Below are 55,640 nucleotides of genomic sequence, written 5' to 3'. Positions count from 1 at the left end.
CCCAAAAGAAGAACACGTTCGTGCCCAAGAAAGGTCAGAAAAACCCAGACACACTGGCCAAAACTTCGACAACGAACTGAGTCAAAACAACCACCAAACATCACCATCACCCAGTAAGGGTGATTTATGCAATGGCATTAGGGTAAACCCTCTTCCTACGGGAGTGGCCTTTTCAAAGAGTGATGAATGACTGGCATTTGGATCGAATCCGAGCAACGGAACTTCTGACCGGAACTCTCTCGTCCAAAATGGTTGAGCTTCCCTTCTTCGGGATGTGAACCCTTACTTCGCGCCGAAATCACATCCCAGAGAGCCGACGAGACCTTTGCGATAGGACGGATTGCGAACTTTCTGGAGCTCATTGGCCACGATCTCCTCGCGTTCGGCGAGGAAGGGCTCGCCGATTCCCACGAGAAACCGGCTGTCGCTTCTAATTTTTTGCAAGTAGGCGGCGGAGCGTTCGAAGTGCTTGATGTCGAACGCTACCTGGTTATCGAGTCGCTGGGCGTACCACTCCGAGGCAAGAAGGTTCTCACGGGTGAATTGCTCACGAAAACCGGGATTGTCGATAGTCATTCCTTTGAACTCTCCTTCGGCCATGATAAAAAGCAGTGCCTTGAGGGGAGGGCAGGCCAGGTCGATCGAGCCGTCTTCGAAGTAGTTACGGGCGACCCGCTGCTGGGCCTCTACGATATTTCGAATGCTGTCTACGTAGGCCTCCCGATCCTGCAGTTCAGGCTCGAGCATTTCCTTCGGAATGACTGAAGTTGGATTGTTGAACAGCCGGCCGAGGATGATCCGAACGAAACGGGCCGTGATGCGGTAGCCGAGTCTGCTTCCGAGAATCGTTTCACCGTCATGATCGAAATCTTCAACCTTCTCGAGGAATCCGTTTTGAATCATGTTTTCCGGTTGCCTTTCCTCTGCGGATAGACGGGACCAAATCTCCGGTACTAGGAGGCTGATGTCGTGATCGACCCTCATCTTGGCACCCACATAACCGGCTGAGGTCATGAAAGCAGGGTAGCCCGCGAGAATAAAGCTCACGAGAGCGTTGTTGAGGTCGTGAACCGGTAACAGAGCGTTGAAAGGACCTTTCGTAAGTGCACCTTCAGAACCGGCACCGGTCGTGGAGGGGGACTTACCGGTTAAGCTGGCTGTGAACTCCATGAAGAGTTCGGGAAGCTCGAAATAGTGAATTGGATTGAACGCGCAGAGAGCCCGGATGCCAGCTTCGGGATCGGGAGGGTTGTTGCGGTGACCAGGGAGGACAGAGTTGACTGGGAAATAGGCGGGCTCATGACTTGATAGATCCCGTGAAAGGCGTGCAGCCACCTGTGATACATAGTTTCCTTTCTCGTTCTCAATATCGGGCCGCACCTGGAGGTAGCGCGGGTTTTTCGTCACCTTTCCATCAACAATTCGAGGGTTGGCTGTCGAAGCGCAATAGTCGGGACTGGGGGAAGCGTCGAACTCGGTCAGACGCGTGAGCATTGGCTCCGTGTATTGTTCGAAGCGGATCGTGTCCTCGATCTGTTCTTTGACTTCTTCGCGGGTCAAGGGGTGGTAATTGGAGAGAAACACGCCGTCTCTGGCGATATCGCTCTCCGCGGTTTTGTCGTATCCGCGAATGATGGCATCGTCCGGCCGCTGGAAGAAACGGTACTCACAATTTGTCGTAAACTTGATCGACTCGTTTGAGATGTCACTGGATAGTCCCTCGATCTGATCGCAGGGAACGATCGTGCTGGCACTGATATCGTCCTCCCGGGAGATTTTAAAAGCGGGAAGAAAGTCCTTGCGGAGTCCGAAAGTTCTCCACGATCCGTCTTCGGCATATCCAACCCGCAAAAACTGGGTCACCAATTTCTTGTTCCGGTAGCGGAGCTCAAAACCGTGCTGACCATCGACCACGTCTACCGAGAAGCGATCCATCCAATCGTCTCCCCAGTCCTCCTTGTGGAATCGTTTGATGATCAAGACGAGGTCTTTGACGTGTTGAGGGATGCGGCTCAACCATTCATTGTGCTCGTCCGTGTAGTCGATAGTGGAAGGGGTGAGCAGCTTGATGACAGAGCCGAGGGAACGCTCTACACTGAGAATTCCCCGGCCTTTGTCTTTATTTCTTTTGTCGTCTTTGAAGCGTTTGCTGTAGTCGTGCTCCAGAACTTCGTGGACCTTTTGGAAGTCTTTATGGAAATCCGATACGTAGACCGGCCCACTTATGATCGCGTCTTCCAAAGACTTCGAAATTTCTGACTTGCCGCCTCCTGACACGGTGCACGGCTTGTGGCAGAAAGTGGCTTCGGGGTTGGTTCCCCGGAGCCGCCACCGGCGACCTTCAGCGGGTTTGATCATCCGCACCTGATATCCGGTAGGATAGACGTAAATGTTGTCGGGTTTGAGTCGGAGAGACTGCTCGGCTCCATCCCAGTTCCACATCACCTTTTGCTCCTCAAGACTGATTCGGGTTTCCTCTGGAACGTAGATGATCTCCGGATAGCGCCGATCAACTCCATAGCCGTTGGGATGGAAATCCGCTACAGATTCCAGACTCTTCTGCATCATTGCAAAGTCTTGACCGTGTCCGGGAATATGACTTCCGGGAACGAACTCTTCTCCCAGATCGTAGCTGGGAAAGACGAGTGCACCACCGGCGTGCTCCTCCTCAGCCTGCCCGCATAAATTTGCCGAGAAGCTGATTTGAGTTTTCACCTCTTTCTTGCAGTAGCCGAAGTAGCTGTCCGAGATCGCCGTTACAATGACACCGTCGGTAGATCGCAGGGTAATTTTAAAGGCAGATCCATCGTTGTAGAGTTCGTCCTCTTTTTCCCAGCACATCCTGTCTCGTTTCTGGCGATCGGTGGCTTCGGAGATATGGGGTAGACCCAACTCCTTTTTCTTCAGCTGCCCGAGATGAGGCGCCAGAATGACGCAGCCCGTTTGCCCCGACCATCCTCTGACGTCAAGACCCGCATCGTTCTCCGGAAGGAAGGGGTCTCCCGCGTTACCAAAGATCGATTCCACAAAATCGAGGTTACTCGAAAGAACTCCGGGGACGAAAAACCGCACTTCCATCGATTTTTTATGCGAATAGCCGGGCACCTCCGGGCGCACGGTAGGCCGTAACAGAAGAGAAACCCAGCAATGCGCCTTCTCTTCTTGGTAGGCAGTGAGTGGAACGAGAAGGAACTCTTCCTGTGCTTGAACGGCAGCCCGGAACAGGCGGAGGGCGGTCAGCGGCGGGACCGCCTTTTTGTCAGCTGCTACCGGAAGTCCCCAATCCGTTACATGGAAGACACCAGCAGTTGTGCGACGATCACTCTTTGGGTTGTGGAGAACCCCCTGAGCAACACGGTAACTATCGTTGATAGAGCTTTTGAAGTGATCAGCGTTACCCGGCAGGGAAAGAGTTTTGGCGAGTCCGTGCCGATCGAGGACAAACGTATCCCGAGGGAGCTGGGGCGATTCTTCTCCCACTTCCTTCGCGAAAGCATCGAGGAAGTCTTGTATGCGCCGGTCGCAGGGTGGGATGGGCGATTCGGCCAAATGTGTACGGGCTTTTACACTCTGGAGAAATGGCTCAGCGAGATCCATGATCGGAGAGCCACCAACTTTTTGGAATCCCTGTTTCCCAATCGCCTCCAGCTTCAGGTTGACGTAGTCGGCAAGGTCTTCTTTTGAGAAGCGGGCCTTCCCGATTCCAAATCTGCGATCCAGTTCCTCGGCACTTAGTTCCTCAAACATAGGCCCTATGCCAATAACCTTGGCGAGGAAAGCAATCAGTAAAAGGTCCCGCTTTTGTAACAATTAGGACCGCTTTTGAGGGAAATCAGGGAGGAAGTGCGCGGCGGTATTGAGCTTTCGGTAGGAGCGGCGACTTCAGTCGCCGAAACGGAATCCAGAAAGAGTCTCAGATTTAGTGCGACCCAAGCAGAGTTTTTAAGAAATCACTGTCGCGATTCCTCCGCGCTGTGGGTTTCGGCGACTGAAGTCGCCGCTCCAATTACGCTTGTCGCTTACGCGACCGGTTCGACGGAGACCTTACGCCGGGCCCGGTCGAATTTCACTTTGCCGTCCTTGAGAGCAAAGAGGGTAAAGTCACGTCCCATCCCGACATCTTCACCGGGGTGGAATTTGGTGCCCCGCTGACGGACGATGATGTTTCCGGCTACGACAGACTGGCCGCCAAATTTTTTCACGCCGAGGCGCTTGGCGTTGCTGTCGCGACCGTTGCGTGAAGTTCCCTGTCCTTTTTTGTGAGCCATGGTTTTTAGTCCTTAGCTGCCAGCTTGAATGGATTCAACGCGGACAACAGAAAGGTGCTGGCGATGACCTTTCCGGCGCTTGTAGCCTTGGCGGCGACGTTTCTTAAAAATAGTTACTTTTGGCGCCCGTTTGTTCTCGAGGACCTTGAGGGTAACAGAGGCACCTTCAACGTAGGGGGCACCCACTTGAGCATCCCCGCCTGAACCGACCATGAGAACCTCGCTGATCTCCACGTTCGCCCCTTCTTCCGCGCCATCAATGCGGTTTAGGAAGAGAACGTCGTTTTCAGAAACGGTAAATTGGCGACCTTGGGATTGAATCGTGGCTTTCATGGCAAACAGGCGAGAAAAGGGTTTTGGATAGAAACTGGCAAGTCCTTTTTTGGTTCTTTTCGCTGTTCCCGGGCTGAGTTTCGGTGTAGGCGTGAGCTTACCAATGGAGAGAAGTCAAAACAGCTTATCCAACAACCTTTTCAGCGTTTTAGACGGTGTCGCTGAGAGAATTTCTGTAGGAATGGTCGCCGACCGAGTGGCGGATAAGGGCTTTGGTATCTTATTGATTTTACTGTCCTTACCGAGTGCTTTGCCCGTTCCGGCACCCGGCTACAGCACGCCGTTTGGAATTCTTCTGGTGGTTCTCGGGATTCAGATGGTGATCGGGCGGGTTCAACCCTGGCTGCCGGAGAAGGCGCGGAAAAAAGAGTTTTCAAAGGAGAGGGCGGAGAAAGTGTTTCGGTCGGCGGGAAAGATTCTTCATAAGATGGAGGTTCTGGTCCGCCCTCGAATGCGATGGATCAATAGCCGCGGTGGTCGTGTTTTTTTTGGAGCTGTAGTGATTGGGATGGCATCGCTCATGATCCTTCCCATTCCCCTCACAAACACGCTTCCGGCTTTCGTAATCTTTGTCGTTGGAATCTCTCTTTCCGAGGACGATGGTTTGATGGCAATCGGTGCTTTTGTGCTCGGAATCTTGGCCGCTGCTTTCTACGCCTACATTATTTATCTTCTAGCCACCGTCGGAATGGACGGAGTCGTTCAGTTCAAGGAATGGATAAAGGATCAGCTGTGAGAGTTCCCCGGTTTTCGATTCTCCTGTGGAGGAATGGAGAAAGTTGATCGGTGTTCGGAATCCGCTCGATCAGGATGACAACGAGAATTCTCAATGGCAGGGCGCAGTCCCGCGAAAGCGGGACAAGCCGCGCGTGGATTAAAATCAATCGAGATTCTATTTTAAATCAGCCCGGCTTGTCCCGCTTTCACGGACGGCGCCCGGAAGAACTGATGTCGATTGAGATCACACTTGATTGAGTCAGAGCTAATGAACCTCCTCCTGGTAGACGAATACCGCGATCACTACGAGTTTGGTGGTAGCGATCCGCGAACGGAGAAGATTCTTCGTATCAACAGTTCCGAGATCTGTATCGGGGTTGTCAACGGGCCCCGCGGGATTGGCTGTGTAGACCGGGTGGATGGATCCGGTGTGCTCATCCGAGATATTTCTTGGGAGAAAGAGCCACCGTTGGCCTCAGGAATTAGTCTGTGGGTGGGTCTTCCGCGACCAGCGGATCTGCGTCGGATTCTGGTTAGCGCTTCCTCTCTGGTGGTCCGCGAGATCGTCGTCGTTCAACTCGACCAGACTCCTCCGGGATATGCGCAGAGTGACGTTCTTTCAAAAGAATCGGTTCAAGAGCATATGATTGCAGGACTTGAGCAGGGGTTTCACACGATTCTGCCTCGGTTTTCGTTCTTCGAATCGCTCGAGAGGGCAGAAGAGACCCTGAATCCTCTGGTTTCAAAGTTCGTGCTGGATCCATACCTAGGAACAGCGCTTCTCGGAGAAAGTGAAGATGACCGTGGTTCGGAAAGGGTCCTATTTATCGGTAGCGAGCGTGGTCTTTCGAAACGCGAACAAGAAATGGTTGTTCGTTCGGGTTGGATTCCCCGTCATCTGGGTCCAGCGATCCTGCGAACGGAGACTGCGGTTACAGCGGCGATCGCGCTCGTCCATCGGACGACCGGTTTTTCGGGTTCCGCAGAGAGGAGTGTGATTCGTGTTTCCCGTTAGTCATCGGTTGCGGCGCCGGAAACCACGCCATGAAACTACTGCGGGAATCGGAGGAAGAAGTCTCCGCCTACATTGAAAAGGAAGACTCACCGAGACCCGTTACCTATCAACTGGATCTGATGAAGAAAGTGGGTTTCGAGAAAACAGAAATCCTCCACAAGAACTCCTGCTTCGCGGCGTTCGGAGGAGTGAAGGCGTCATAGTCATTGGAGGGACCACGGCCTCGTGGTCCGAAGGGGTGTAATTTTGAACTCGGGGTTGAAAAGCCTTTGTGAGGGGAGGGACGGGCTCTGTCCCGTCCGGTAGTTTTGGCCGAACAACCACTCCGACGCGCGGACCACGCGGCGTGTCCGCCGAAGCTCGAAGAGCGAAGGAGGAAGGTGGTCCCTCCCGGAGAGTTGATGCACTTACCCCGAGGATTAAATTGGATTCGGTCCGAAGAAGCCTCTGTATTTCTTGTAGGTCGTCTTCGCTTCACTCCATCCCATCAATCGACTCGGCTCTTGCGATGATCTCCGAGTCTTCGAGAGAGAAGTGGATCTCCATCGGGCGGCAGCACACCTCGCAGTCGTAATCCCACACAGCCGGTAGTTCATTGGGAGCTGGACTGGTGACGGAAAAGCTCTCGAAGCAACTCGGGCAGGTCACCTCACATTCGTATTCAATATTCACGAGCTATGTTTCTTGTTCGATGATGGTTGCGAGATGGTAGCAATACCCATGAATCGCATGGTCGGCGAGCTCCCGGAACCAAAGGGCCGAAGGGTTTAGCCACGGCAAACGTTTTGCAAACTGGAGCTGTGCCTGCTTTCTGAATCGGGCTCTCTCCTGGTAAGGGACTTCGAATTTTCGCTGGCCCTCGGCAATAAATGCCAAGCGGCCAACATCTTCGAATCCGAGGCGTTTCGGTGGTAAATGGCAGACGACGTCGGCAGTTACTTGGTAGCGCATCACGGTGCCCTCGTCGATAGACTGAGCAAATCGAGAGTCGCCGACTCTCGGACATCCTAAGACAATCGTGCCGTTGATTGGAAACTCGGAAGCGGCGAGAATTGCGAGTGCTCCCCCGAGACTGTGACCGGTGGACAGGGTAGGGGGCGGCAGCCGGAGAAGCTCATTGCGAAGAGTCTGCCAAGCCGCGGCAAAGCCACGGTGCATTTTCCCTCCCTTAGGGTGATTGACGAGACCTGCATCGACGTCGTGACGAAGATTGCGAATCTCATCCGGACGGGTGCCGCAGCAACAGAGAAGAATGTCGTCATCGCGTTGCAATAGGTCGGCCCGGACACCATCATGCTCGACTCGCGTCTCCAGCTTCCAGCCAATAGCCGCTGCTGAAGCCTCCGCACGGTCTTCGTTGTGATAGACATTGTGGCTGAGACTGGCGAGGTGCCACGCACAGGCAGCGTCTTCGCAGTCGAAACCCCTCCAAGGAAACTGTGGCTCCGTGGTTACAGGGACAAGCTCTGGATGGAAGAGGTGAGATCGGCGGGCATCGGGAACATCCCCAATGGGAAGAAAACCAGTCTTCGGACGCTTCCGAAAGAAGTGTGATTTATGGGTCAACTTACCGGCAAAGATAGGTGTGGAGGGACTACGTGTTCGTGGTCTGCGTGGATCGAAAGCTAAACCGTCTCTTAGTCAGATTACGAGCAAGGTCTTTGAACCGTCTGCCCGGTCCACGGTATCTTTATTTAGATTTCGAAGTGGTTCATAGCCACCAGACAATTTCAAATTTCAAATTTTCGATCTGAAATGTGTTTTCATGAAGCCTGACAAGGCTAAATGAAAATACCTTGCTGCCCGGTACGGACGGAGCCATTCGACAGGCTCATGACCTACCGGACCCTCCCCTCGAAAGATACCCTCGGTCTTACAAACCAATGACAAACCGGTTATGCTCGGAGACGGGTTGCCCTTGGGGCCCGAGGGCCGCTGGCCTGCAAACCTCTACGCACCTTTAACCGGATTCCGGCGGTGCCGCGATCACGTGCCAAAGGAGGTTAATCGAAGTGCCTTTTACTCTCCAGAATTGAGTGGATCCGATCCAAAGAGTGCTTCTCGGATCAGCTGATAGATGCCCGTATTGTCGATATCGCTACCAAGGTCTTCGCTTTTGTATCCACTGGCCTTCGCGACGACGCTACCGGGAAAATCATAGTACGTTGCCCATGCAATTCCGAATGAATGGCGATTGCCGAAAGAATCGGGAAGTGAAACGAAGGGAGCACCCCCAAGACCGTCGGGACCATGGATTGGAGCCCCATTGTCATCCCGTTCCGGGAGGGGAGTATCGAGGTCGACGTCCCTCATTGCAAAGACGGTCGGATGGCCGGCATCGCTGTCGGACGCGACTAGAAGGAGAGTGTCGCGATCCGGATGGTTTGAGAGGTAGGTCAGAGCGACTCCGATCGCTTCGTCGGCACGGGCAGCTGCTTCCAACATTCCTGCAGCATTGTTACAGTTGCTGAAGTTGTCGGTTCCCTCCTCTTCTGAGATGAGGAAAAACTCTTTTGAAGGATCTTCGCCGAGAACCCGGAGCGCGGCGGCGGTCATTTCGGCGATTGTCGGGGCGTCCGGCCGGTATAACGGCACACCCATCTTTTGGATCACTTCTTCTTTTCCAAAGTTGTAGGTATCTCCGGGCGCAAAGATGCCGATGACCTTTTTGGTTTCCGGTCCGAGAGCCAGTAACTCCTCCCGGGTAAAAATGACTTTGTAACCTCGTTCCTCTGCTTCCTTCAGGAGGTTTCTTCCGTCGGTCCGCAACCCGTTGAGTCCAAAGTGACCGACCTCGCTTTCTGGAATCAATTGAAGCTCCCCACCAGCAAAAATCACATCGGTTCCGCTCTCCATCACGGAGGCCGCAATTTCCAGAGTGTTCTTCCTCGATTCCGAACTGGCGACGAAGACTGCGGTTCCCGGCTCGGCAATGTGCCCGGAGTTTACAATTCCCGTGCGGACCCCACGGCTTTGAGCTTCTTGAAGAATCGTGAGCGGGCTGCCCGATGCAGAGAGGATCGGCTGATCCCTATCCATGCCGAAAGAGTTGTGGTGCACCTTCTTTCCGTAGGCGTGGACCGTCGCTCCGGCATGGGAGGTTGTGGAGAGCCAGTTCTTCTGGTGTGGACGGTAAGCGGCAAGACGTTCAAGACTGTCCCAGTGGGTGATGCCATCGGGCCCGACAGTAAGTAGCCGCATGGCGTTCCAATGCCCTAGACCTGTGCCGTCCGGATGGAGGAAGATGACGCTGCCCGAGAAGCTCGGAGTTATGGACAGCAAGAGGGCGATGAAGGAATTTCGGAAGAGAAGCACTTCCGAAGGAAATGTCATATCGAGTAATCGGGCAACTCTTCCATCGTGACACTTTCGTGTCAAAGAGTGGATACTCTTGGAGTCAGTGCCGCCTACAGAGCATTGCTTTGGATGCTTCGCTGACTCGGCTGAGTTCGTTAGCGGCTGGCGTCTTTCTTTTGTCAGGACTGAAAGGCAGACATCGAGGCCGATGTCCCTCCACAAAAGGGGCATTGGAGGGACGCCGGCCTGACTCGGCTAAGCGCGCCACAGATCGGCGTCTTTGATTTGTCCAGCAGGAATCCCGGACATCGCCGTTCAACAGGCTCAGGCCGGGAGGGACGGACTCTGCTCCGTCCGCGCCGTTTGAAAAGGGAACGCTCTTCGAATTAAGACCGGTATAGCGATTGACGAGCAGACGGTCCGGGCGGAGCCATTCGACAGGCTCATGACTTACCGGACCCTCCCACGGATTCACGTATCTTCCAAAAGCGGTCGTTCTGGATCGAGTGCTGGGAACTGAAGCGTGACTACCGTTCCTTCGCCCGGACGACTGTCGATTGCGATTGTCCCTTGGTGGTCCCGCATAATTCGGTGGACGATCATCATGCCTAAACCATTTCCAGTGGTCTTTGTCGTAAAGTAAGGCTGGAACACTTTGGGAATATCCTCGGGCTCAATGCCCTCGCCCGTGTCTGCGAAGAGAAGAACGGTGTGTTTGGGATCTTTTCGCCAACGGATGCGGATCGAGCCGCCGCCTGGCATCGCTTCGACAGCGTTTTTGAGCACGTTGAAGAACACTTGCTTGAGCTGGTCAGGATCCCCCAGAACTGGAGGGGGAAGGGTGTCGAGATCGACGACCACGTCGACTTTCCGCTCAGCAAAAAGATCGCTCTCTACCTCGAGGACCTCATTCAGGACATCCATTAAGTTCACCTGCCTGAGGTTCGGTTCCTGAGGACGGATCGCGGCAAGGAAATTGGTAATGATTCCGTCAAGCCGTTCGACTTCGCGAGAGCAGATGTCGACCGACTTCTTCGTCTTTCTCGTTTCTTTCGAGTCTTTCAGACTCTCGAGTTGTCTTCGGATTAGCTGCAAGTGGATGGTGAGGGAGTTGAGAGGATTTCCCAGCTCGTGGGCGACTCCAGCTGCCAGCATCATGATGGAGGCCACTCGTTCATTTTCGATCAGTTCTTCAGTAGAATGCTTGATCTCGGTGACATCCGAGAAAACGACCACGGTTCCGTCGCGAAGATCAAGCTCTGTAGCCTCCTCCATGGGAACCAGATAGACGCGCAGGGCTTTAGTTTCAGGGTAGTGGACTTCAATCTCGCAGGAGGCTGCACGCTTGTCCGGCTTGCTGTCCTCGGGATCAATTTGGAGCGCTTGGGAAAGTTCTGGGATCCGGCGCCAAACCACCGACTTCCCGATCTCTCTTCTCTGGAGACCAAGGAGCCGAAAGGCAGCCTCGTTGGAGTACTGAATGATCCCTTCTCCGTCGAGAACGAGAATTCCGTCATGAATGATGTCGAAGACGCTTTCGAGCAAATGCCTGTCCCGGACCAGACGGTTAACGAGAATCGTGAGGTTCTGTTCGTCGAGGTCCTCAAGACGACCGAGAATGCGCTCGAGGCCCTTATTGCGGTTTCGGGGCATGGGTGCGCGTGGGCCTAGCGAGCCGTTTTGAGAACGTCGTCCGGCTCGAGAATTCGTGAAATGAGGGAAACCAACCGCTCTCCGAGGACCTCTTTGTCGCTTAGTGGCCACTCCTCCCGGAATCCTTCAGGGCCCAAAACAGTGAGGATGTTGGTGTCTCCCGCAAAGCCTGCCCCCGCTTCGTCAATCCGGTTCGCGGCAATCAAATCGAGATTTTTCTCCTCCAATTTCCAGAGAGCGTAGTTCTCCAAGTCGTGGGTTTCCGCGGCAAATCCAACGAGAAACTGATTCCTCTTTCTCTGCGAAACGGTCTTTAGAATGTCCACGACGGGCTCCATTTCCAGATCGAGCCGGGCGTCTCCTTTCTTCTCCTTTCGGTCAAGGACTTGTTTGGGGCGGAAGTCCACAACGGCTGCAGTCATGATGAGAATATCGCAGGCGTCGAACAGCGCGTCTACCTGATGAAACATCTCCTCGCCGGTGACTACGGGATAAAGGATGCACTCGGGAGGTTCTACGAGTTGGGTAGGACCGCTAATGAGGTCGACCGTCCAACCAGCCTCTACCGCGGCTTTCGCAATCGCAAACCCCATCTTTCCTGTGGAGGCATTGCTGATGTAACGCACCGGGTCTATTGGCTCCCTCGTGGGACCAGCCGTGATTACGCACCGTAATGGGGATGAAAACTTCACTGTAGTGTCTTGTGCAGTCTTAAAGGACCGAGTTTCCGGATGAAAAACTCGGAAATTACCTTTACGGGAACGACGTGTCACGGTTTTTTCACGTTCGTGTCGGACACCGTAAAGAAACAGGAAAACCCGTGGTTCAATCTCGGCTTCAATATTGTCGTCCCGTCGCTTCTTCTGATCAAGGGCGACGACTGGTTCGGAGGAATACTAGAGGGTCTCCCGTTTGAAACCGCTAAATCGATCTTTGTAATAGCCCTAGCATTTCCCCTTGGCTATGGGATCTATGATTTCGTTCGAAGACGAGCATGGAACTTTTTCTCTATCTTAGGAATTGTTGGGGTTCTTTTAACGGGAGGTATCGGCTTACTTGAGCTTCCTCCGGTTTGGGTCGCAGTTAAAGAGGCTGGAATCCCTGGAGCCCTAGGTCTTGCCACCTTGATCTCGACTTTTACCCGTTATCCTTTGGTGCGCCTATTTATCTATCGTCCCGAAATTTTCCAGGTTCACCGAATACAGAGTCGGCTTGAAGAGAGAAATAATAAAGCTGGTTTTGAAACTTTGATGAGAAAAACGACCTACCTCCTCTCTGCATCATTTTTCCTCAGTTCTATTTTGAGTTATTTTTTGGCAAGGTGGATCGTCGTTAGCCCGGCTGGAACTACGGAGTTCAACGAAGAATTGGCAAAAATGAACGTGCTCACTTTTCCTGTAATTATGGGTCCCGCCTTGATCGTGACTGGCTTCGCAATCTGGCTTTGTTTTCGTGGTTTGAAAGAGCTGACGGGACTGACTCTGGAGGAAATGATCGAGGATCCAAAGGCGCGGGAAGCGGCGAAGGAGAGTTAGGATTTTCTATTCCGGGAGCGAGGGTCGTAAGACAGTCCCCCGGTGGAGAGTTCCTAGGCCCGGCCACCCCGTCACCTTTCTCCATTGACCCTTTTTGAATGGCGTACTCCTTTGTGAACTGACTCCTATGGCTGGTTTCGCGGCAGACGTTCTCCTCTTCGTCCACTTTGGATTTGTTGTTTTCGTGGTGGGTGGTCTGATAGTGGTTTGGGTAGGAGCTGCGCTGCGTTGGGAATGGGTTCGCAATCCTTGGTTTCGTGTAGGTCACCTTCTGGCAATTGGCTTCGTCGTTGTGCAGTCTTGGCTCGGGATTATCTGTCCCCTCACCGATTGGGAGATGCAGTTGCGCGAACGGGCGGGAGAAGAGACTTACGAGGGTTCGTTTATTTCCCATTGGCTGGATCGTATCCTTTACATCGAGGCACCATGGGAGGCGTTTCTTGCCGCCTACACGATCTTTGGCCTTTTGGTCTTAGGCAGTCTTTTCGTCGTTCGTCCCCGGTTCCGTAGCTCGCGGCTTACGGGTGAGTTTCGAAAAGAGCAGGTAGACGACCGGAACGGCGATTAGGGTTAGCGCGAGACTGCTGATCAGCCCTCCAGCTGCCGCGACACCAAGAGGTCGCCTGCTCTCTGCGCCTGCCCCGAAACCAATTACGATTGGCATAAGTCCGGCAATCGTTGAAACGCTGGTCATCATGATTGGTCGGAAGCGGATTTTTCCTGCCTCCAGCATGGCTTGTTTCGCGCTCACGCCACGAGCCAACTGTTGATTGGCGAATTCCACCAGAAGGATTGCATTCTTCGTCACAAGTCCCACAAGGAGGATTAGTCCTATCTGGCTAAACAGGTTCAGATTCATTCCGGGAATTCGCTCAAAGAAACTCAATGCCCAAAGGGCGCCAAAGGCTCCGCAAGCAGCGAGGGGAACCGTCAATAAAACCGTGAGAGGATTGGTGAGGCTCTCGAATTGTGCGGCGAGAACCATGTAAACCAGAAGTAGGGCGAATCCCAGGACGAAAAGAATTTCATTCCCGGTATCGATCAGATCCTCGGCTTCGCCACTCCAGGTGTAGGTCACGTTGGGAGGTAGTTCCTCCTCGAGAATTGCTTCCGTTCGGCGAATCGCTTCTCCCATGGTGACCCCGGTTGGGGTGGCCTCGATCGTAGTCGACCGGATCCGATTGTAACGTTCGATTGCGTTTGGACCACCTCCCTCTTCAAAGTCGACTAGATTGGAGACTGGTACGAGTTCTCCCGCTCCGGTGCGGACATAGACGCGGCTGATGTCTTCCGGTGTGAGACGGGACTCACGATCGAGCTGGGCGATTACATCATACTCCTTGCCGTCACGCTTTACGTTGGAAATGTCCTCGCCGCCAAAAAGAACTTGGAGGGTGCGCGACAAGTCAGCCAATGAGACATTGAGCTCGTTTAAACGATCGCGGTTTGGGACTACCCTCAACTCCGGCTTGTCGAGATTGAAAGTCGACCGGGTGTTGGTGAGAAAACCTTCGGCCGAGAGACGCCCAGCGATCCGTTCGCCGAGGCCAGACAGAAGGTCGAGATCCGGGCTTTGCAGAACGAGTTGATAGGGCAGGCCAAACCCGGAACCAATCGATTTTGGGAGAATTGCGATTGAAAACGCGCCCTCGACGCCCCCAAAGAACTGGTCCTTGAGTCCACCCGGAGCGTTGACGATGTCAGGAACGGAACGCTTTCTCTCACTTGCGTCGACAAAGCGGGCAAACATGAGGCCCTGCGCGGGGTTTCCGACGCCGTCAAGGGGAAGGGCAACAGCGGTAAAGAATCCTGCCACCTCTGGGACTTGCTTCACAATTTGTTCCATCTTTTCGACCATTCGGTCAGTGTAATCAGAGGTGGAACCCTCTGGAGCGATGGCTAGTGCGAATAGTCTTCCCTTATCTTCCTCGACCAAAAACTCCTGATCCAGCTTTAGATAAAAGAAGGCCCCGACCCCGACCGCACCCGCGATAATCAGAAGGATGACCGAGGGATGATTGAGAGAGAATCCGAGCGTTTTTTCATAGGCTCGAGCGAGACGATCAAAACCTTTTTCAAAGAATCGGAAGAACCAAAACTCCTCTTCCAGGCTCCGCTTCCTTGCCCGCTGGGTCCGCGCTGAAAGCATCGGGGTAAGGGTGAGAGCAACGAAAGAGGAGACAACGACCGCACTCGCGAGAGTAACCCCAAACTCGATGAAGAGACGTCCTGTATCGGAGGTTTGAAAAGTGATGGGTAGAAAAACGGCTACCAGAGTCACAGTCGTTACGATCACCGCGAAGGTGATCTCCTTCATGCCCAGGATAGCAGCTTCGATAGGCTTCATCCCCTCCTCGATATGCCGGTAAATGTTCTCCAGAACTACAATCGAGTCATCGACCACGATTCCGATCACCAGAACAAGGGCGAGCATGGTCAGAATGTTGATCGAATACCCAAAGAGGTAGAGAACGAAGAAAGTTCCGATAACCGACACAGGGATGGTAATCGCTGGGACGAGAGTCGATCGGATGTTTCGGAGAAAGATAAAGATGGTAAGGACAACGAGTCCGAATGTGATCCCGAGGGTCCGCCACACCTCGGTAATCGCTTTCTCAACGAATATGCTTTCATCATAGGCGACAAACCAGGAGACGTCGTCGGGTAAATTGGCCGAAAGCCTCTCCATTGTGGCAGTAATCCCCTTTGCCACCTCAATCGTGTTGGCCTGCGACTGGCGAATTACCCCCAGACCAACCGCTGGGTCGCCGTTGTAACGGGCAACTGTCTTTTCGTTCTCAACGCCGATCTCGACGGTCGCAACATCTTCCAACCTTACGAGAGGGGAACCAGCATCAGAAACAACTATCCGACCAAATTCCTCGGGTGTTTGCAGGTCACCTCGGGTGTAAATTGAGAATTCCCGTTCACGGTTTTCCAGTTGGCCGCTCGGTAAGTCGACGTTCTGATTTTCGAGAGCATCTTCGACGTCGATTATGGTGATTTCCCGGGCAGCCATCGCCGCCGAATCAAGTCTTATGCGAATCGCAAATCGCTTTGAACCTCCGAGGATCACCGAGCTCACTCCTGGCACGATTTGGAGTTGCTCTTGAAGCTGATTCTCGGCGAGATCGGTCAGCTCAAGGGTTGACCGTTGTTCGCTAAAAAGAGCGACCCACATGATCGGCCGAGCATCTGAGTCGGCCTTGGCAATAACGGGCTCATCGATATCGTCGGGAAGGTTCGACCGAATTCGCAAAACACGGTCACGGATTTCCTGAGCAGCAACATCGATATTGCGGCTCAAAGAAAACTGCACGGTAACAAGGCTTAACTGCTCTCGGCTCTGGGAGGTCAGTTTCTCGATACCTTCAACTCCGCTTACAGCATCTTCGATGCGCTCGGTAACTTCCGTTTCTATGATCCTCGCATTGGCGCCCGGATAAATAGTGGTGATCGTAACAATCGGCGGATCGATGTCCGGCAGCTCGCGCACCGGAAGCTGGAGAATCCCCGCAACCCCAAACAGGATGATTGCCAAGCTCATCATGGTGGCAAGGACCGGCCTTTTGATACAAATTTCGGACAGGGTCATCGTGGAGGCCGTTTAGCTATGGGTCGGTTGGCCCGCATCTTGATCGATGGAATGGGGAACGTTGAACGTCCAACAGTAAACGTCGAACTTCGGGACATCGATGTTCAATGTTGGAAGTTCAGCGTTCAAAGTTCGCTATCTTTCGTTGTCAGTGGCGACGGGCTTACCGGTGCTCCCGGAAAAAAGACTTTTTGCACTCCCTCTGCAACGACCTGCTCTCCGGCTTCCACGCCTGACAAGATCTCTACTTCTCCGGAGCGACGGACGCCGATTTGGACGGGACGTAATTCGGTGAGGTTCTGCTCGTTGACCACATAGACGAAGGGTAAGTCTCCTCTTTGAAAAACTGCGGATTCGGAGATTACTACACTGTCTTCGCGGGTCTCAACTGAGAGGGATAGGTTTCCGAACATACCTGGCTTTAAAAGACCATCCGCATTAGGTAGGATTGCCTTGACCTCCACTGTCCGTGACGTGCGGTTAATTACTGGAGAAACGAAAAAGACCTCTCCTTCAAAGGATTGGTCTGGATAGGCTGGAACTACGATACGAATGACTTGGCCCGCTGCGAGTCGCCTCAAAAACCGTTCCGGAACATCAAAATCGATTTTAACAGGATTGATTTCTACTAGCGTGGTCAAAATATCTCCGGGCTCAACGTAACTTCCGGGACTGATTTCTCGAGCCGCTAAAATTCCGCCGAAAGGGGCATGAATTCGAGTGAAGTTCAGATCTTCCTGTGCTCCCTCCAAAAGGGCTTTCGCAACGTCGTACTCACCGATTTTCTCGTCGTGCTCCTGAGGAGGGATGAGGTCCCGCTCGAGAAGCTGCTTGCTGCGATCCAAACTCGTCTGAGCCAGATCGAAAGTTGCCTGGGCTTCGCTGAGGCGTGAGCGGAGGCGGGAGTCGTCGATTGTGATGAGAAGATCCCCTTTCTCGACTTGGTCTCCCTCTTCGAACTCTATGGAGCGAATTCGGCCAGAGATTTCCGGGCTCAGGTCGACTCGCTCGTTGGCGGCGATAGAGCCAACGAGATCCACCGTCTCCACAATCGTTTCCAGTCGTGCCTCGTCCACCAGAACCGGCATAGGAGGTGGGCCTCCCGCAAAACCTGCTTGCTCGTCGCCGTCGGAGCAACCTACGAGGAGCGCACTGGCACCTGCGAGGAGAAAATAAAAGGGCTTCATGACCACGCCTTATGGGGCCTTGTTTCGCTTTGAATGTCAAAGCGGATTCGACGAGTTACTCGGTATTCGAGCATGGTAGGCTAGCGATCTAACTAAAGAAAAGACCCTTGCCTGAAATCAATCCAAGCAAGGGTCTTGAGATAGGGCTTTCTGGCGATGAACCAGATCCCGTAAATCTAACCTCTGCGCCGACGAGAAAACGCGCAGAGAAGTCCCGCGGCTGCTAGAATGAAGCCAAAGCTGGATGGTTCCGGGACAACGGTGAATCCGAATGTTTCAGATCCAGTCACCGTTCCGCCACCGCTGAGGGTGCCTTCTGCTTGAAACGTCAGCTCGTAGTCGCCAAGGGCAGAGAAACCCCAGTTGAAGTGCTCGTGGGAATCAGCTGCGATAGAGAGAACGTCTCCGCTATCGATTCCATCACTGGTAGCCATCAACGCGGTTGGCACGCCAATTCCGTCCACGCTGTAGAGGGAGAAGGCCCCAGGTCCAGAAAAGCCGATCAATGTCAGAGTTAGGTTGCCGTCCCAGTCACTGGGATCCAATTCCTCGGTTCCGATCCCAATATAGGGGACGGATGGGTCCTCGGTCTGTGGAAACACCCAGAAAGTCTCTCCTGAGTTTACTCCGAGAAAGTCCCAGTCCGAAGTCGGGTTACGTGTCTCGGACCGATCACCCTCTGCGATCAGTTCGTCCGCCTCAAATTCGGTGCCTTCACTCCCGAAATTTTGGGAAATGCCGTCGATAACAACGGTTTCATTGTCTTCGCCAAGGTGCCAGTGTGGTTCGAGTTCACCTTCGATCGGGTCGTACTCGAGTCCAATATCACCGTGGCCTGCCGTCCAGATTTGCTGGGCTTGCAAAACCGACGATGTCGCAACTGCCGAAGCGGCGATTGCGGCGATTGTTAGTTTTCGTTTCATGTTTCTTGGTGGTTTACTTGTTTCTGTTTGGTGTGGTGTGAGCCATTGGCTGGCCTAGTAGGAGATAGTGTCCTGAAGTTCGACTCGAACACGGGCAAAACGTTTCTTGGCGGAGGAAGTGTCCAGGGTGTCGCTCACAGTGACCCGTTCCCAGTCGTCGTCGATAGAGGTTACCGACTCGATGGTCTGCTCAATCCAACCATCCGTGCTGAGGTCATCGCTGAACTCTGCGAAGTAGCTGATCTGCGGGTTAGTGCTGGCCTTCCTACGAAGGTATTCGACTTCGAGCTTTGAAGAGCTTCCGGCGGTGATAAGTTGGACTGCAGGTAAACCAGAGGTTCCAACAGAGGGCTCAAGAAAACCAACCTCAGCCACGACTGGATCTAAGTTAAAAGCATATTCCAGCAATAGACGGATACCGTCTTGATCAGAGTCAGAATCGTCTCCGGAAACTGAGTCAGTAAAGAGATCGTCTCCGGAGTAGTGAGTAGCCAACCAGGTTGCCTTTGTGCCAATGGCGAAAGATACATTCTGGACGTCACCTTCTACGGTAACCCCCGATCCGTCCAGTATCGCAGACGGCTTTAGTGCGATGCGGTAGAGTCCTAAATCAGAGAATCCCCAGTTCATGTGTTTATGGGTGTTCTCTTCCAAATAAAAGAGATCCGTTCCGTCGATTCCGTCAGCAGTTGTCATCCAAGGAATAAAATCACCCTGAAACTGCCAAAGTGAGAATTGTGGATTGGTAGCCGAGCCAGCATAATTCATGTCTATGAGTCGGATCGTGATCCACGGCTGGTCCGGTTCAGACGTATCGAGCCGAGAATCTACCGGATCAAAAGAACGAAAGGTTCCGGGCGTCTGGTCATTGCGAAGACCCGGCCAGGTGTATCCCACATCGGATTGCGGTAAGATCCATATCGGTTCTCGGTCCCCAACTCCGGTGAAATCGAGAATACCGGAAGGCTTGATAAAACGGTCGCCAAATTGGGGTAGCCCATAATCGCCGGTCCCTCCCGCTGGAAGGTCCCGAGCAGTCAGACTCGCCTCATTCAAGGCCGAGGAGCTGTCGGGGTTGTCAAAGTCACCGAATTGTAACTCAGCCGACCATTCGTTGTTCGAAAACGAAAAGGCGATGTCCGTGTGACCTTCGGGCAACACCTGTGAGTCAACACTTGTTGCCAAAGCGGCCAAACCGACTTTGCAATGAAAGAACCGTTGATGAGAAATACGCATGATCCACTAATTTGGTGCAGCGAAATTCTCGCCTCTTTCAATACGTTCCTTCAGGCTTGTGGCTTCGTGCTTTTCGACGTGGCCATCGGCGTACAGGTAATTTGAACTTCCAGAGGTTGAGTTGGAGGATCTACCCAAGGCGAAGCGATTCGGGGATATATCCCGGGTGACCGCTGACCAAGACGTCCAACCTTGCGAGTGAGTGTGATCGTTGGCATCGCCGACACCCTGAGAGTCGGAAATGACGAAAGCCATCATGGTCCTCGCGGGATTTTCGATGAGGGAGATGTTGTTGGATGCTCCCCCAATCGGCCTCCCGAAAGGGTCATATTGGGGGACAAAAAGAAAGCTATTTAAGATGTAGCTCGTTCCTCCAGCAGCCAACCGCTCCTCTCCCTTTGGATCAACCGGACATATCCTAACCTCGTCGCTGTTCCCTAAGTAGTCAGCGATAGTATATATCCAAGTTCGGCCTGCTGCAGCAGTGTGTGACGTCTCCGGCAGCTTGTGGTCATTGGAAGCCGCGTAAAGTAGGAGGGCAGACCCGATTTGACGCATATTGGACGCGCACTCAGCTTGCTGTGCCGATAGTCTTATTCCCTGGACCGCTGGCACCGTAATCGCCGCCAAAAGACCCACAACGGTAATCGTTACCAAGAGCTCTACGAGAGAAAAGCCTGAGAGTTTTTGTTGCCTTTGCATGCCCTTATTGCAAGTCATTTGCATCAAGAAAGGTGAGGCAACTCAATAGTTGTTTTCGTCCCGCCTCTGTTATTGGTATTTATGTGTTATACGTAAGATGTCTGAAACTTGCCGTCCATTGCTCGATACCGTAGTCAAACGTCTGAAGGCGAGCGGCGGGCGAATGACCAAGAAACGTGAGCAGGTGCTTACAGTTCTTCTATCGACGGACCGGCCGGTTAGTGCCGAGGAGATCCGGGAGAGAGCGAGGTTAGTTGCTTCTGACTTGGTGACTGTGTACCGATGTCTTGAAGCATTTGAAAATCTACGGGTGCTCCAGAGAGTTCCGCTTGAAAATGGGACCCATCTTTTTGAGCTGACAGGCCCGGACGAACACTTCCACCATCTTATCTGCAGAGAATGCCATAGAGCAGAGCGCCTAGACGTCTGTGTGAGTCAAGAAGTCCTTCGCAAAGCACGGACCAAGGGCTACTCTAAAATCGCCCACGTGATGGAGGTCTATGGTCTCTGTAGTGATTGCGCGATGGCAGGATAGCGCTTCCTATACTATGTCTGATTGATTATGGTAAAGTGAAGATCTACGGCTCTCAGTTTGATCTTTTGCTGGATGGTTTTTTGAGGTTCTCGGAGAATTAGGTTGTCGCCCGTTGTATTGACTTGTTAGCTACTAAAATGTCGCGGAGCAACTTCTGGCGGATAGCAAAAGCGCCTATCTCGGGTGTTTCCGGGTTTTCGCAGTTGGATTTTTTCCCGATCCGGCATCAGGTAAAGGGCTACAATAGTAGTAAGTTTTCGGGGGATCTGAGGGCTGGCATAAATGTGGCTCTTCTCGCTTTCCCGCAAGGTATAGCTTACGCTTTGATCGCAGGTTTACCGATCTATTACGGTATTTTTGGTTCTGCAATAGCGGCGATCCTCGGGCCGATATTCTCACGGGGGCACTTCATAGTTCTTGGGCCCACGAATGCTACGTCAGTGCTTTTAATGAGCACATTTGTCGGGCTGGCGGCAGTAGAGGATAGGCTGACGGTAGTTCCGCTACTTGTAATACTGGCCGGGGTATTTCTAATCATTGGGGCTTATCTAAGACTTGCCTCGTTCATTCAGTTCATTTCCCGCACCGTGGTGACGGGGTATATTACCGCTGCGGCGCTTCTGATCACCTTGAATCAAGTGAAGAACGCACTCGGCTTTAAATTTGATGAAGACGAAAAGGCGAAATCGTTTGTCATGAGTTTGTATTACACGGGCCTACATTTAAAAGACACCCACCTTCCATCGCTGCTGCTGAGTATCATTACTTTTGGGGTATATTTCGGAATCAGCCGGAAACTACCCAAGCTGCCGAATGTAGCAATCACTTTACTGGTGATGTCTTTTGTCGCGACTTTGTTTGCCCCTGTAGGATTAACGGATCTGGCATTCTTGAATGCGGTGAGTGCTGCAGAGTGGAAGTTCACCCCGCCGTCTCTTGATCTCGGTCTTGCATCTACCCTCTTGAGCGGGGCCCTTGCGATCGCTTTGCTAAGCGTCCTGGAAGGAACGTCGATTGGAAAGAGTTTAGCTGCTCGTTCGGGATCTCGTCTCGATACGAATCAGGAAATGTTCAGCATGGGTGTTTCCAACATAGGTTGTGGCCTATTTTCCGGGATGCCGGCTTCTGGATCGCTCACCCGGAGTGTCCTGAACATCAATAGCGGTGCCCGGACGTCCCTCGCCTCGATATACAGTGGAATCATTGTAGCGGTGGCTGCGGTAACGATTGGGTTCCTCGTTCGATATATTCCTCAGGCGAGCCTAGCGGTTCTAATTATTTGCATCGGTATTTCGCTGATCAACACGAGAAACATCCGCCTTGTCCTTCAAGCGACCCGTTCAGACGCTGCCGTGTTCATTGCGACACTATTGACAGGTTTACTATTGGGATTGGATTCAGCCATCTACGTCGGAACGGGACTGTCGATTATGCTCTTTCTGCGACAGGCCGCCCATCCAGAACTTGTGGAGTACCAGTTTAACGAGGAAGGACAGCTTGCAGAGAAGAAAGAGGAGTCGGAACGCTCGATGCCGGAGGTCTCGATTGTTCATGTGGAAGGGGATCTATTTTTCGGTGCATCAGACCTTTTTCGTGACCAGATGAGACGAACCTGTGATGATCCTAACCTTCGCATCGTGATTCTACGGATGAAGAATGCACGGCTACTGGATGCTTCGAGCGTCATGGCATTAGACGAGTTGATCACCTACATGAATGAGAAAGGACGAACGGTCGTTGTAAGTGGCGTGAAAAAGGAAATATACCGGGTCTTTCGCGACTCAGGATTAATCGAACGAATTGGGAGAGAAAACATCTTCCGTGAATCGATTGCGAATCCTACTCTTTCTACTGCAAATGCGATTAAGCGTGCGCAGGAGATTCTTGGAAACGACAACGCTAACGTGACCATCTATGTGGATCCATCAAAGGCGACAAAGGACGAGTAGGGGAAGGAATTATCTCCTCATCAGGGCTGAGTTGTCTTAGGTCCGCTCTTTTGTCGTTCAGCAAAAAATCAAAATCCATCTCACCGTGCCGCATGCAGACGACCCTGAGAAAGGAAAGAAGAGAGAAACCACCACTGTGCAATCTTGGAGTTCTTTGCTCTCAGTGAACTCTGTGGTGAAAAAGAATTTTGGATTTACCCCTCTGCACCCTATCTACTCCCGAATCCATCGACACTCAAGCCACGCACCCTAAACAAGACGGATCAGGTCAACCCTACAACCATCCCGAAAAATCCTAAAAATCACACTTACTGGGAAACCTATTGGCGGGTTGCCTGTCCTTTACGTTGCGCCCATCGCTTGGCGATGGACGCAATGCGACGCTGAGCAAGCTCATGCTCCAGCTTCCGGCCCACTCCGCAAGCCGCAACCAGGAGCATGAGGCGACTCCGGGATTGCCCTTCCGCGAGCAAGCTCGCTAGGGTTCAATGCCTGCGCGCCTCAGCGCAGCACTATCCAGAATTATGAAAGGTGAGATTTGCAGCGAGACGCACGATGAGTTGCCCGACATAGGATCGGATGCGCCGTACTATTGGTGCAAAGAAGCTGAAGCCTCTGACTCATCCTCACTAACAGAGGATCTATGCATAATCGAAGGAGAAGAGTTCTTTGTCCGCGGTGTTGTTGAGATACCGATTCAAGGAACCGACGACTACTTCGGTTGGGGTGTTTGGGTGTCACTAAAAAAGGAAAACTTTGAGATCTATCGAGACAACTACGATTCCAGTAAGATCGGTCCGTTTTTCGGTTGGTTTGCGACTGAAATTGATTATTTCTCGGTATCTACGATCAACTTACAGACCACCGTGAAGTTCGTTGGAGGCGGAACACGACCAAGGATATTTATTAACGAATGCGATCACAAAATCCGAAAGGATCAGCGCTCTGGCATTACTTTCGAGGAGGCTTGGAAGATCGTTCACCACTACACAGATGACGGATAACCAGTCAGTCGTCACAAATCCGGACGCTTCTCGTCCTACATCATGACACTTCAGCGTTCTGCAAAAGAAATGACTGAAGCTCAAACATACTCGTGGATCTTTTATGCTGCATCGGCCGCTGCTCAGAAAGAAGCCGTAAAGATTCGCGAGATTGAGTCAGTTGCAGACGCTATAAATCACGCAGTCCCGACTCAGAAAGAAATATCCAGTTCTATTAGGTGGCTTGAGTCGAAGGCTTTGATCGAAAGAGAAGGTAAGAAGGTAGCCTTAACTGAGGAAGGGAAAAGCTTTGCTTCGGAGATTGCGGCGAAGCCTAGCAGCACGATGAAAACATGGGACAGGATAGCTAAGGCATTCCAGAAGATGGGTGCTGATAACTCCACCGGCATCGATTGCCGAACGATGGAGGCAAAACAAGGCAGTCGAGGCAACGTCGGCTAGCGCCGCCGTCGCCTCACTTTTACGTTATCAGCTTGAGAACAATATATAGCTATGCATTCGGATAACGAGGACGCGATCCCCCCAAAAGGCTAAGAAGTCAAGGATCTGAGGATGGGCATGACAGACTTCTCCGCGCTGTCGATTCGAGAAAGAAGAGCTGGCTTGCCAAGCCGTAGCTCAGGCGACTCGGTAAATCACGAAGCGGAAAGCCCGCCTCTGCCCTCCGGGCTACGGCGTGGCAGTCTTCGACTCGCGCTGTCGCTTGAGCGAAGGCTGGTGCCCGGAGAGGGACTTGAACCCTCACTTCCTTACGGAAAACGGATTTTAAGTCCGCAGCGTCTACCGATTCCGCCATCCGGGCGAGCTATGTGGAAACGGTAGCATTGGAAAATTTGGAGAGTCGATGAGAAAAGGTGGGGTTTCGGTTTCCTATGCTGGTCGAGGGGTAAACCCTCTCCTACATTGCTCAGCCGGAGCGTGTTTACCCACCTCTTCCGAAATACGTTTCTAGGTCGCGGCGGTTTTTCTTGGTGGGTCTTCCCGCCCCTTGATACGGCGATAATCTCGCGTTTTCGCGGCGTTCTTTGGCTCTCTGGATTTCCTCCTCCGGGGTTTCGTCTTTGATAAGGTCTGGAAGTCGGGAGGCACCTACACGCCGATCAATAAGGGCAAGGACCCGGTAGGTCTTGGTCATTTCTCTGAGGCGAGCGGTGACGCAGTCGTCTACCCGAACACTGGATGCGGGTTTTGCAGTAGCTCCGTTGATCTGGACCGCTGATTTACGGCAGGCAGCGGTCGCCTCGGCGCGGGTCTTGTAAAGGCGTACCGCCCAAAGCCATTTGTCTACTCTCACGTGGTCCATTCTCGGTCGGGAGAGTAGTCGAAGCTCGTTGAAAATCCAAGTTTCCTCTCGTCAGTGGGCTGTCCCGCTGTCTAAAACAGAACGATGGACACCGATTCGATTCAGTTAAAGCAGGAGGAGGAAGCGCAGAGGGCTCTTGACCACACCTTGGCGGAGTTCAACTCGCTTCATACGGGAAAAGCCTCTCCGGCTATGGTAGAAAGCACTGTGATTGAGATCGCTTCCTACGGTTCTTCAATGCCTCTCCGGGATATCGCAGCGATCACTACTCCGGATGCACGCACAATTCAAATTCAGCCGTGGGATAAGACGGTGATTAAAGATGTGGAAAAGTCTCTGCAGAAGGCTAATCTTGGAATTAATCCTGTGGTAGACGGTGCGCTGATTCGGTTGAATATCCCGGAGCTTAGCAAGGAGCGGCGTCAGGATCTGGTCAAAGTCGCTCACAAGCATGCTGAAGATGGTCGGATCAGCGTTCGGCAGGCCAGACGCAACGCAATGGAGTCTTTGAAGACCACGGAAAAGGATGACTCTCTTCCAGAAGACGATGTGAAAAGAGTGGAAAAAGAAATTCAGAAGACTACCGACGAGTATGTAGAGAAGATCAATGTGGCACTGGGCCACAAGGAGGAAGAACTCCTGAAAATCTAGGAGTTCGCTACGGCAGCGAGACATGTCCGAAGACTTTTTTTCCCGCAGTTTTCGGCGGATTGTAGTCAAACTAGGGACTGGTATCCTCACCGATGAAGAGGGTGGCATAAATCGGGACCGAATTTCTGCGATCTGCCGTGAGGTGGATGCGACCCGAAAAAGCGGTGTCGATGTCTGCATTGTCAGTTCAGGGGCGGTCGGGCTTGGAATGAAGAAGTTGGGTTTTGCGAAAAGGCCGACTGACCTTTCTACCCTGCAGTCATGTGCAGCTGTGGGGCAGAGTATTCTCACCCAGACTTGGCAGGAGTCTATGGACCCATTCGGGCACACGGTCGCGCAGATCCTGTTGACCCGGGAAGACCTCCGCGGGCGTCGGCGTCATGTAACTGCTATGGAAACAATGGAGCGGCTTCTGGCAATGAACGTAGTTCCTGTGGTAAACGAGAATGATTGTGTAAGTTCGCAGGAGATTCGGTTTGGAGATAACGATGTCCTCAGTGCACTAGTCGCTTCACTCATCAAAGCCGATTTGCTCTTTATTCTGTCGACCGCGCCCGGTCTTCTGAATCGGGAAACAGGAGATTTGGTCAAAGAGGTTAAAACCATCACAGCGGATATTGAGGCCATGGCAGGTGGCACGGAGAGTCCGACTGCGGTAGGAGGGATGGTGACTAAGATTCATGCAGCCAGAATCGCTACACGATCAGGGTGTGGGGTGATCATTGGAAGTGGCACGGATCCTCGTTTGTTGAGTCGGATTGAGAATGGGTCTGTAGCAGGAACGCTTTTTCTTCCAACAGGAGAGACGATGAGTTCGCGGAAGCGCTGGCTGGCATTCTTCGATCAGCCCAGTGGATGGATTGTTCTGGATGAAGGGGCGGCTGACGCGGTTCGGGAAAAGGGGAGGAGTCTCCTTGCAACCGGTGTGGTAGAGTGCGGTGGCAGCTTCCAGTCTGGCGATTTGGTGGATGTGCGCGACCTTGAAGGGAAAGCTTTTGCCCGCGGGGTAATTGCCTACGGTAGCGCGGAATTAAAGGAGGTAGCAGGAAAGAAGTCAGACGAGGTTCTCGCTATGGATCCAGAGAGGCGTCAGTTGGAGGTCATTCATCGTAGTGAAATGGTTTTACTGGAAGAGTTGTCCATCTAAGGAAGGGAGATGATCGTAGACGTCCGCTACGTTTTTTTTGACCTCGACGGAACCCTGATTGATCACTTCGAGGCGATCCACCAGGCGTACAGTTTCGCTCAGGAGAAAATGGGGCTACCGGCTGCCACTTTTGAGAAGGTCAAAGCTACCGTTGGTGGATCTGTTCCCGTTACAATGCGGCGGCTGATTGGCCCCGACGCGAGCAACGAATTTGTCGGGAAAGCCACTGAAATATTCTACGCGAGGTTTGAGGAGATCATGCTCGATCATGTAACGGTTTTGGACGGCGTTCCCGAATTTCTGGAGGGATTGTCAGATCGTGGATTTCATCTTGCTGTGTTTACGAACAAAAGAGGAGATCATGCGAGGAAAGTACTCACCCATCTCAAGCTCTCTAAATTCTTTGATCTAATCGCAGGTGCGGGAGATACACCCTACCGAAAGCCACAAGTTGAGTTTACCAATTGGGTTCTGGCAAAGGTCGAGGCGAAACCATCCGAAGCGTTGATGATTGGCGATTCCCCGTTTGACGTAAAGGCGGGAAAAGTTCGAAGCTTGCGCGTTGCCGCTGTAGCTACGGGAAGTCACTCGGAAAAAGAATTGGAGGAAACCGAGGCAGATTGGGTTTTCGGTGATATGGCGAAACTAGGGGAGACGTTGTTCGGTCTTTCCTGAAGGTTGGCGAATCCTGAAGGAGTAGTGTAGAGTTCCGAGAGTTGAGCGTAGGTGAACCCCGACCCATAATTCTGAATGATTGTCTGTTTCGGATTTTTTGGGTCCAGAATTCGGCGTTTCCTGGTTTTTCGATATGCCTGATCAGCTAAAGGGAACTCTCGAGAGAATTGTTTTCTCCAACGAAGAGAAGCAGTATCTCGTGGCGGAGTTCTCCCCGGATGGAGAAAAAGGTAAAGTCACGATCACCGGAGTCATGCCGGGAGTGCAGTGCGGAGAGTCCCTAAAGGTTACAGGAGAGTGGGTGAGCCATCCCCGGCATGGTAAGCAGTTTAGGATCTCTCACTTTGAGTCCCATCTTCCTGCGACAATCCACGGTATTCGCAAGTATCTTGGAAGCGGCCTGATCCCTGGAATTGGAAAGACCTACGCTTCCAAAATCGTTGATTACTTTGGAGAGGATACGCTTCGGGTAATATCGGTGAAATCGGCTCGGCTTCGAGAGGTTCCCGGGATTGGAAAAGAGCGGGCGCGGAAAATCAAAGAGGGTTGGGAGGAGCACCGTGCGTTTCGATCAGTGATGATCTTTCTGCAGACTTACGGCGTGTCTGCTGCAAAATGCTTACGTCTTGTTAAACGTTACGGCGAGAGCACGGAGAAGATCCTACGAGCCAATCCTTACCGTCTCGCAGATGAAATTGAGGGGATCGGGTTTCGCACGGCAGACCAGATTGCAGTAAACCTAGGTCTTCCCAGTGATGGTCCGGATCGGATTTCGGCGGCGCTCTCCTATTCACTTCAGGAGGCAGCAGATGAGGGGCATACTGTTTTGGCTCGGGGTGACTTGATCGCGCGGGCTTCAACAGTGCTCGGATTGCCGGGTGAGTCAGTAGAGCCCATACTCGTCCGTTTGATCGCGGAGGAGCAGCTCTCATCAATCGAGTCCGACACGTTGATTCAACGGAATGATCTGGCGATTGCTGAAAAGCGACTTGCGACAGCTCTTTTTGAGCTTCTTTGGGCGAAATCTTCGCTTCCTGCTATTCAAATAGAGAAGGCGGTCGATTGGGCTGCTGCCCGCTCTGGATTTGCGTTTGCTCCCGAGCAAGTGGAGGCATTGAAAGCGAGTCTGGCGAATCGGGTGGCGATTCTAACCGGAGGACCCGGTACAGGTAAAACGACGATCCTGCGCTCTCTCGTGGCGATTCTCTCGGCGAAGAATATTCGGGTGGGTCTTGCTTCTCCAACAGGCCGGGCTGCGCAGCGAATGAGTGAGGCGACTGGATTGTCCGCGAAGACGGTACATCGGATGCTCGAATACGATCCGGCAACGGGTGGCTTTGTGCATCATGAGAAGAAACGCCTTCCTTATGAGTATGTAATTGTGGACGAGGCGAGTATGCTCGATGTGCGATTGGCGGCATCGCTGATTAGTGCGGTCGCTCCGGGGGCGACTTTGCTCTTAGTGGGAGATGCTGATCAATTGCCATCCGTAGGTCCCGGAGACGTCTTGCGGAATTTGATCGAGTCGGAGAGATTTTCAGTTGTTCGCCTTAGTCAGGTGTTTCGGCAGGAAGGAGCGAGCAGAATTGTTGATCTTGCTTACCAGGTCCTCGGGGGGAATCCTCGTTTTCCTTACAAAAGTGAAGAGGCTCCTTCCAAGCCCCGGCCTCCTGGTGATGTCCAGTGGATTCTCGCGGAAGACCCCGATGATTGCGTGGATAAGACTTTGCGCTTGGTGGATTACTTGCCAAAAGCGATCCCGGGAACTGATCCTGTTAGTGACATTCAGGTCATTGTGCCTCTCCACAAAGGGGTTGTCGGAGTTGGAAATCTGAACGAGCGTTTAAAAGAGCGTTTGCTTTCCAGAAACGTTCGTGGGGGGAATACTCCCTTTGCTTTAGGGGATAAGGTCATCCAAACCCGCAATAACTACGATTTGGGAATCTACAACGGTGACCTCGGTTTGGTTACCCGGACAGACCTACCCGATGGAGAGATAGAGGTGAATTTTTCTGGTTTGCGGACTCGGATAGGGCGAGGGCAGGTGAACGACCTGTCATTAGCCTATGCGATCACAGTTCATAAGAGTCAGGGCAGTGAGTATCCAATCGTAATCCTGCCACTGATGAAGCAGCACTATCTCTTGTTGAGGAGAAATTTAGTCTACACGGCACTTACCAGAGGCAAAAAGGCGGTTTACTTTGTAGGGGATCCAGCAGCCTATTCTATGGCGGTTCGACAACTTTCGGATCAAACACGATTGACGGATTTGGTCAGAAAGGTCCGGGAGGCAGGGTAGGAATCTTATCGAAGCCCCCGGGATTCCTGTTTCGATTAGCCTTGCAGAGCCTTGCTCAGCCTCTTTTCCCATTGCGCCAAATTAAACCGCTCCACACACAAAGCATGATCGCAAAAATCGAAATCGAAATCGGTATCGCTATCGAAACAATCCTAGGACTGCTACAGTGCTCTTGAGCTCTCCTCGGGATACTTTTCGCGGTAAAGAGTAGCGTAGTCTACGATCTTGCCTGAAAGGTTAGACAAACCGTTTCTCCGATTCGGTGAAAGCAACTGGGGAATACCCGCATCGACGAGAAAGTCCGGCGGATTCTTCAGTATCTCCTGCGGGGAGTGACCATCATACAGGTTTGCGAGCATAGTCGCGATTCCTTTGGTAATGGAGGAGTCTGAGTCGACAGAGTAGTGACATTTCCCCGCTTCAAAGGAGGGGAAAAGCCAGAGGTTTGACGTGCATCCTTCGACGCGAAAGGTCTCCTGTCGATACTCTGAAGCCAAACTTTCTGCGCCTTTTCCGAGATCTACGATGAAGCTTAGTCTTTCGTGTTCGTCCCCGATTAGATCCAGAGTTTCCAGAAGTTCGGATTTTTTTTCCTCAATGGATTTCATGATACGTATTTTTGCACAATCGGAATGCGGCGTCCAACGCCGAAGGCCAAAGGAGTGATTTTGAGCCCTGGAGCGGCTTGCTTTCTTTTGTACTCGTTCCGGTCTACCTTCCCCAGAACTTCTGCAACCAGCTGTTCTTCGAACCCGGACGCAACAATCTCGGCTCTGGAGTGGCCTTGCTCCACGTAGAGTTCAAGAATGCGGTCAAGAACAGGATACGGAGGAAGACTGTCCTCATCCTTTTGGTCCGGGCGAAGCTCAGCAGAAGGGGCCTTCGTGATCGTGTTCTCCGGAATCCGCTCTCGATCCCTGTTCAGGTGCTCGGCGAGGCGGTAGACGACAGTCTTGGGCACATCCGAGAGAACGGCGAGCCCACCAGCCATGTCGCCGTAAAGGGTGCAGTAGCCAACCGCCATTTCACTTTTATTCCCCGTGGTAAGGAGTATTTCGTTAAACTTATTGCTCACAGCCATGAGCAATAGCCCTCGGGAACGGGCCTGGATATTCTCCTCTGCAACGTTCTCCTGAGACCCGGAAAAGAGAGGATGCAACGCGTTTTCCGCCTTTTCGACAAGCCCACCGATCGAAATGATTTCGAACCTGATACCAAGGTTTTTCGCAAGACTCTCAGCGTCTGTGACACTATGCGGACTGGAGATGACGGACGGCAGAGCAATACCTCTGACATTCTCAGCGCCCAGGGCGTCGACAGCGAGGGCTGCGGTGACTGCGGAGTCGATCCCTCCACTTAAACCGATGACAGCCTTACGAAAACCAGTTTTCTCCGTATAATCGCGAAGCCCTAGGACCAGGGCTTGACGGACCTCTTCCATCTCCGGCAAGGGCGCGAAGGCCTCTGTCGCAGTGTCCGTATCGACCACTACATTTTCTTCAACAAAGGAGGGTGCGATCGAGTTCACTTTCCCTTCTTTGGTCGCTAACAGACTATGACCATCAAAAATGAGTTCATCGTTCCCTCCGATGCTGTTGCAGTAGACTATGGGTGCCTCGCATCGGATCGCGGCGTCTTGGAGGATGTTCGAACGTAGCTCGCGTTTTCCAAAGTGCCAGGGACTGGCCGAGAGGTTAAGGATGACATTTGGTTTCTCCTTTGCAAAGAACTCGACGGGATCCGTTCGCCTCGAGTAGCGCTGACCGTCGTGTCCAAACCAAAGGTCTTCGCAGATTGATACGATTATTCGTCGATCCTGAAAAAGGATAGGCACCGAAGGTTCTGCCGGTTCAAAGTAGCGGTCTTCGTCGAAAACATCGTACGTCGGAAGAAGACTCTTTCGGAAAATCCTTTCTATCTCGCCATTGGCGCACCAGGCCGCGGAGTTGAAGGAGGGCCGCCCGCAACCATGATTGATCTGGGGGAAACCCACTACCAATGGGGTTGGGCCTGCTTCCTTCGCTAAGGAATCGACGATGTTGGCGCAGTCTTCAAGGAAACGTTTTCGAAGTAAGAGATCGCGAGGAGGATAACCTGAAACTGCTAGTTCGGGTGTCACTACCAGCTCAGCACCTTTTGCTACCAGCTTCTGGTAGGCGTCGAGAATCTTTGTTCGGTTTGCTGCGAGCGATCCAACGGTAGTATTTATTTGTGCAATTCCGATTTTCATCAAGGCGGCCGAAACTCATAGTCAGCTTTCGGAAAGTCTCAACTAAAGGCCTTAGCGACAAGCCTCGACTGAGAGTTGCTTTGAGCCGAGGGGGGAACTATCCATTTCGTTTGTGACTAGTTGGCCACTGGACTTCCGTCTAATACTTGCCTCAGCTTCACCTCGGAGAAGTGATCTATTGCTCGAGGCCGGAATTCCATTTGAGGTCGAGCCAGCGCGGGTTGCGGAGGTGGAGGATCGATTTGGCGATCCAGAATCAATTGTGCGGGAGAACGCCAATTTAAAAGCAACGGAGGTCTCGAACCGTTTTCCCGGGCGGGTCGTTGTGGGTGCTGATACTGTTGTGGCTCTAGGTGACGAAGTGTTGGGAAAACCGAAAGACATCACGGAGGCTTTCCAGATGTTAACGGCACTCGCTGGAAAGGAGCATCGTGTGCTTACCGGGGTAAAGTTAGTAAGTGGAACAGGGACCGGGGAGACTTTCGTTGGGACGACCAAGGTGCGATTTCGTCAGCTTTCGGATTCTGAGATTCGCGCGTATTTGAAAGTCGTCCCGGTTCTGGACAAGGCGGGCTCCTACGCACTTCAGGACCGGGGGGAACGGATTGTCGAGTCGATTGAAGGATCCAGATCGAACGTAATCGGCCTTCCGGTGGAAGAGCTTGTGGAACGGTTGACGCGGGGAGGGTGGAGCGAAGAGCAAGGTGGTGCGATGCCGGGATAATCTTTCTTGAAGGAAAAGTTTCAGGATCTATTGTATGCAAATGGGCTTGGCGCATGGTATGGTCACTTTAAGAAACCCTCGTTATCCGGAAATGGAACCAGTTGAAGTGGAGGCACTTGCCGACACCGGTGCAGTCCATTTGGTCTTGCCGGAACACGTTGCAATTCAGCTCAAGCTTGAAGAGTATGATAGGAAGGAGGTGACGGTTGCCGACGGGTCCAGGCGAATCGTTCCTTACAAGGGCCCCATTGAGATCAGATTTAAAAACCGCGTCGGTATTACCGGCGCTCTAGTGATGGGCGATGAGGTCTTACTTGGCGCAATCCCGATGGAGGATATGGACTTGGTTGTAGTTCCCAAGGACCGCAGTGTTGAAGTGAACCCCTCGAGTCCGAATGTTGCCTGTTCGACTGTGAAATAACCTTATCCCAAGAGGGGGAACCCTGATAGGAAAACGGAGATTTGTCCCTTAGCTCGTCTATCTCGCCGTCTCGGAAAACCGAGACTCCCTGATTACAGTGACTTTGATGGTGCTAGGATACTGCAGTTCACTTTCGATCCGGTTTCGTATTTTTAGGGAAAGCCGTTTCGCTTCGTCATCCACGACTTCGGTTGGATCTACGATTACCCGAATTTCTCTTCCCGCCTGCAAGGCGTAGCAATCCTTTACGCCCTCGAAGCCACTGGCCAGGTTCTCAAGAGAGCGCACTCTTTGGATGTATCCGTCGGTAGAGTCAGCACGGGCCCCGGGGCGGCTCGCCGATATACTGTCTGCCAACATGACCAAGCCGGCGTAGGGGCTCTCGGCAGGCACTTCTTCATGGCTGGCAGCAACCGCATTGACCACTTCTGGAGGTTCCCCATGGTGGCGGAGAATCTTTGCCGCCGCAGAAGCATGGCTCCCTTCAAATTCATGACTGATCGCTTTTCCAAGATCGTGAAAAAGGCCAGCCCTCTTTGCCAAAACCGGATCGAAACCAATTTCTGAAGCGAGTAGGGAACAGAGGAACGAGACCTCTATACTGTGATCGAGCGTGTTCTGACTGTAAGAATGGCGAAAATGAAGCTTCCCGAGAAGCGAAACGACTTCCGGGTGAATGGAGGATAGCCTCAGTTTCCGTAGAGCTTCCTCGCCAAGCGTGATCACGGCCATGTCCATCTCCTGCATAGCCTCTGCGTGTTTCTCTTCAATACTCGCAGGGTGGATGCGGCCGTCTTTGATCAGTGCTTCCAAGGTCACCTTGGCGATTTCTCTTCGAACCGGATCAAAACCGGAAAGTAGAACGGTATCGGGGGTTTCGTCGATGAGGAGTGATACACCGGTTACCGATTCAAAGCTCCGTATATTTCTTCCCTCCCGGCCGATGAGACGGCCTTTCATTTCGTCGTTCGGCAACGAGACAAGCGTGGAGGTTTCTTCCGTCATCGGGCGCGAGCTAATTCGCTGCATGACGGCGAGCATCGCAGCTCTCGCTCGGGATTCCAGTTGTGCTTCCGGTACGTCGAGCAATTCATGTCGAAGTTCTTCCAGGTAGTCGGAGGACTCCTCTTTCATTTGCTCCAGATAGGCCTCTTTTGCGCGCTCGGGTGTCATTTCTGAAACTTCGAGAAGACGCTGCTCGAGATTTGTCCGGTAGGTTTCCGCTTCCTGTTGGATGGAGCGGACACGCTCTATTCGTCGACGAACTTCTTCCGAGGCTCCGTTAAAGGGACTCTTCGGAGTACCATTCGCCCGGAACACAAAGTGCTTGAGTGCGAAGACTACTATGACGGCAGCCACTGCTGCGGCCATCAAAGCCAACCCCACTTGAATCCAAATACTTTCCATAGCCAGAGCAGGAAGAGGGTGGGGTGTCGCCTTCCAATTTCCGGAAATTCAAACGGTAGGTCAAAAATCTCCGCGATAGCAAATAAAAAAGGCCAGGCACCCTACGGCACACGCGGACGTCAGCTACCGTTGCTCCCTTCCGGGCCTGGCGGGGTTCACTGGTCCTGCGTTGCATAGGACCCGGCCAACTCAAAGCAAGACAGGCAAGACCGCCGGGTGCAACCAGATTTATAAAGGTGTACTCTTACGTTGAGTCCGATAAAATTAGGGAGGGAGCACTCCCAGTTTTCAAGTTTCCTAAGTTTCGAGTCTTGAGCTCCATAAAACCCTCGTCTCCTACGGCCTGCTTTTCACACCGTTCTTTTCCTGGTGGTTCAAACCTCGGCCAGTAACTACGGGTTTGTCGATTCGTCTCGTCAGCGTGCTCCCACCTCCCTTACATCATTCTAATGGATTGGATCAATAGCCCTCCGTTCTTCATCTTCGCAGCTTTGTACGCAGTGGTGTTTTATTTTCTTTTGGCCGCGTATTTGAATCAAGGTGAGCGCAGAAGTGAGCCTTCTACGAGCGACTCTACAGCTCCGCGAACGGGTCGTGCGGTGGAGTCGAGTTCGACGGGGCTAGATAGTGGCGCAGCCGAGGTGTTGGAAGAGTTTGAACCTCGGAATCCTGTCAGACCCTCTAAGGAGGGAGTCGCTGCTGAACCTCCCCGAAAGCAGTTTTTGGATGAAGCTGAAAAACTCTTTTCGAGTGAGAAGCAGCCCGTGCTTGTTATGGATGAAAACATGGTGGTGTTTTACCGAAACCGTGCCGCTCGAAGACTCTTTGGTTCTTTCGGAGAAGGTCAGTCAGAACCGCTGAACTCTATTCTTGGCGTAGAATATCGATCCTTAGAAAAACAAGTCTCCAAAACAGAATCAGGCCAGGTGATGACGGTCGAGTGCCGGTTACCGAATGGGGCTACGGGAACTGCCCAGATCAATTTTGCGGTTATGAACCGGGTTCCGCGAATAAACGCGCTTAGGATCACGGGTTTGGAGGAGCAACGTTCATCATGGCTTAGTCGTGGTTCAAGCCCAAGGGAGTCGACCTCTCTTACCCGAGGTGGCCATCTCGACTTTCGGGAAGTGGATCCGGCATCTGTAGAATTGTCCGCGGACCAGATGTTGGGACCGTTGCGGGAGGTCGATGAATTGCTACAGAAGGTGAATTCGGTCAGCGAAGACAACGGCATCGAAGAAAAGGATGCATCTTTGCAAAGTGCGCGAAATAAGTTGCGCAAAACGATTCGGCATATTGAAGAGATCGATTGGATGCTTCAGGTCACTGATGGGCATCTGCACCTGAAACAGGATCAGTTTCGTGGGTATGAAGTGATTGCTTCGTTGGCCGTGGCAGCGAACCGTCTATCCGGTGACAATGGGGTGCGGCTGCGTCTATTCCCGGAGGAGCCGCCTCCGATCGAACCACTTTTGTCCGGTGACCGACGTATCTTTGAGAAGATCCTCACTCAGTTACTCACCTCCGCTTTCCGAGCGGCAGATGGCGAAGGCGTTAAAGTGGACTATCGTTTTGAAGCCTTGGAAAGCCCGGCTCAGTCTGATGATTGGTACCTGTTTGCAGGAGAGGGAGAGACTCAGAGTCTCGCTACGCTTTTGACTGTGAAGATCGGTTTCAAACGTCCGGATCAGGAGACGACTGGATCTGATCTCCCCGCTGTTGTTGAGACTCTCGGATCGCAGATCGTTGATCCATCGTTAAGCCGGCGCTTGGACTTCGTCCGAAAGGGAAGAGACTCGGACCTGTTTGGCCTGACCTTAGCCAGAGAGCTGGTCGGAAAGCTAGATGGTGAGTTGGCTTTCCAGTCCGGTGCGGAAGGCGAAAGCGAGTTTTTGATCAAGCTGCGCTTCGACAATACCTCTCTGTGAGGAGTCTCCCGAAAAACTCTCTAGGCCAAAAACGTATCTGCATCAGCTGCGATCCGTTCCAAAGCATCTTTAAATTCTTGAGAAGCACGTTGAAGCCTTTCGGTGTGGCGGTCCAATACCTGTAGATCGTTCTCGCTCATCTCTCCTTCAGAGTGGGCTTCAAGAGTGAAGGCCAATTCCTTCAATAACGGGCTACCGAAGGTTCTAGCAGCTGATTTTATTGAGTGGGCAGCGCGATTGAAGTCGCGCCAATTTTCGGCTTCCCGGGCCTCGAGGAGAACTTCACACTGAGCGCGAAGGTCATTTTGACAGTCACTCAAAAGCTCGACAAAAATGTCGGCATCGTCCGCACAGATCTCCTCGGCGAAAGTTCGAAGTATCCTGGGGGAAAATAGCTCGGCAGAGATAGGCATCGAGGGGAAATTAAGTCTTGCGGAACTCTCCGACAAGCTGGATTTTCGGCCTATGGAATGGACAATGGTGGTGAACGGCTGGCTCGGTCCTTTGATGGCACTTGGCGCGATCGGCACGGGTGCGACTCTTTTATTAGGAGAGTTTTTGTGGAACCGCACTTTTGGCGATGATTGAACGCTCGTTCTCGACTTTTTGTTTCTAGTCGTTGAAACAACGACAGGATTATTTCCGCAGTTTTCTCTACTCTAGTCCTCTAGATTCCTTGGCGAAATCTCTCTGGTAGAAATAGGATAAAGCTCTGCGCACAAAGCGCGGCTGTAAGGTAGAAAAACAGCCACTCCTCCAGAGGAACTCCGAAAGGTTGGAACAAGAAAAACAGAAACGGCGAGCTTTCTTGATCTACTGCGCCGGAGAGAATCAATTCCGGATCGAAAAACCAGATCCCGAGGCTAACGGCAACGACGTCGGTAGCAATGAGGTAGGTGCCAATGATGAAAACGGGCCAAAGTATCGATCGTTTGTTCGCTTTCAGGATTTTCCAACCAACCAACCATTGGAGGAGGAGAACGGGTCCCATCCATCCAACTAAATGAACGAGGTAATACAAGTGGTTGGGTAGCCAATTGCTGTAAAGGTCGCCATCCAAAATACTCTGTTCTCTGAGGATCCGCCTTTTCGGCTCTTACGAAGGGGCGTAGACGTTTAGGAGAGCATCGGCCATATCGGAAGGGGTAGGCGCGACTTCTATTCCCGCGTCTTTCAGCGCATGAATTTTACTTTCAGCGGTTCCTTCACCTCCAGACACGATCGCTCCTGCGTGCCCCATTCTTCTTCCAGGAGGGGCGGTCGCACCTGCTATAAATGCGGCCACGGGCTTGTTCATATGCTGCTTTACGAACGTGGCCGCTTCTTCTTCGGCTGTTCCACCGATTTCTCCAATCATGATCACGGCGTCCGTCTCAGGATCTTCGTTGAAGAGGCGGAGAGCATCGGTGTGACTGGTACCATTAATCGGATCTCCACCAATTCCAATGCAGGTCGATTGTCCGACTCCCCGCTGGGTGAGCTGCCATACGGCCTCGTAAGTGAGGGTTCCTGATCGCGAAACGACTCCTACCCGGCCTGGCTTGTGAATGTATCCAGGCATGATTCCAATTTTGCATTCTCCTGGTGTAATGATTCCCGGGCAGTTGGGTCCGATCAGGCGGGTCTTGGTGTTATGGAAATAAAGTCGTCGGCGCACTTCGGCCATGTCCCGAACGGGTATGCCTTCGGTTATGCAGATGACTAATTCGATCTCTGCGTCGATCGCCTCAAGGATCGAATCTGCGGCAAAAGAAGGTGGAACAAAGATCACCGAACAGTTTGCTCTGGTTTCTTCAACGGCTTCTGAAAGCGTGTTAAAAACGGGGACTTTTTCTTCGAATTTCAACCCACCTTTTCCAGGCGTGACCCCGGCTACGATGTTAGTGCCATACTCAAGGCATTGTCCGGCATGAAAGGCGCCTGCCTTTCCTGTAATTCCCTGGACGACTACGCGGGTGTCTTTGTTTACGAGAATACTCATGACGATTCGATCTTCGGGACTTAAATTTCCGGGGAAAAACTCTCGTCGCCATTTGCGACAAGTTGGACAATCTTCTCAGCTGCGGCAGAGAGCGAGTCCGCTGCATGGAGTGCCATTCCGCTCTCAGAGAGCAACTTTTTGCCCTGTTCAACATTCGTTCCCTCAAGCCTTACAACGAGAGGGACCTTCAACTCGATGTTTTTGGCTGCGGCTATTATTCCGCGGGCAATTACGTCGCACTGCATGATGCCTCCAAAAATATTTACAAGTATTCCTTCCACATTTGGATCGCTGTTAATTATGCGGAAAGCGTTGGTCACCTGTTCTTCGGATGCTCCTCCGCCCACGTCGAGGAAGTTGGCAGGATCTCCACCAAAATATTTGATGATGTCCATCGTTGCCATGGCCAAACCTGCTCCGTTGACCATGCAGGCAATGTTACCGTCCAGCGCGATGTAGCTCAGGTTGAACTGGGATGCTTCAATTTCTTTAGGATCCTCTTCATTGAGATCCCGCAACTGCTGTATGTCCGGGTGCTGGAAGATCGCGTTTTCATCAAAAGATACCTTTGCATCCAAAGCTTCCAGACTCCCTCCTTTCGTCACAACGAGGGGGTTGATCTCGACCATCATCGCGTTCTTCTCCCAATAAAGGGAGTAGAGCTGCGCGAGTAAACGTGCCATTTCCTTCACAAGTGCTCCTTCGAAGCCGAGGGAAAAAGCGATTCTCCGGGCTTGGTGATGTCGCAATCCAAGAGTCGGCGGGACAAAAACTCGGATAATCTTTTCGGGTGATTTCTCGGCCACCTCTTCGATATCCATGCCACCCTCTGTGGACGCGATGATTACAGTCTGTGCGGTCTTTCTATCGAGAAGAATCGCGAGGTAGTACTCTTTCTCGATTTCTGAGGCTTCGGAAAAATAGACAGTCTGAACTTTCCTCCCTGATGGGCCGGTCTGTTTTGTAATCAAAGTGTTGCCCAGCATGTGCCCTGCAAATTCCCTGGCCTCGTCGTGACTTTTTGCAATTTTGACTCCTCCCTGGAAGCCGTCGGTAAAGTGACCTTTTCCTCTGCCTCCCGCATGAATCTGAGCTTTTACGACGATTTTTTCGCCGTTCGAGAAGTGGGCTATAGCTGCGTCGCATTCACGGGTGTTTTGTGCGGCGTATCCTCTGGGAACGGGGATTCGGTATTCTGAAAAGAGACGTTTTGCTTGATACTCGTGAATGTTCATTGGTGCCTGTAGAAAGTTAGAGAAGGGCTGCTTTCTGGAGTTCGGTCAACTCTCCGATTCCCTTCTTTGCGAGACCAATCAACTCTGCAAGCTGGGTCTCACTAAATGTGGCTTCTTCGCCAGTTCCCTGAAGTTCGACAAATTCACCGCCTCCCGTCATGACAACATTGAAGTCAACCGAAGCCGCTACGTCTTCTGCGTAGTTAAGATCCAGCACTGAAGTATCGTAAAACACGCCAACGCTCACAGCTGCAATCGAGTCCCGGAAGGGGTTTTCCGCCAGGACACCATCCCTGATCAAGCGTTGAACGGCCATTTGAGCCGCTACATAGGCACCGGAAATAGAGGCGGTCCGGGTGCCGCCGTCGGCTTGAAGAACGTCGCAATCGACCCATAAGGTATGACCGGGAATCTTTTTCAGATCCAGAACTGCCCGCAAAGATCTACCGATAAGGCGCTGGATCTCGATTCCTCTACCGTCCTGCTTCCCACGGGAGATATCTCGTTGCTTTCTCTCATGGGTGGAGTAGGGAAGCATCGAATACTCCGCGGAGGCCCAGCCGCCTTCTACTTTCTGAGTCTGCATCCATCTGGGAACCTTTTTCTCAAAGGTTGCCGAACAAATCACTCGGGTATTTCCAAAAGCAGTCAGAACCGAACCGGTGGCATTGGGCGCAATCCCCGGTTCAAAAGTGACGGTGCGGAGCTCGTTGTTCTGCCGGCCGTCCGGCCTAGGGAGATCAGTCATCCCTGCGCGTAGGTAAATACGGAACCGCTAGTGGTAAGCCAGAATGAGACGAGCCTGTTGCCCACCGGATTCCGTCTAGCTCTCGGCGATACCGACTGACCCTATTTAGCACTCTTAAGCTCGCGATGTAGCGTATGCCGCTTGAGGTAGCGGTTGTATTTCTTTTTCTCGACCCGCTCAGTCTGGAGCTTCTTGTTGCGGGTCGACATGTAGCGGGAAGGGCGCTGGTTTTCTGCGCGGGCTTCAGTGCATTCGAGAATGATGGTATCGCGTGGCATGGTGGAAGTGAGAAACCTTCGAGAAAAGGGTTCTTACCCTCGGGCTGCAATCAAAAATTACCGCCAACCGGATACCCTAGGAGAGAGATCATATCTCCGTTGGAGAAAAGCGTCACCTGGCCAGTGCTCTCAGAAACAGCAATCGCGAGGCTTCGAGTGCTTTTTGTGACCGCAGCGGCGGCGGCATGGCGCGCACCCAGTCCTCCAGGGAGGTCTGGCGAGTCGGAAGTGCGAAGGAGAGTGCCTGCCGCCTCGATTACACCGTTCCCCCGTATGATAAAGGCTCCATCGATCGAAGAAAACTCTTTGACAGTTTCGTCCATGAACGGATTCAGAACGTTCCGATCCTCTTCGCGGTATCCGTAGAATGGATTGAGAACGAGGGGCTTCGAGAACTCGAGGACCTTGTTGGTGTCGCCGAGAACAAAAAGGCAGCCCACTTTCTTTCCTTCTCGGCCCTCCAGACCTAACTCCATTGCGATAGCCAGAACCCGCTCCATCACTTCTGGTCGAAGTGAGGGAGGTAAGGTGTGGGACCGTTCAGAAAACAGGGTTCTGAACTCACGAGCCACATCGACGACAAGGATGGTGTCAAAACGGTTGCTTTGAGGTAGTCCGCCTACGCAACAAATGAGCTCATCAGGTTGGAAGATTCCCCTGGTCAGACCAATGAGAATGGCTGAACGCAGCTGAGACATCCGATGATTTGAAAACGATCGGATGGGAAGATAATCGCTAACGGCGTTGGTTTCCTCTACGGTTTCTGAACCTGCCTGAGTGACAAGAACCGTCCTTAGATTCTTGAAGCTCTGGGAGAGCTCGACACCTCCTGCAAAAGTATCGCCGAAAATCAACACAGATTTGCATCGGGCACTGGTAGCAATCTTTTCGGACTCCTTGAGAACAAGGCGATTGATTCGAGTAGGCTTGCTGCGTGGCTTTTGGGGATCTCCGCTGAGCGTGCGCTTGACCTCGGTCTTGAAGTCAAGGAGTGCTGCCTGCTCCATCAGGCGCTCAACTACGGTCTTGTCTTGGAAAATTCCTGCGATTGCTGCCAACGCATTGAGGTAGTTACGCGCGTTCTCGGAGGCGAGGAGAAGCAGCACGAGCTTCACGTCTTTATAGTCGTCAGACCCTTCGTGAGTAAGGCCCTGTGGGCACCGTCCCATCGCCATGATATAACGGCGCTTCATCGGGACTCTGACATGGGGAAGGGCTACTCCATTCCCGAGGTTTGTAGTGATCGTATGCTCCCGATCCAGAAGTTCCTTCAGGAGCTTCCTCTTTCCATAAGTTTCGAGTTCTCCGATTTCGCAAACGTCAAGTAGTTCGCTCAGTGCACCTGAGAGATCAGAGCTCTCGATCTCGATGATGCGGGAGGCAGTGATGAAGCGCTCGATTTGCATAACTCGATTCTACAGCTTCCGCTTCTCTCAGGAGACTACTTCTCCCACTCAATCGCGCCTTTCTTGAATTCGTAGATGAGACCAATGATGAAAATACCAAAGAAAACTGCCATCGGAGCGACAATTGGGATACCAGCCGCTAAGAATTCCCGGTAGGTAAGGACCCACGGGATGAGGAAGACTACCTCGACATCGAAAAGAATGAAGAGCATAGCGGTGACGTAGAATTTAACTGCAAATCGCGTCCGCGACTTTCCGGCCGGAGGAACACCGCACTCGTATGGGGTGTCCTTGATCTTATTCTTCCGCCCTTTTTGGCCGATTACCATGCTTGCAACGATGATCAGCCCGCCGATGAGGATCGCCAGGCAGATCTGAATCAGCACGGGAAGGAAGTCGGAAATTGCCATGGTAAAGTGAATACCTGCTTTTTACCTGGGAACAAGTGTAAACGGTCTCTTGGTAGTCTAGGGATTCTCTTCGCGGAGTTCATGATCTTTGGTTTGTGAGGTTCAGTCAGATTGCCACTGCCGATCGGGCGGTCCTTCAAAACCGACTACTCCAAAATGTTGCTTCATCTCGTGATTCAGAAATAGTAGTGATTATGAAAATCGCCGTGGGCCTCACTGCCCTACTACTCTTAGTGAACCATATTCGGGCCGATGAGGAGGTAGTAGCGCCGGATTTTAGTCCGGGAGAGGCTCTCCGTTTCGACCTACGCTGGAGCTTTTTTCATGTGGGTTACGCGACGCTTCAGGTGCACGATCTTGTTGAATACGAGGGTGAATCTGCTTGGCACTTTTCCTTCCACGTTCGGACCAATCGCTTTGCTGACAGATTCTTTAAAGTAAGAACCCGAATTGATACCTGGGTGTCGGAAGATCTCAGTCGCACCCTCTTTTATAAAGAGTCCAAAAGAGAGGGAAAGACAAGGCGTGAGATTGAGGTGACTTTCGATTGGGAGAATAGGGAGGCGACCTATTCCAACTACGGGGAGGCAAGGGAGCCGATTGCCCTGCCAGAAGGCCCTGTCCTCGACCCGGTTGGCGCAGTTTACCGCTTCAGGAGCCTTCCACTGGAAGAGGGAGGGGTCTATTCCTTTGGAGTAACGGATGGAAAGAAGGCGGTTGTGATTTCCCTCCCCATCAACGAAGAGGAAAGAATCAAAGTGGATGCAGGGCGTTTCAATACCTACAAGATCCGGCCGGAGACAGGAGAGATCGGTGGCGTCTTTGAAAAGAGTGCCGATTCCGAAGTCAATTTATGGTTTTCCACAGACCAGCCAGTCTACCCCATTCAGGTGCAGGGCGAAGTAACGGTCGGTAGTTTCTGGGCGAAGCTCAACAAAGTTGAGATTCTAGACCCTGAGGAATTGGACTAGAAAATCCGGAAGCTGGTGCAATTGATTTGTATGAAAAGTTTGGTTCGCTTTCTCAGCGAGCCGAGCCGTTTCCGTAGACCTTAGACAATTTACGCAGGGCTGTCCCTCAGTAGGGAAAAGTTATTGTCGGCAGACCTTTTGGTCGCTATCACCAATCGCTTTCATGCCAACTGAACTCAAAAAGACGGTCGAGGCGCTATTGTTTTCGACTTCAGAACCGCTTTCGATCGGGGAACTCCATCGCGTGCTCGCGGAAGCGCATGAGCAATCTCTGGCGGATGCATCAGGGTCTTCTGAGAGTGATTCGTTTGAGGAGGATTCGACACTTCCTCCACCTCCGGGAACAGCAAAACTAAGGAAAATTTTGCAAGACCTACGGGAGGACTGGCGGTTAAGGGAGACAGTATACGATCTGGCGGAGACTGCTGACGGTTTTCGCATGGTCGTTCGTCCGGCTTTTGGAGATGCGGTTCGTCTCTTAAGGAAAGAGGCTAGGCCCGCCCGCCTCAGCAGGGCTGCCATGGAGACATTGTCCATCATTGCGTATCGTCAGCCGATCACTCGCTCAGATATTGAGAGGATCCGTGGAGTCTCCGCAGATAGTGCTCTGTCTCGGTTGACTGACCATGACCTGGTCGAGGGAAAGGGAAGGGCGGATTTACCGGGAAGACCCACTGTATTTGGAACGACGGAAAAGTTTCTAGAGTTTTGTGGGATACCTTCCGTCGATAGTTTACCTTCTTCGGATGTTCTTTCGCCGGCTCGATTAGCTTCTTGGCTGACGGATGACGAGGAGAAGAGGATTCCAGACACGGGTGACATGGGCCTTCCGGGAGTGGAAGACGAACCGAGTGAACGAAATGGCAGTGTAGGAGGGTCATCTGATTCAGTCGCTGGAGGGAGCCAAGTATGAGTGACTCTCTCAAAGGACCACGGACACGGATCGACGAGATTGACTGTAAGTTGGTCAAACTGCTGGACGAGCGGGCTGATTTGGCTTCGGAGATTGGGAAGGCCAAGGCTGCCGACGGTCTCCCGGTGTTTGATCCTGCACGCGAAGACAATGTGCTCCAACGAGCTCTTGCGGAGAGTTGCGGATCGTTTCCTCATTCTGCTCTTCGGCGGGTGTTTCGGGAGATTATTTCTGCGTCTATCTCCATTCAGAAGAGATTGACGGTAGGATACCTCGGCCCTGAGTCGACGTTCACTCACCAAGCAGCGCGGGAGTGTTTTGGTTCGAGTGTCGAGTTTCGCGCATTCCGCACGATCCCTGAGATCTTCGAGGCAGTTGAAAAGGAATCGGTTGATTTTGGAGTGGTTCCAGTCGAAAACTCGATTCAGGGATCGGTCTTCGCGACTCTGGATTGTTTAGTTGATTCTGGCCTGCGGATTATCGGTGAAAAGCGTCTTCGGATTGAGCATTGTCTGATCTCGGCAGAACCACTTGAGACAATCACCAAGGTCTATTCGAAAGATCAGGCTTTGGGGCAATGTCGGCTATGGCTATCAAGGCATCTGTCCAAGGCGGACCTGATTGAGGCGCCAAGCACGGCTCAGGCTGTCGAGATTGCTTCTAAGGAGGCGGGTGCGGCCGCGATTGCCAGTTCTCTTTCCGCAGCGGAATACGGTTTGCCGGTCATCGAAAAGGGAATACAGGATGCATCCAACAATCGTACTCGGTTCCTCGTTTTGGGGAGGCCTGGGGCAGTTCGTGAAACGGAAGAAGGGCTCGTAAGAACTGCTTTGGTTTTGTCGCTACCGGACGAACCTGGAGCACTGCAAAAAGCTCTTAGCCCTTTCGCTATGAAGGGAATCAATCTAAGCCACATTGAATCGAGACCCAGCCGTAAGAAGCCTTGGGAGTACCTATTTTTTATTGAGTTTTCCGGTCATGAAAGGTCGTCGCCTGTTGCCGACGTCTTGGAGGAGTTGAATGACGTTTGCCCGTTTGTGAAGATACTTGGCAGCTTTCCTTTTGCAGACGCACTTGACTGATCGGTCTGTCAGTTTGACAGTGACCGATCGGTACTCCAACGGACCGAATACAAAGAATGGCTATTTTTCCAACTAAGAAGAGCACCCGAAGCCGTATCGCCAAACGCTGCGAGGAGGATTCAGTTACCAAGCTTCGGCTGAAATACGCGCCCTACTACTTTACTTTTGATAGACAGGAGGGCACGCAAGTCTGGAAGGATGGCAAGTCCTACTTGATGCTCTCGAGTAACGATTACCTTGGTTTGGGCTCTCACCCCAAAGTGATTGAGGCTGGAAAGAAAGCACTTGAAACCTGGGGAAGCAGCACGACGGGAGCCCGTCTAGCGAATGGCAGCCGGTCATACCACACTGAGTTGGAGGAAGAGCTGGCTGAATTCGTGGGTAAGGAGGCCTGTCACGTCCATGCGGCTGGATACCTCTCTTGTATGTCTGCGGTGGCTACGTTTGCGGAGCGAGGCGATTTGATCGTCGTCGATAAAAACGTCCATTCGTCCCTTTGGTCCGGCATCAATCTAAGCGGAGCTTCGGCCGAACGCTTTATTCACAACAATCCGTCTGATTTGACGGATGTTTTAGACCACGAAGATCCGGATCGGGCGAAACTTTTGCTTTTTGAGGGTGTTTACTCGATGGAGGGCCATGTGGCCCGGCTCCCGGAGCTGGTTGAAGTTGCTCAAGAGCGCGACCTGTTCACTGTGATGGATGATGCTCACGGCTTTGGTGTGATGGGTCCTGGTGGACGTGGAACAGCAGCGCACTTTGATCGGGTGGACGAAATCGATATCATCTCAGGCAGTTTTTCGAAGGCACTGTCCAGCACGGGTGGATTTGTGACGGGGTCGCAAGCAAACATAGACTACCTGCGCACACACTCGAAACAGACAATCTTTAGTGCAGCAATATCGCCAGCACAGGCCGCCTGCGCTCTTGCATCGTTGAGAGTTCTCAAAGAGGAGCCCGAGCACTTGGAACGACTCTGGAGGAATACACACCGCTACAAGGCAATGCTGGATAACCTTGGCTTGGATACCTGGGGAAGTGAAACCCCGGCAATGCCGATCGTTCTTGGGACGAAAGAGCGTGTTTATGCGTTTTGGAAGGATCTGCTCTCGCAAGGTGTTTTTACGGTGATGTCGATCGCGCCTGGAGTGCCACCCGGGAAGGATTTGGTTCGAACCGCGGTTTCAGCGCGCCACTCAGACGAGGATTTGGACAAAATTGGTGAGGCAATTGCTTTTGCAGCCCGTAATCTTTGACACATCGGCTTCGGGAATGGGTTGATTTGAGACTAATGGTCCGTCAACCTCCGAAACCAATGCGTCAGCGTCTCTCGCCACTTCTCTTACTATTTGTTCTGTTTGCTGTTTCAGGGTTGGGGTCCAGTCTTCTTGGACAAGAGCCAGAATCCCCTCTGACCGTTCGCGAAGTTAGGGTTCGTTACGATGGGTTTCCCTCTGTGAGTGAGGCTTTGATTCGAGGAAATATTCAGGTTCAGAGAAATACTCTCTTTGAACAGGTGGTTGTTGATCGTTCGATTCGCTCTCTCTACCAGACAGGTTTTTTTGAATTTATTGCTGCCGACGTTGATGAGGTAGGGAACGACGAGGTGGTCGTTACCTTTCGGGTAAAGCCGAAGTATCGGATCGAAAGCATCACTTTTCGCGGCAACGAAAAGATCAAAACCTCCCGGTTGATGGATGAGATCGCTACTGAGTCCGGAGACTTTTTCGACGAGTTTACCGCGAAATCTGATGAAGACGCTATTTTCGCTCTCTACCTGAAGAAAGGCTTTTCCAATGTGGATGTGGATTATGAGATCCTTCGGGATGATAGCACAGGCCGTCTGGATGTGATTTTTAGCATTATCGAAGGTCAAAAGATCCGCGTAAACGATATTGATTTTGAGGGCATAGGCGATCTGTCGGCTTCAAGCTTGCGTCGGGTGATGCAGCTCAAGGAATGGAATTTCTTCACATCTTGGCTGACCGGGACGGGACGCTTCGACCCCGATCTTTTGGTGGATGATCGTCAAAGCCTTCTGGCCTACATCCGCGATCAGGGATACCTCGACGTGGAGATTCCGGAGTCGGCAATTCGTATTTCCTATCCGGAGGAGAACAAGGTAGACATTTTTATCAGTGTTGATCTGGGAAAACAGTATTCGGTTGGAACAGTATCGGTGACTGGGAATACTCTTTTTAGCGATGAGGAGATTCTCGATCAAACAGAGTTGAAGCAGGGTGATGTCTTTTCGCCGTCTAAAGTGGCGGAAGCTCGCGAGGAGATTAGGCTGTTTTACGGTGCGGACGGTTACCTAGAGACTTTTGTTCGGGCACTTCGATCGCCCAACCTCGAGACGGGAGCGATCGATTTGAACTATCAGGTCTCCGAAAGCGGAAAGTTCGACGTCGAGTCCATCAACATCCAGGGGAATACAAAAACAAAGAGCATTGTCATCATACGCGAATTGGCGTTGGCCCCTGGAGATACGTTTGACCTCAAGCGCATGCGAAACAGCCAGCTCCGCCTGGAGAATACGCGATATTTCGAATCGGTTTCGTTGCGGCCCGAATCGACCAACATCCCCGGGAGAAAAGATCTCAGCATAGTGGTTCAAGAGGGTCGTACCGGGAACCTTACCTTCGGTGCTGGATTCAGTTCTCTGGAACGTGCGGTCTTTTTTGCAGAAATAAGCCAAGGCAATTTTGATATCTTCAATTGGCGTTCCTACTTCCAAGGGGACGGACAAAAGTTCCGTCTTCGGTTTCAAATCGGTTCCCGGAGCAATGAGATCGTCCTTTCATTTGAGGAGCCTTGGTTATTTGAACAGCGGTTGGCACTCGGCTTTGAAATCTTTCGGAGGGAAACTGACTTCAATAGTGCGGTGTTTAATGAGTTGCGCACCGGCTTTGAGGTTTATCTGCGAAAGAGGCTCTTTGAGTTAGTGGAGGGCAGACTAAGCTATAGTTTGGAGCAGGTTAATATTTTTGACGTCTCTGAAGATGCCTCAAGCCAGATTCAGGAGGAAGAGGGTAATACTCTCGTATCCAAGGTAGGAGGCACCCTCACTCGGGATACCCGCGATCGACTCTTGATCACCCGCACGGGTAATCGTCTCGAGTTCAATACACAGGTCGCTGGAGGACCGTTTGGAGGGGATGTTGACTACTGGAAGAACCAGATTCGAGCCTCTCAATTCATCCCTACATTTGAGTACTTGAACCAGGGGATGGCATTCTTCGGCAGAATTGGAACAATCGTCCCTTACAGCGATAGCGACGTTCCCTTCTTCGACCGATTCTTCCTCGGTGGTCCGAATACTCTAAGGGGCTTTGGCTTTCGAGATGTGGGACCGAAAGATGAAAACAATGAACCGATCGGAGGTAACTCATTTGCGTATTTCTCAGCGGAATACATGTTCCAGCTCGCCCAGCCGCTAGAGTTCGTACTTTTCTACGACTGGGGATTCGTCAATCCCGATGATTGGGACTTTGGAGCTTCAGCCTATAACGACGACTGGGGCTTCGGGTTTCGCGTTTTCATTCTCGGTGCTCCCCTGAGGCTGGATTTTGGCTTTCCGATTACGTCAGATGATACTAACGATGACGGCATGCAATTTAACTTTTCCTTCGGAACGCGCTTCTAATTCGCCAAACTATTCTCTACCGTCTTGTCTTTACCACCAGTCTCAAACCCACAACATCCAATGATCAATAAAACCATTCTTATTTTCGCTGGTCTCTTGGCCGGATTGCTTTCGACAGGGGCGCAGGAGGCGCCAAAGGTCGCTATCGTCGATCTCGACCTCGTTCTTCAACAATACGAGACCTTCAACGAGGCCCGAGCCGAACTAACTGCCCAACAACAGAGAGCGGACGCGGAGCTTCGCCCAATGGTTGACTCCATCAACGCCCTCCGAGAGGAAATCCAAGCGGTCACCGACCGTATCAATAACCCAACCAGTAGCGAGGAATCCCAGATGGAAGCGCGCAACGAGCTTCGGGAGTTACAGGTAAGTCTTGAGCAGGAAGCAATCGAGTTCCAGAGGCTCCAGCAGGAGGCGAGGAGGACTATTGCCCAGCGCGAGCAGAACATGCTTTCGATGGTATTGGACGATGTGCGTGGTGCAGCGGCAACGGTCGCAGAAGCGGGAGGGTTTGATCTCGTCTTGAGTAACCAAAACCAAATCGTGCTTTATTTCAGTGATGCGATGGAGATTTCTGATGAGGTCCTCGCTGAACTTAAGGAAGAATCTGAGGAGTAACGGTTGGCGTCTTGCTGACTGTAGGAACGTATCTTTTGATGGGTGATTCGGACGTTTTTCGCCCAGATTTATTTCTCTTTCGGTCGTTGCTGAACGACGTTGGATGAAGTTCTCTCTTCCATTTACCGATTTCCTATCGACCCTCGGCGACCGAAGCATTGAAGGAAGTTGGGATGGAGAAATTACTGGAATCTCCACTCTGAGTGGGGCTAGGAAGGGCGATTTATCTTTTCTAGGCAACTCAAAGTATACTCACGAGGTAGCTCAAAGCACAGCCTCGGTTCTTCTATTGCCTTTGGACTACGAGGGGCATCCTGGAGCTGACCAAGTTTATGTGAGGGTGGAGAACCCGTCTTTCGCCCTGGGTCGACTCTGTGCGCTTCTTGAGCGTCGCTATTGGCCCCGGTCGCCAGCGGGTATTCACCCGACAGCTGTAATTGATCGAGACGCTGTTGTGCATGAGTCCGCTTCGGTCGGTCCTTACTGTCTGGTTTCGGCTGGAACGAAAATTGGGCCCGACGCTTTATTGGCCTCTCACGTAAGTCTAGGGGCAAATGTGGTTATCGGAGCAGAGAGTCGGATCCTCACTCACGTGACCGTGGGCGATTTTTGCGAAATAGGAGAACGGGTTATCTTAAACCCCGGTGTAGTGATCGGCGCGGATGGTTTTGGTTACGAAACGGTTGATGGAGTTCACCAGAAGATCCCTCAGATAGGCCGTGTCATTTTGGAAAGGGATGTCGAGGTGGGAGCCAATACGACAATTGACCGTGCCCGTTTCAGCGAGACTAGGGTGGGAGAGGGCACAAAAATCGATAATTTGGTTCAGATCGGGCACAACGTGCAGATTGGAAAATATTGCCTGATCGTCGCTCAAGTGGGTATTAGCGGAAGCACAACGGTGGAGGACTACGTAGTGATCGGAGGACAAAGTGGGGTAGTGGGACACGTGCTTCTAGGAAAAGGTTCGCAAATTGGAGCGCAGAGCGGCGTCTCGAAATCGCTGCCGCCCGGTAGCGCAGTGCGTGGATCACCCGCTTTCGATCTGAACCTCTATCACAGAATAACCGCTCTCCAGCGAAGGCTTCCCGAGATTTTTACGAGGTTCAAGAATTTCGAGAAACGATTTGAAGAGGAATAAGCGTATGAAAGAATCGCAATTGAAAGTGTTCTCCGGTAGCTCAAATCCGGAGTTGGTCAAAAAGATCTGCGATTGTATTGGAATAGCTGCGGGCGAAGTCACGGTGACGAGTTTTCCTGATGGAGAGACTTTCGTAAAGTTCACCGAAAACATCAGGGGTGATGATATATTCATCGTCCAAAGCACTTCTGTACCTGCGAACCATCATATTATGGAGCTCCTCATCATGATTGATGCGGCAAGAAGGGCTTCTGCACGGCGTATTACAGCTGTCATTCCTTTTTACGGTTATGCCCGGCAGGACCGAAAAGATCAGCCACGAGTGCCGATCACTTCCAAGCTGGTGGCGAACCTTCTCGTTGCTGCAGGAGCTAACAGGATTCTCACTATGGATCTACATGCCCAGCAGATCCAGGGGTTCTTCGACATACCCGTGGATCACCTCTACGCATCCCCTGTGGTCTATGACTATTTGAGAACTCTGAAAACGGAAAGTCTTACCGTTTTCTCGCCGGATGTTGGAGGAATGAAGATGGCGGCTGCCTATGCAGATTTGCTGGGTTGCCCACTTGGTTTCTGTGCCAAGCGTAGGATGAATGCACAAACTGTCGAAGCCTTCAACATCGTTGGCGAGGTCAAGGGATGTGATATTCTAATCGTTGACGATATGACAGAGACTGCAGGAACGCTCACGGCTGCAGCAAAATTGCTGAAAGAGAATGGGGCGAAAAGCGTGATGGCTGCAGTTAGTCATGGAACGATCAACGAAATTGGATTCGAGCGTCTGGCTCAGGGATACATCGATCGACTGATTACAACTGACACGGTGAAACTCGACGTTGGTGACCTGCCGATCAAAATCCTTACGGTGTCCTCACTCTTGGCGGAGGCGATCAAGCGGATTCACGGCAATTCCAGCGTGACCTCGCTTTTCCGGGTGAAGGGGTATTAGCGGTTTTCAGGTTTTGCACTCACCAGGTGTACTCGACCGTGTAAGTAACCTTGCCCGTTTCTTCGGCGGGGATGATAAGGGAAAATCCGATTGACCTCGCGTCGACCTTTTCAAAGTCCACACTCGACTCAACTATCTCCCAATTCACCCACCGATAGAGATTTTCGACTACTTTGACGGTAACCTCTTCTTCGCTCCGGTTTCGCACCTCAATTTCAAATGACTCGCGGATCAGGTCTTGCCGAGTGTGTCGAAAAAAGTCAGTCACTCTTCGCTCTCCCACAATGTCGAAGGCGTTCCCTAGATAGAGACGGACGAGTTCATTTTTCGGAGTGTGATCGATGGTGTTTTCGCCAATAAACTCGATCTGTCCATCGATGTCTGTGCGATAAAAACGAACCGTTCCCGCGGGGAGAGGCACTCCGAGATTGTTGTTCTCTGAATTTTTGAACTCACGGTAAATGGCGACGTCCGGTTGGCTATTTCTACCATAATTCGGGTCTTCAATTGCGCTGCTTACTCGGTAGTTACTGGTCAGCGAGCCGTCGTAGACGTAGGTCTTCTTCGTCTCGATTGGGTCCGCCCGAACAAACTCGAGTTGTTTGGTCTCCTGATCGCGGAGGTCCGTTTGTTCTGGGAGGGAATACAAATGAAATTCGTCAAACTTTCTTTCTTCCACGGATGGGGGCGCTGCCTCGGAAAGGGTCTTGGCTACAAAGAAGTCTGCGCTCGCTTGCGGCACCTCAATCACCTTGTTTACATCACCCGCAATGAGTTTGATCTGGCTGTTGGAAAAGCTTTTCCCGCTTCGATTGGTCAGAGAGACCCAGCCCGTGAGGGAGACTGCATCTCCCTTCTCAGGAAGAATCAAATTGTAATCGGACTTCCATGAAAGGCCGTTGGTTAGGTAACTCAGTTCTGCGTCAATGTCGGCGGAAGTGGGAGAGTAGATCTTCCACGAGAGGGTAGGTCTGAGTATGGAACCATCCCCGAGATCCGGAAATAAGGGCTGTCCGGGAAGAGAAAGCCGGATCAAGCCATCCACGAGGAGAATGGGCTCAAGAAAACCTGATGATGAGCGGGTTGGAGCACGGATAATTTTTCCTTCGATGATCTGTTCCCCTGATTCCGTTTCATTTTGAAACGAGATCGTCTCGCCTTCAAAGAACTGAAGGAGCCGTTCCTGATTGACTGGGTCTCCCCGGTAGCTCTGTTCGAGTATCCGGAGGTCGACAGTTCCCGACTTGTCGCGGAGCACTACAGACTCAGGCTCTAGTTGGCTTGTCACACCACTATAGGAAATCTCCTGAGAACCTTCACTCAGCTGAAGTGGGACGGAGTCACGCACTACGGCAAAGTTCTCATTGTAGATGGTAAGCCCTGTTTGAGCACTCGAAGATAAGAGTGGACTCAGAGCAAGGGCTAGGATGCGGAAGGGTCTATTGCACATGGAGTTGAGGCTTGGGTTGGTTGTTTCTGTGGGGGATCGGGGATTGGCTAGACGTCCCAGAAATAGGAAACCAGAAAAATGGTTCCTACCGCATACATGAGATTCAAAGGAAGGCCGATCCGAACAAAATCGGTAAATCGATAAGCACCAACTCCATATACGAGCGTATTGGTTTGGTAGCCAATAGGAGTAGCGAAACTGGCAGACGATCCAATGCAGCAGGCAATCGCAAAAGGCCTTGGATCCGCTCCCATACTCAGGGCAAGAGTGATGGCTAACGGAACCATAAGAACTACGGTAGCGTTGTTTGAAAGAAACTCTGTGAAAACGCTGCTCGCCAAATAGATCACTGCCAAAAGAACAAAGGGCTGCCACTCGTGTGGAATCCACGCTTCCACAGCGGCGTTTGCAGACTCAGCGAATAGCATCGACGCACCCGTAGTCTGGAGTGCCAAGCCCAATCCTAGCATTCCGTAAATCAAAACGAGGATCTTCCATTCGACTGCTTCATAGCCTTCTTGCGGCTTCAGGCAGCCTGTCAGAAAGAGGACGCTGACTCCAACCAGAGTCGAAACTGCGATTGGAACGACATTGAAGGTTGCGAGTAAGACGACCCCTACAAGAACCCCGATGGCAGTGGGCGCCATCTTTTTCCGGGTGTCTGCAGGTACTGCGGGTTGGTCAAGGAGAACGAGATCACCACTATTCCGGATCAGATCTAGTGCCTCGTCCGGGCCGAGAAGTAAAAGCGTATCACCTGGGGCAAGGATAGTTCGCTGGAAGTCAGCATTGAGGTTTCTGCCTTCACGGTGAACGGCTAGAATTAGCGTGCGAAACCGCTGACGAAAATTTGTGGCTGCGATAGTTCTGCCTACAAAAGGGGAGTTTGGAGCAACCATTGCCTCGACGATCGAAGCTTGTCTGGCTGAAATAGGCTCAAGATCGGCATCTTTTTCTGCGGTCAAGATGAAGCCCTCGAATTCCCGTGCCTCAGCAAGACCAGATGGTCTACAGGCAAGCACCACACGATCCCCACCGCGAAGCTCAATTTCCTTGAGGTCGCCAGAGATCGGCGTTCCGGACCGAACGAGTTCGACCAGTCGAATACCGTCTTGTTTGAGGATCTTAATCTCTTTGACCATCTTGCCTGCGAGGGGAGAGTCTGGGCGGACAAACGCCTCAGCTAGGTACTCCTTGCGTGCTTCTGCGGGAATTAATTCTCCGAGACTTTCCCGCTTGGGCAGGATGAATTTTCCGAAAATCGTCAGGTAGATTGTTCCAAGAATAGCGAGAGGGAAGGCTACTTTGGAAAATTCAAACATACTGAATCCTTCGTAGCCGGATGAAGAGAGCAGAGAGGAGCCAAGAATGTTTGTGCTGGTCCCCATAAGAGTGCAGGTTCCCCCAAAAATCGATGCGTAACTGAGAGGAATAAGAACCTTAGAAGCGGGAACCCCGAGATTGGCGCTTAGACTGATCACGACTGGAATCAGAATTACAACGACGGGAGTGTTGTTTACAAAGGCTGAGATTACAGCGACGGGCAAAATCAATAGCAAAAGGAAGGACCGATATCCGTACCGTGTCGTCTTTTGCAGCAAAACGGTCAGGGAAGAGATTACTCCGCAGCGCTCGAGTCCTGCGCTGATAATAAACATTGCCGCAATCGTGAGAGGCGCCGGATTCGCAAAAACGCCCATCAATTCCTTGATGCTCGGTAACCGAGAGTCTGGGAAAAGAGCAGCTCCGAGCGCCAAAACAACGAATACAACGATCGCAGTAACGTCCGCAGAAACCTTCTCCTTAGTAAAACTCGCAACTGCGCAAGCCAGAAGTAAGAGAACAAAAACAATCTCCCAAGTCATGAATCACCGAGAGTGGAGTGTAAAAGATTGACTGGCAACATCCCAAAATATTCTTGATGAGAACATAAATTAACCAGGTTTATTTTATTTGACAGGCTTGATAGTTTGGCGTTGAGTCATCGTCATGAAACGAAGGCGTAGGCGTTTGGTGGAGGGAGGGTTGGGCTACTACCATGTGATGAGCCGGACGGTGAATGGGGAGGGTTTGTT

At 52.1% G+C, this 55,640-nt stretch carries 52 protein-coding genes, 1 tRNA gene, 1 other RNA gene and 1 pseudogene; 26 read left to right on the top strand and 29 right to left on the bottom strand.

Features of this window, described 5'->3' with window-relative positions; all coding sequences use genetic code 11:
- Nucleotides 1–190, top strand: a 190-nt coding sequence (locus AAGJ81_12655) for a hypothetical protein (GenBank protein ID MEM0966992.1), incomplete at its 5' end; no start/stop codon positions are given.
- Nucleotides 191–282: 92 nt separating this feature from the next.
- Here AAGJ81_12655 and AAGJ81_12650 read toward each other — a convergent pair.
- From AAGJ81_12650 to rplU, 3 genes are all read right to left on the bottom strand, one after another.
- On the bottom strand, nt 283–3,747 hold the full coding sequence (locus AAGJ81_12650) for a hypothetical protein (protein ID MEM0966991.1): 3,465 nt from the start codon (nt 3,745–3,747) through the stop codon (nt 283–285).
- Nucleotides 3,748–4,019: 272 nt separating this feature from the next.
- Complete coding sequence (rpmA, locus tag AAGJ81_12645) at nt 4,020–4,268, bottom strand: 50S ribosomal protein L27 (protein ID MEM0966990.1); 249 nt, start codon at nt 4,266–4,268, stop codon at nt 4,020–4,022.
- A 12-nt stretch (nt 4,269–4,280) separates the two neighbouring features.
- A complete protein-coding gene (rplU, locus tag AAGJ81_12640; GenBank protein ID MEM0966989.1) occupies nt 4,281–4,601 on the bottom strand; it encodes a 50S ribosomal protein L21 in 321 nt (106 codons plus the stop codon).
- A gap of 103 nt (nt 4,602–4,704) precedes the next feature.
- On the opposite strand from rplU, the gene AAGJ81_12635 reads away from it, so the two are divergent.
- From AAGJ81_12635 to AAGJ81_12625, 3 genes and pseudogenes are all read left to right on the top strand, one after another.
- Nucleotides 4,705–5,337 (top strand): exopolysaccharide biosynthesis protein, encoded by a 633-nt coding sequence (locus tag AAGJ81_12635; protein ID MEM0966988.1) that lies wholly within the window; start codon nt 4,705–4,707, stop codon nt 5,335–5,337.
- Between the two features lie 249 nt (nt 5,338–5,586).
- On the top strand, nt 5,587–6,333 hold the full coding sequence (locus tag AAGJ81_12630) for an RsmE family RNA methyltransferase (GenBank protein ID MEM0966987.1): 747 nt from the start codon (nt 5,587–5,589) through the stop codon (nt 6,331–6,333).
- A 59-nt stretch (nt 6,334–6,392) separates the two neighbouring features.
- Nucleotides 6,393–6,536, top strand: a pseudogene (locus tag AAGJ81_12625) (class I SAM-dependent methyltransferase).
- A 271-nt stretch (nt 6,537–6,807) separates the two neighbouring features.
- On the opposite strand, the gene AAGJ81_12620 reads toward AAGJ81_12625, so the two are convergent.
- The 5 genes from AAGJ81_12620 to AAGJ81_12600 all read right to left on the bottom strand — a co-directional run bounded on the left by AAGJ81_12620 (nt 6,808) and on the right by AAGJ81_12600 (nt 11,975).
- A complete protein-coding gene (locus AAGJ81_12620) occupies nt 6,808–7,005 on the bottom strand; it encodes a CPXCG motif-containing cysteine-rich protein (GenBank protein MEM0966986.1) in 198 nt (65 codons plus the stop codon).
- Between the two features lie 3 nt (nt 7,006–7,008).
- On the bottom strand, nt 7,009–7,899 hold the full coding sequence (locus tag AAGJ81_12615) for a hypothetical protein (GenBank protein MEM0966985.1): 891 nt from the start codon (nt 7,897–7,899) through the stop codon (nt 7,009–7,011).
- A gap of 453 nt (nt 7,900–8,352) precedes the next feature.
- Nucleotides 8,353–9,666: an alkaline phosphatase gene (locus AAGJ81_12610; GenBank protein ID MEM0966984.1), complete on the bottom strand. Its 1,314-nt coding sequence runs from the start codon at nt 9,664–9,666 to the stop codon at nt 8,353–8,355.
- A gap of 435 nt (nt 9,667–10,101) precedes the next feature.
- On the bottom strand, nt 10,102–11,283 hold the full coding sequence (locus tag AAGJ81_12605; GenBank protein ID MEM0966983.1) for an ATP-binding protein: 1,182 nt from the start codon (nt 11,281–11,283) through the stop codon (nt 10,102–10,104).
- A 14-nt stretch (nt 11,284–11,297) separates the two neighbouring features.
- A complete protein-coding gene (locus AAGJ81_12600; protein MEM0966982.1) occupies nt 11,298–11,975 on the bottom strand; it encodes a phosphopantothenoylcysteine decarboxylase in 678 nt (225 codons plus the stop codon).
- A 39-nt stretch (nt 11,976–12,014) separates the two neighbouring features.
- Between AAGJ81_12600 and AAGJ81_12595 the strand changes: the two genes are divergently transcribed.
- Both AAGJ81_12595 and AAGJ81_12590 read left to right on the top strand, forming a co-directional pair.
- A complete protein-coding gene (locus tag AAGJ81_12595; GenBank protein MEM0966981.1) occupies nt 12,015–12,818 on the top strand; it encodes a VC0807 family protein in 804 nt (267 codons plus the stop codon).
- A gap of 127 nt (nt 12,819–12,945) precedes the next feature.
- Nucleotides 12,946–13,386 carry a DUF2784 domain-containing protein gene (locus tag AAGJ81_12590; GenBank protein MEM0966980.1) on the top strand — a complete coding sequence of 147 codons (441 nt, stop codon included), beginning with the start codon at nt 12,946–12,948 and terminating at the stop codon, nt 13,384–13,386.
- On the opposite strand, the gene AAGJ81_12585 is transcribed toward AAGJ81_12590, so the two are convergent.
- The 5 genes from AAGJ81_12585 to AAGJ81_12565 form a co-directional block, all read right to left on the bottom strand.
- The gene (locus AAGJ81_12585; GenBank protein MEM0966979.1) at nt 13,291–16,413 is read right to left on the bottom strand and encodes an efflux RND transporter permease subunit; all 3,123 of its coding nucleotides are present in this window, start codon (nt 16,411–16,413) and stop codon (nt 13,291–13,293) included. The genes AAGJ81_12590 and AAGJ81_12585 overlap by 96 nt on opposite strands.
- 125 nt (nt 16,414–16,538) lie before the next feature.
- Nucleotides 16,539–17,600, bottom strand: a complete 1,062-nt coding sequence (locus AAGJ81_12580; protein MEM0966978.1) for an efflux RND transporter periplasmic adaptor subunit — start codon at nt 17,598–17,600, stop codon at nt 16,539–16,541.
- A 176-nt stretch (nt 17,601–17,776) separates the two neighbouring features.
- Nucleotides 17,777–18,523, bottom strand: coding sequence for a choice-of-anchor M domain-containing protein (locus AAGJ81_12575; GenBank protein ID MEM0966977.1), 747 nt, complete (start codon nt 18,521–18,523; stop codon nt 17,777–17,779).
- Nucleotides 18,524–18,577: 54 nt separating this feature from the next.
- Nucleotides 18,578–19,759 carry a hypothetical protein gene (locus AAGJ81_12570; GenBank protein ID MEM0966976.1) on the bottom strand — a complete coding sequence of 394 codons (1,182 nt, stop codon included), beginning with the start codon at nt 19,757–19,759 and terminating at the stop codon, nt 18,578–18,580.
- Nucleotides 19,760–19,765: 6 nt separating this feature from the next.
- Nucleotides 19,766–20,461 carry a type II secretion system protein gene (locus AAGJ81_12565; GenBank protein ID MEM0966975.1) on the bottom strand — a complete coding sequence of 232 codons (696 nt, stop codon included), beginning with the start codon at nt 20,459–20,461 and terminating at the stop codon, nt 19,766–19,768.
- Nucleotides 20,462–20,558: 97 nt separating this feature from the next.
- Between AAGJ81_12565 and AAGJ81_12560 the strand changes: the two genes are divergently transcribed.
- The 4 genes from AAGJ81_12560 to AAGJ81_12545 all read left to right on the top strand — a co-directional run bounded on the left by AAGJ81_12560 (nt 20,559) and on the right by AAGJ81_12545 (nt 24,390).
- Entirely contained in the window at nt 20,559–20,996 is a 438-nt protein-coding gene (locus AAGJ81_12560) for a transcriptional repressor (protein MEM0966974.1), read from the top strand.
- Between the two features lie 137 nt (nt 20,997–21,133).
- On the top strand, nt 21,134–22,945 hold the full coding sequence (locus tag AAGJ81_12555; protein ID MEM0966973.1) for a SulP family inorganic anion transporter: 1,812 nt from the start codon (nt 21,134–21,136) through the stop codon (nt 22,943–22,945).
- A gap of 524 nt (nt 22,946–23,469) precedes the next feature.
- A complete protein-coding gene (locus AAGJ81_12550) occupies nt 23,470–23,949 on the top strand; it encodes a DUF2199 domain-containing protein (protein ID MEM0966972.1) in 480 nt (159 codons plus the stop codon).
- A gap of 69 nt (nt 23,950–24,018) precedes the next feature.
- Nucleotides 24,019–24,390, top strand: a complete 372-nt coding sequence (locus AAGJ81_12545) for a hypothetical protein (GenBank protein MEM0966971.1) — start codon at nt 24,019–24,021, stop codon at nt 24,388–24,390.
- A 274-nt stretch (nt 24,391–24,664) separates the two neighbouring features.
- Here the strand turns inward: AAGJ81_12545 and AAGJ81_12540 are convergent.
- Together AAGJ81_12540 and AAGJ81_12535 are read right to left on the bottom strand one after the other, a co-directional pair.
- Nucleotides 24,665–24,751: transfer RNA gene (locus AAGJ81_12540), tRNA-Leu, on the bottom strand.
- Between the two features lie 120 nt (nt 24,752–24,871).
- A complete protein-coding gene (locus AAGJ81_12535) occupies nt 24,872–25,252 on the bottom strand; it encodes an RNA-binding S4 domain-containing protein (GenBank protein ID MEM0966970.1) in 381 nt (126 codons plus the stop codon).
- Between the two features lie 84 nt (nt 25,253–25,336).
- Here AAGJ81_12535 and frr point away from each other — a divergent pair, with 84 nt between their 5' ends.
- The 4 genes from frr (at nt 25,337) to AAGJ81_12515 (ending at nt 30,024) form a co-directional block, all read left to right on the top strand.
- A complete protein-coding gene (gene frr, locus AAGJ81_12530; protein MEM0966969.1) occupies nt 25,337–25,903 on the top strand; it encodes a ribosome recycling factor in 567 nt (188 codons plus the stop codon).
- A 22-nt stretch (nt 25,904–25,925) separates the two neighbouring features.
- Complete coding sequence (gene proB, locus AAGJ81_12525; GenBank protein MEM0966968.1) at nt 25,926–27,050, top strand: glutamate 5-kinase; 1,125 nt, start codon at nt 25,926–25,928, stop codon at nt 27,048–27,050.
- Between the two features lie 9 nt (nt 27,051–27,059).
- The gene (locus tag AAGJ81_12520) at nt 27,060–27,725 is read left to right on the top strand and encodes an HAD family hydrolase (protein MEM0966967.1); all 666 of its coding nucleotides are present in this window, start codon (nt 27,060–27,062) and stop codon (nt 27,723–27,725) included.
- A gap of 133 nt (nt 27,726–27,858) precedes the next feature.
- Nucleotides 27,859–30,024: an ATP-dependent RecD-like DNA helicase gene (locus tag AAGJ81_12515; GenBank protein ID MEM0966966.1), complete on the top strand. Its 2,166-nt coding sequence runs from the start codon at nt 27,859–27,861 to the stop codon at nt 30,022–30,024.
- A 161-nt stretch (nt 30,025–30,185) separates the two neighbouring features.
- Here the strand turns inward: AAGJ81_12515 and AAGJ81_12510 are convergent, their stop codons facing one another.
- Both AAGJ81_12510 and AAGJ81_12505 read right to left on the bottom strand, forming a co-directional pair.
- Nucleotides 30,186–30,632, bottom strand: coding sequence for a SufE family protein (locus AAGJ81_12510; GenBank protein MEM0966965.1), 447 nt, complete (start codon nt 30,630–30,632; stop codon nt 30,186–30,188).
- A complete protein-coding gene (locus AAGJ81_12505; protein MEM0966964.1) occupies nt 30,629–32,254 on the bottom strand; it encodes an NAD+ synthase in 1,626 nt (541 codons plus the stop codon). The genes AAGJ81_12510 and AAGJ81_12505 overlap by 4 nt, the downstream gene beginning before the upstream one ends.
- Before the next feature lie 112 nt (nt 32,255–32,366).
- On the opposite strand from AAGJ81_12505, the gene AAGJ81_12500 reads away from it, so the two are divergent.
- The gene (locus AAGJ81_12500) at nt 32,367–32,978 is read left to right on the top strand and encodes a Maf family protein (protein ID MEM0966963.1); all 612 of its coding nucleotides are present in this window, start codon (nt 32,367–32,369) and stop codon (nt 32,976–32,978) included.
- 40 nt (nt 32,979–33,018) lie between these two features.
- A complete protein-coding gene (locus AAGJ81_12495) occupies nt 33,019–33,399 on the top strand; it encodes a clan AA aspartic protease (GenBank protein ID MEM0966962.1) in 381 nt (126 codons plus the stop codon).
- A gap of 57 nt (nt 33,400–33,456) precedes the next feature.
- Here AAGJ81_12495 and rny read toward each other — a convergent pair whose 3' ends face one another.
- Nucleotides 33,457–34,806 (bottom strand): ribonuclease Y, encoded by a 1,350-nt coding sequence (gene rny, locus AAGJ81_12490; GenBank protein MEM0966961.1) that lies wholly within the window; start codon nt 34,804–34,806, stop codon nt 33,457–33,459.
- 87 nt (nt 34,807–34,893) lie between these two features.
- An RNA gene (ffs, locus tag AAGJ81_12485) (signal recognition particle sRNA small type) lies at nt 34,894–34,992 on the bottom strand.
- A gap of 263 nt (nt 34,993–35,255) precedes the next feature.
- Between ffs and AAGJ81_12480 the strand changes: the two genes are divergently transcribed.
- On the top strand, nt 35,256–36,734 hold the full coding sequence (locus AAGJ81_12480; protein ID MEM0966960.1) for a hypothetical protein: 1,479 nt from the start codon (nt 35,256–35,258) through the stop codon (nt 36,732–36,734).
- Nucleotides 36,735–36,754: 20 nt separating this feature from the next.
- On the opposite strand, the gene AAGJ81_12475 is transcribed toward AAGJ81_12480, so the two are convergent.
- Nucleotides 36,755–37,147: an Hpt domain-containing protein gene (locus tag AAGJ81_12475; protein ID MEM0966959.1), complete on the bottom strand. Its 393-nt coding sequence runs from the start codon at nt 37,145–37,147 to the stop codon at nt 36,755–36,757.
- 52 nt (nt 37,148–37,199) lie between these two features.
- Between AAGJ81_12475 and AAGJ81_12470 the strand changes: the two genes are divergently transcribed.
- Nucleotides 37,200–37,322 carry a hypothetical protein gene (locus AAGJ81_12470; protein MEM0966958.1) on the top strand — a complete coding sequence of 41 codons (123 nt, stop codon included), beginning with the start codon at nt 37,200–37,202 and terminating at the stop codon, nt 37,320–37,322.
- Nucleotides 37,323–37,401: 79 nt separating this feature from the next.
- On the opposite strand, the gene AAGJ81_12465 is transcribed toward AAGJ81_12470, so the two are convergent.
- The 7 genes from AAGJ81_12465 to AAGJ81_12435 all read right to left on the bottom strand — a co-directional run bounded on the left by AAGJ81_12465 (nt 37,402) and on the right by AAGJ81_12435 (nt 42,792).
- Nucleotides 37,402–37,794, bottom strand: a complete 393-nt coding sequence (locus AAGJ81_12465) for a hypothetical protein (GenBank protein ID MEM0966957.1) — start codon at nt 37,792–37,794, stop codon at nt 37,402–37,404.
- Nucleotides 37,795–37,830: 36 nt separating this feature from the next.
- A complete protein-coding gene (gene sucD, locus AAGJ81_12460; protein MEM0966956.1) occupies nt 37,831–38,715 on the bottom strand; it encodes a succinate--CoA ligase subunit alpha in 885 nt (294 codons plus the stop codon).
- 20 nt (nt 38,716–38,735) lie between these two features.
- Nucleotides 38,736–39,950 (bottom strand): ADP-forming succinate--CoA ligase subunit beta, encoded by a 1,215-nt coding sequence (gene sucC, locus AAGJ81_12455; GenBank protein ID MEM0966955.1) that lies wholly within the window; start codon nt 39,948–39,950, stop codon nt 38,736–38,738.
- Between the two features lie 16 nt (nt 39,951–39,966).
- Nucleotides 39,967–40,698: a ribonuclease PH gene (rph, locus tag AAGJ81_12450; protein ID MEM0966954.1), complete on the bottom strand. Its 732-nt coding sequence runs from the start codon at nt 40,696–40,698 to the stop codon at nt 39,967–39,969.
- Nucleotides 40,699–40,799: 101 nt separating this feature from the next.
- On the bottom strand, nt 40,800–40,976 hold the full coding sequence (gene rpmG, locus AAGJ81_12445; protein ID MEM0966953.1) for a 50S ribosomal protein L33: 177 nt from the start codon (nt 40,974–40,976) through the stop codon (nt 40,800–40,802).
- 50 nt (nt 40,977–41,026) lie between these two features.
- Entirely contained in the window at nt 41,027–42,382 is a 1,356-nt protein-coding gene (locus tag AAGJ81_12440; protein ID MEM0966952.1) for a diadenylate cyclase, read from the bottom strand.
- A 35-nt stretch (nt 42,383–42,417) separates the two neighbouring features.
- Nucleotides 42,418–42,792, bottom strand: coding sequence for an NADH-quinone oxidoreductase subunit A (locus AAGJ81_12435; protein ID MEM0966951.1), 375 nt, complete (start codon nt 42,790–42,792; stop codon nt 42,418–42,420).
- Between the two features lie 194 nt (nt 42,793–42,986).
- On the opposite strand from AAGJ81_12435, the gene AAGJ81_12430 reads away from it, so the two are divergent.
- From AAGJ81_12430 to AAGJ81_12395, 8 genes are all read left to right on the top strand, one after another.
- On the top strand, nt 42,987–43,763 hold the full coding sequence (locus tag AAGJ81_12430) for a DUF3108 domain-containing protein (protein ID MEM0966950.1): 777 nt from the start codon (nt 42,987–42,989) through the stop codon (nt 43,761–43,763).
- A 163-nt stretch (nt 43,764–43,926) separates the two neighbouring features.
- Entirely contained in the window at nt 43,927–44,676 is a 750-nt protein-coding gene (gene scpB / locus AAGJ81_12425; protein MEM0966949.1) for an SMC-Scp complex subunit ScpB, read from the top strand.
- Nucleotides 44,673–45,758 carry a prephenate dehydratase gene (gene pheA / locus AAGJ81_12420; GenBank protein ID MEM0966948.1) on the top strand — a complete coding sequence of 362 codons (1,086 nt, stop codon included), beginning with the start codon at nt 44,673–44,675 and terminating at the stop codon, nt 45,756–45,758. Before scpB ends, pheA begins: the two co-directional genes overlap by 4 nt.
- Before the next feature lie 56 nt (nt 45,759–45,814).
- Nucleotides 45,815–47,014: a pyridoxal phosphate-dependent aminotransferase family protein gene (locus AAGJ81_12415; protein MEM0966947.1), complete on the top strand. Its 1,200-nt coding sequence runs from the start codon at nt 45,815–45,817 to the stop codon at nt 47,012–47,014.
- 59 nt (nt 47,015–47,073) lie between these two features.
- Nucleotides 47,074–49,404 carry an outer membrane protein assembly factor BamA gene (gene bamA / locus AAGJ81_12410; GenBank protein ID MEM0966946.1) on the top strand — a complete coding sequence of 777 codons (2,331 nt, stop codon included), beginning with the start codon at nt 47,074–47,076 and terminating at the stop codon, nt 49,402–49,404.
- A 60-nt stretch (nt 49,405–49,464) separates the two neighbouring features.
- Nucleotides 49,465–50,022 (top strand): OmpH family outer membrane protein, encoded by a 558-nt coding sequence (locus AAGJ81_12405; protein ID MEM0966945.1) that lies wholly within the window; start codon nt 49,465–49,467, stop codon nt 50,020–50,022.
- A 103-nt stretch (nt 50,023–50,125) separates the two neighbouring features.
- Nucleotides 50,126–51,163 (top strand): UDP-3-O-(3-hydroxymyristoyl)glucosamine N-acyltransferase, encoded by a 1,038-nt coding sequence (gene lpxD / locus AAGJ81_12400; GenBank protein MEM0966944.1) that lies wholly within the window; start codon nt 50,126–50,128, stop codon nt 51,161–51,163.
- 4 nt (nt 51,164–51,167) lie between these two features.
- Entirely contained in the window at nt 51,168–52,115 is a 948-nt protein-coding gene (locus tag AAGJ81_12395; GenBank protein ID MEM0966943.1) for a ribose-phosphate pyrophosphokinase, read from the top strand.
- Nucleotides 52,116–52,134: 19 nt separating this feature from the next.
- On the opposite strand, the gene AAGJ81_12390 is transcribed toward AAGJ81_12395, so the two are convergent.
- Complete coding sequence (locus AAGJ81_12390) at nt 52,135–53,565, bottom strand: hypothetical protein (GenBank protein MEM0966942.1); 1,431 nt, start codon at nt 53,563–53,565, stop codon at nt 52,135–52,137.
- 47 nt (nt 53,566–53,612) lie between these two features.
- Nucleotides 53,613–55,430 (bottom strand): SLC13 family permease, encoded by a 1,818-nt coding sequence (locus tag AAGJ81_12385; protein MEM0966941.1) that lies wholly within the window; start codon nt 55,428–55,430, stop codon nt 53,613–53,615.
- Between the last annotated feature and the right edge of the window lie 210 nt (nt 55,431–55,640).

This window comes from Verrucomicrobiota bacterium (genome assembly GCA_038744685.1).
Classification (GTDB): domain Bacteria; phylum Verrucomicrobiota; class Verrucomicrobiia; order Opitutales; family Puniceicoccaceae; genus Puniceicoccus.
The sequence above is the reverse complement of the archived record's forward strand: the minus strand, read 5'-3'. Positions and strand labels throughout refer to the sequence as shown.

Excerpts from the sequence above, each read along its gene's own strand:
- AAGJ81_12650 (MEM0966991.1), bottom strand. The coding sequence starts at position 3,747 with ATGTTTGAGGAACTAAGTGCCGAGGAACTGGATCGCAGATTTGGAATC.
- rpmA (MEM0966990.1), bottom strand. The coding sequence starts at position 4,268 with ATGGCTCACAAAAAAGGACAGGGAACTTCACGCAACGGTCGCGACAGC.
- rplU (MEM0966989.1), bottom strand. The coding sequence starts at position 4,601 with ATGAAAGCCACGATTCAATCCCAAGGTCGCCAATTTACCGTTTCTGAA.
- AAGJ81_12635 (MEM0966988.1), top strand. The coding sequence starts at position 4,705 with ATGGAGAGAAGTCAAAACAGCTTATCCAACAACCTTTTCAGCGTTTTA.
- AAGJ81_12630 (MEM0966987.1), top strand. The coding sequence starts at position 5,587 with ATGAACCTCCTCCTGGTAGACGAATACCGCGATCACTACGAGTTTGGT.
- AAGJ81_12610 (MEM0966984.1), bottom strand. The coding sequence starts at position 9,666 with ATGACATTTCCTTCGGAAGTGCTTCTCTTCCGAAATTCCTTCATCGCC.
- AAGJ81_12605 (MEM0966983.1), bottom strand. The coding sequence starts at position 11,283 with ATGCCCCGAAACCGCAATAAGGGCCTCGAGCGCATTCTCGGTCGTCTT.
- AAGJ81_12595 (MEM0966981.1), top strand. The coding sequence starts at position 12,015 with ATGAAAAACTCGGAAATTACCTTTACGGGAACGACGTGTCACGGTTTT.
- AAGJ81_12590 (MEM0966980.1), top strand. The coding sequence starts at position 12,946 with ATGGCTGGTTTCGCGGCAGACGTTCTCCTCTTCGTCCACTTTGGATTT.
- AAGJ81_12585 (MEM0966979.1), bottom strand. The coding sequence starts at position 16,413 with ATGACCCTGTCCGAAATTTGTATCAAAAGGCCGGTCCTTGCCACCATG.
- AAGJ81_12580 (MEM0966978.1), bottom strand. The coding sequence starts at position 17,600 with ATGAAGCCCTTTTATTTTCTCCTCGCAGGTGCCAGTGCGCTCCTCGTA.
- AAGJ81_12575 (MEM0966977.1), bottom strand. The coding sequence starts at position 18,523 with ATGAAACGAAAACTAACAATCGCCGCAATCGCCGCTTCGGCAGTTGCG.
- AAGJ81_12570 (MEM0966976.1), bottom strand. The coding sequence starts at position 19,759 with ATGCGTATTTCTCATCAACGGTTCTTTCATTGCAAAGTCGGTTTGGCC.
- AAGJ81_12565 (MEM0966975.1), bottom strand. The coding sequence starts at position 20,461 with ATGCAAAGGCAACAAAAACTCTCAGGCTTTTCTCTCGTAGAGCTCTTG.
- AAGJ81_12560 (MEM0966974.1), top strand. The coding sequence starts at position 20,559 with ATGTCTGAAACTTGCCGTCCATTGCTCGATACCGTAGTCAAACGTCTG.
- AAGJ81_12555 (MEM0966973.1), top strand. The coding sequence starts at position 21,134 with ATGTCGCGGAGCAACTTCTGGCGGATAGCAAAAGCGCCTATCTCGGGT.
- AAGJ81_12550 (MEM0966972.1), top strand. The coding sequence starts at position 23,470 with ATGAAAGGTGAGATTTGCAGCGAGACGCACGATGAGTTGCCCGACATA.
- AAGJ81_12545 (MEM0966971.1), top strand. The coding sequence starts at position 24,019 with ATGACTGAAGCTCAAACATACTCGTGGATCTTTTATGCTGCATCGGCC.
- AAGJ81_12535 (MEM0966970.1), bottom strand. The coding sequence starts at position 25,252 with ATGGACCACGTGAGAGTAGACAAATGGCTTTGGGCGGTACGCCTTTAC.
- frr (MEM0966969.1), top strand. The coding sequence starts at position 25,337 with ATGGACACCGATTCGATTCAGTTAAAGCAGGAGGAGGAAGCGCAGAGG.
- proB (MEM0966968.1), top strand. The coding sequence starts at position 25,926 with ATGTCCGAAGACTTTTTTTCCCGCAGTTTTCGGCGGATTGTAGTCAAA.
- AAGJ81_12520 (MEM0966967.1), top strand. The coding sequence starts at position 27,060 with ATGATCGTAGACGTCCGCTACGTTTTTTTTGACCTCGACGGAACCCTG.
- AAGJ81_12515 (MEM0966966.1), top strand. The coding sequence starts at position 27,859 with ATGCCTGATCAGCTAAAGGGAACTCTCGAGAGAATTGTTTTCTCCAAC.
- AAGJ81_12510 (MEM0966965.1), bottom strand. The coding sequence starts at position 30,632 with ATGAAATCCATTGAGGAAAAAAAATCCGAACTTCTGGAAACTCTGGAT.
- AAGJ81_12505 (MEM0966964.1), bottom strand. The coding sequence starts at position 32,254 with ATGAAAATCGGAATTGCACAAATAAATACTACCGTTGGATCGCTCGCA.
- AAGJ81_12495 (MEM0966962.1), top strand. The coding sequence starts at position 33,019 with ATGGGCTTGGCGCATGGTATGGTCACTTTAAGAAACCCTCGTTATCCG.
- rny (MEM0966961.1), bottom strand. The coding sequence starts at position 34,806 with ATGGAAAGTATTTGGATTCAAGTGGGGTTGGCTTTGATGGCCGCAGCA.
- AAGJ81_12480 (MEM0966960.1), top strand. The coding sequence starts at position 35,256 with ATGGATTGGATCAATAGCCCTCCGTTCTTCATCTTCGCAGCTTTGTAC.
- AAGJ81_12475 (MEM0966959.1), bottom strand. The coding sequence starts at position 37,147 with ATGCCTATCTCTGCCGAGCTATTTTCCCCCAGGATACTTCGAACTTTC.
- AAGJ81_12470 (MEM0966958.1), top strand. The coding sequence starts at position 37,200 with ATGGAATGGACAATGGTGGTGAACGGCTGGCTCGGTCCTTTGATGGCA.
- sucD (MEM0966956.1), bottom strand. The coding sequence starts at position 38,715 with ATGAGTATTCTCGTAAACAAAGACACCCGCGTAGTCGTCCAGGGAATT.
- sucC (MEM0966955.1), bottom strand. The coding sequence starts at position 39,950 with ATGAACATTCACGAGTATCAAGCAAAACGTCTCTTTTCAGAATACCGA.
- rph (MEM0966954.1), bottom strand. The coding sequence starts at position 40,698 with ATGACTGATCTCCCTAGGCCGGACGGCCGGCAGAACAACGAGCTCCGC.
- rpmG (MEM0966953.1), bottom strand. The coding sequence starts at position 40,976 with ATGCCACGCGATACCATCATTCTCGAATGCACTGAAGCCCGCGCAGAA.
- AAGJ81_12440 (MEM0966952.1), bottom strand. The coding sequence starts at position 42,382 with ATGCAAATCGAGCGCTTCATCACTGCCTCCCGCATCATCGAGATCGAG.
- AAGJ81_12435 (MEM0966951.1), bottom strand. The coding sequence starts at position 42,792 with ATGGCAATTTCCGACTTCCTTCCCGTGCTGATTCAGATCTGCCTGGCG.
- AAGJ81_12430 (MEM0966950.1), top strand. The coding sequence starts at position 42,987 with ATGAAAATCGCCGTGGGCCTCACTGCCCTACTACTCTTAGTGAACCAT.
- scpB (MEM0966949.1), top strand. The coding sequence starts at position 43,927 with ATGCCAACTGAACTCAAAAAGACGGTCGAGGCGCTATTGTTTTCGACT.
- pheA (MEM0966948.1), top strand. The coding sequence starts at position 44,673 with ATGAGTGACTCTCTCAAAGGACCACGGACACGGATCGACGAGATTGAC.
- AAGJ81_12415 (MEM0966947.1), top strand. The coding sequence starts at position 45,815 with ATGGCTATTTTTCCAACTAAGAAGAGCACCCGAAGCCGTATCGCCAAA.
- bamA (MEM0966946.1), top strand. The coding sequence starts at position 47,074 with ATGCGTCAGCGTCTCTCGCCACTTCTCTTACTATTTGTTCTGTTTGCT.
- AAGJ81_12405 (MEM0966945.1), top strand. The coding sequence starts at position 49,465 with ATGATCAATAAAACCATTCTTATTTTCGCTGGTCTCTTGGCCGGATTG.
- lpxD (MEM0966944.1), top strand. The coding sequence starts at position 50,126 with ATGAAGTTCTCTCTTCCATTTACCGATTTCCTATCGACCCTCGGCGAC.
- AAGJ81_12395 (MEM0966943.1), top strand. The coding sequence starts at position 51,168 with ATGAAAGAATCGCAATTGAAAGTGTTCTCCGGTAGCTCAAATCCGGAG.
- AAGJ81_12390 (MEM0966942.1), bottom strand. The coding sequence starts at position 53,565 with ATGTGCAATAGACCCTTCCGCATCCTAGCCCTTGCTCTGAGTCCACTC.
- AAGJ81_12385 (MEM0966941.1), bottom strand. The coding sequence starts at position 55,430 with ATGACTTGGGAGATTGTTTTTGTTCTCTTACTTCTGGCTTGCGCAGTT.